Below are 57,671 nucleotides of genomic sequence, written 5' to 3'. Positions count from 1 at the left end.
CGTTCCTGTTCAATTACAGTCTTTTCATTTTCATTCTTGTTATCAATGTGTTTAAAAATGAAATATCCAGCAATAACACAGATCAGTAGTATGCTGGCTCCCCCAATAGAACCGGCTAATAAAAGCTGCTTATGTCTAAATCGAATTCTTGACATACCCTTACTCCCTTCATTTAACTGCAAGTAAAATGATCAATAGAATGATGATAGCGACCATAACGCTGTATATAATCCACTGCCGATTTTTGTTACGTTTCTTCCCGATATACTCTTTTAAAAATCGTTCAAGGGTTGAATCTGTTCCCTTGTTTATCCGGTAAGGATCAGGATGAGAAGGAATGGCGTGAATCTTCCCTTCATGAAGTTCTTTTTGAATGTCGCCTATCACAACTTCCTCCACGTGTGGGATGCAAAAAATCCAGTTGGCCTGATCTCGATGGCCATGCTCTTCAGCAAATTCGAACAACCTGTGTTGTCTCCACTCGCTGCCATGTCCTATGACAAGCTGTACATGGGCTCTGTAAAACTCTTCGAGATAATGGCTCGAATGATGATCACCCAAATCAAGAACAATATAGTCATAGTTTTGTTCCAACAGCTCGGCGATGTTGTATTTATAGCTGGATTTGTAGTAATCAACTCCACTGATACTGAAGATGGACACATCGGTCTCGGATCCAATCATTCCTTCATAAGCTGCTTCAATTTTGGCAAAATCCCTATGATCATTTGCCTCAATGATGGCAACTTTACGCCCTTTTCTAGCGATGAAATTTGTAACAAGAAGGGCTGTGTGGGTTGTACCAACAGCCTCCTCTACACCAATTACTGCAATGACTACTGTTCCAATAATGGTTTCTACTAGCGTTTGTTTCTCCTTGATCGGCGGTGGTTCAATTTCAATGTCATGAATTTCTTTTAGTAATGTTTGATCAAGTTTCGCGGATTGGTTTGTTTCCTGTTTTTCCTTGCCCTTTCCAGTGTCTTGCTTGTTTTGGACGGTACCTACTTCATCTACCCCTAAATCCCATCGTGCTGCATTGGAGTATTCTGGCCGCATAAGCAGTTGCTGTTTTATGTAATGAGATAGGGGCATTCTTTCATTGGGAGGGTCCTTTTGATCCTCATCGCTTTCATCTAGATCGTCGTCTAGGTCATCCGAATCTTCATCCTCATCGCCTTCGAGAGTTTCCAACTTCGGAGCTACAAAGTCAAAAACCTGAAGCTTAAGCAGAGTACTAATCGTCACATCTCCCGGCTCTCGTCCCGGCGCGATTAAAACGATCCTAGTCGCCCCTCGCTTTAACCGAAATTGACGAATCCCTTTAATCAGTGAGGAATCATCTATACAAGTGGCATCTATTATTAGAGCCTGCATATTGACGGCTGCAGCAGCCTGGCAATGTTGTACAAATGTATCTGGATTGAATATACCGATTTTCTCAAACCAGACTTCCGATCCTTTGATCGCCTCCTTTACTTCTTGAACATTTCCAGGACTGACGATTAATCCGTACAAATCGAACCCCTCCATGACAAAAGACTCCATATAACGACAAACTTAAGGCGTCAAAAATCCAATTTTTCACCTGAAGTAAAAGGCTTTTATAGTACTTCTTTGGGTTAGATTGGCACTGAATCTAACATAATTGTACCTATAAATAGGTATAAAGTAAATATTAATACCTAAAAAAAGAACGAATGAAAAAGGTGGCTTTTTATGATAATATTTATAGGCAGCTATTACTTTTTTAGGAGGTGAGTCTATGAATATAGGTAACAGAATTAGGTATTACAGAAACATTCGTGGTCTTTCAACAAATGACCTAGCCACTCTGGCCGAGGTAAGTAAATCGACCGTAAATGATATTGAAACGAATCAAGGTCGATCGCCTTCACTGAAGACCATAGAAAAGATTTGTAATGCACTAAATGTTCCCTTTATTGACTTACTTCCTGCAGAAGCTTTCACTTTAACAACAGATGAAAGAAAAGATTTATACAATGTCCTTGATAAGCTGAATGATGACCAAAGAGTCAAACTGATTGCTTTTCTTAAATCTCTTGTTGATGAACCTAGTAAATAATTATCTATTTGTAATACATCATGGGATCCACAGGCTCTCCATTTATTTCAACACCGAAGTGAAGATGTGGTCCTGTGCTTCCGCCTGTATTACCAGATTTTGCGATCAGCTGACCTGCCTTTACACTTCCAGATCGTATGACAAAACTGTTCAAATGCATGTATTTGGTAACCATCCCATCAGCATGCCGGATAATTACGGTATTTCCCCCACCGCTGCTATCCCAACCAGCTTTTGTGATTTCCCCGTCCAGTGCAGCGTAAACATTGGTATTCATAGGAGTACCTATATCCATCCCCCTGTGCAGTTTCCTAACTCCTGTTTTGGGGTGTATCCGCCAACCAAAAGGTGAAGTAATACGAGTAATGTGGCTTTCTGTAGGCCATCCCATAGCACCAGTAACCGGTTGAAATTCCCCAATTCCATCCCCCGGTTCACCATCTTCATCTGGTCCGCCAACAAATCTCACCTTACCATCCGTAACCTCAATTACATACTGAACTTTATCCATAACATCCTGGATCTGATCAGGTTTGATATGCCTATCATCAACCAGCATCTGAAGTGTCTCATCAAAGGGTCTCAAATGATACACCGTCTCCGTATAAGAACAATCGTACTCCTTCCCCTTGTCATTCGTGCAGGTTTTTTCAACCGTGATGATCTCTTCTCTAATAAAATATGGTTTATAAGAATAGGCACGTTTCTGGCTTGCTTTTCTAAAGTTATGGTCAAGGATTACAGCATCAATAGCCATGATATACTGCCAATTCACTGCAATACCTGTTTCTTCCTGGATCTGCTCTGCGCCCTTAAGATAATATTCATATTCTGCCTGTGACTTTCCCATAGGTACGTGTTTCCAAAACATAGTGGGAGTAACGATGAACAAGTTTATGAATAGCGCTAGTACAGCGATTGTGATCAAGAAAATCTTCAGGAATTTTTCTGGATTATCCAACATGGATAATATCAACTTCAGTTTAAGCATTAACGCCCACCGGCCTTACCGAACATCTCCATTTCAAATGGGGCTACTTCAAACGAAGCATGAATCCGACGATTACCTGCTACAAACAAGGCCTCTCCCCGATTACCGGCAAGCAAAGTTTCTACTTCTTTTTCAGATAAGTGCATTAGCTTCTTCAATGCGTCAATGTCGTTTTCGCCCTGGCCCATAATGATTTTGTAGACCGGATTGTCTAGCAGTGCTTGTCCATATCTACGTACTGCAGGATCCATAAAGTCAACCATGTTATGAGTAATGACCATTAGCCCGCCTTCATATTTCCGAATGCGCTTCGATGTATTACGTAAAAACTGCAACGGTTGAGGGGCATCAGGATCCACTAGAAGATAAGTTTCATCGGTAGCAAGTATGACTTTCTGCGTGCGATCTTCAGCGATTTTATGCCATGCCCACGACAGAATATTATAAAATTGTGATTTCCGGATTTCTTCGTCGGCTTCAAGCAATTGATTAATATCCAAACACACAAAATTTGAGTCAGCTTTTATTGTCGTTGGGCCAGCCCAAAGCGCTTGGTCTGCACCGATAGCTGCTGGTCGAAGAAGAAGAGCAAGTTCTGCCCAAGCCTCTTTATGTTTTTCTGCAGTGTCTGATTTCACTTCACAGTACTTTTGAAGTTCCTTTATAGTTGGCCATTGATCATCCGGAATGGTTTTTGGATCTGTAGTCCAGGTAATATTGGCTTCCTTATATACTTCTTCTAGAGCGATTTCCAATAAACCACGTTGGATTTTTGTCAATTCTTTTAAGTAAAGCCGGAAGAAAGTACGTAGGAATTGGAAGTGGAGTCCCAATGCTCCTTTACTGATATCCTCCTCACTGTATAGACGGTGCTCCTCATCGTCATCATCAAGTGGGACTGACCTTACCTGTAAGGGATTGATTCTTCCTTTTGAGCCCCCACCACAATCGATCCAATCTCCACCAAGGTTATTACATAAATCCTTGTATTCTCGTTCAGGATCGATGATGATAATCTTGGTACCACTTGCAAATTCCTTCATAAGGATCTTCTTAATGATGGTCGATTTACCTACCCCCGGACGGCCTAAGACTGTTACATTCGAATTGGTCCGACTGCCATCTCGAAGCCAGAAATCTACAAGCACAATTCCACCTGATTTATCAGATCCAAGAAGATTTCCATTGCCATCATTGATTCCGGAGTAAACGAAAGGATACATCGCTGCTAGTGTCTCCACTGGCATATTTCTTGCACCTATTTGAGCGATTTCTGGAACAAGAATCCCATATGGGCCTACGGTTCTTAACCCTTCTTCTTGCCGGAACATTGGTGTCCTTCCTCGCATACCAGCTGCTGACAACATTGATTCAACTCTTTTTGTTCGTTGTTGTAGCTCATCCCGATCATTTGCAGTAATCAGTAGTACTACCGTCACAAAAAATACTGCTTGTTGCTCAGTATCAATCTTTTTAATTAGATGTTTAGCGCCTTTAAGTTGGTTTGTAGTTCGTTCCATCAAAAGTGGGTTACCACCTTGAATGAGTTTACCTTCGAGCTCTCCCATTGAGATATTGATTTGTTGAATCAGTGCATAAGCATCTGTAGGCGTTGCATGTATACTTACTACAACTCCTGGCAGTGTAGCCACTCTGGAAATCCATGCCGGCTTCACACGCTCAGGGTAATCAACAATCGTTAGAACCCTCTGGTACATTTCACCATTGGTAATCGTTTTACTTTGGAAATCCAAAGCAGTTGGACTGATAATGTCTAATAATCCCGTAAAATGTGTTGATGGTTCATTCTGTTGCCTACGTTTCTTTTTTTTGGTTACCGTTTCACTCATGCATAGGCCCCCTCTGCTGCAAAGAATACTGGAGGGAGACTCTGTGAATTCAGAGGAGCCCTTTCATATGCTGCTTGGTTAGGGTTACTAAAAATAAATTGCAAATCACGAAGTTCGTTGTCGTTGCACACATGGCTTAATAACTCTGCATGAGTAAGGCCATTTGCTAGTTCAAGGGCTTTCTGTAACAACACTTGTTCTTCATGTTGTGCTTTCTTCGAAAGAGCTTGGTCAATCAAAATATAGAAATGTCGTTCCAAAGCTTCACCACTCGTTGCTTTTGCAGCTGCTTGTTGGATATATCCATTTAACAAACGTGCTATTAAAGCCGTATCAGCTTCTTGTTTCATTTGTTCAAGCCCTAGGATATATGCATCCAAATCAACTGGCTTTGCAATAGACAGTGTTTGGTTTTTATAGTCAATACCATTTAAAACTTCTTCAAGCTGTTTAATCTTCCTTGCTTGCTCATTTTCGCTTAGCAATGCAATGTTTACGGGCTGGACCCTTACCGCTGCTACAATAACATTGTCTTTCCGATAGATAATGTTATTATGTATATCTTTTATTGGTACCCACGATTGTGAAGACGGTTCCTTCGCCGCCGGTGATTTGACCGGGGGAGGGGCCCCAGCAGATTTACTTTGAGCCCCTTTGGCATGTTGTTTTAATCTTTCTTTGATACTCAATACACCTTCACCCCTTTTTCATTGGGAACTACTTTTATTCTCTGCCCTCTCCAAATCGGTAATAATATCGGGAGGGTTTCGATTTAAAGCTCCTAATATCTTTGAGCAGATCCAGGGCGTTTCTTCCAGTACGCGGCTCTGGCTTAGCAAGAAAGAATGATAAGGCAGCAAATAAGACTACAACCAAGAATGACATCGGAGATTTCGAGAAGAAAAAGATTATGAAGGATAGGCTCAATCCAATTACTGCTCCCACCAATACAATCAATAGCTCCTTGATCCCAAAACCCGGTAACAGCTCCACTCTTGTCTTGACGTTTTTAGGAATAAAATATTCCATTCTTATTTCACTCCCCTACTCATCAGTTTTCTCATCATGACCATGGATCCGGCCTGTTGCGCAGCACCACCAGCCGCTTTCCCGAATCCAGTAGAGTACACATACTGCTTCAGTATGGATGGCGACTTATATGTGACCCAAACAAACCCACAAAATAAAAGAACGTTCGCCCACGGCGCTGCTCCAAATGACAGTAAAGCAACGAAACTCGCCTTTATCAAAAACATTTGTATTGCTTGTGCTAATGAAAGATTTAACACTTCTCTCCACCAGCTTTGAAAAGCCTGAGAATTAGGATTTGTTAATCCGGTAGCCATAAACACTCCAACTATAGCGGCCATTGAAATTTCGGCAGCCCTGATGAAGGTTTGGATCAATACAATAATCAATAGCACCAACGCAAAAATAATCGCGATCGCTATGCCTATCGGGAAGCTAGAAGTTGCTATTCCTCCAACCATAGATGTCCTCAGCGTGTCTCCCATGTCACTCTGATTAATCCCGGGCATAGCCGTTACATCTTGGGCAAGTGCTGTCCCCCATACATAAACCTGTCGTACAATCCATGGAGCTGCGAAGATAATTCCGCAAGCTTCTGCTAATCTCCAAAACACACTGCTGACATCTCCGTCCGAATCACCATTTTCTCGGAGAATATTGTTATACCAAAGTTCGAACATAAATTTTGCGACAACAATGACGACAGCAATAGATTGAGCATACGCTGTAGCAGAGGTTACGATTTGAAAATCTAGTACGGTCACAGCAATACCGTTTATTTCATTTAGGAATTCAGTAAAGGCATTTATCGCTTTTTCAGCAATGTTGGTAAACCATTTTTCAATAGCATCCTCAATTAAATCCCCGATTGGATTCCATAAATATCTTGGTGATATCAAATGATCACCCCTACTTTAAGTATCCGAGCAGCAAGTTAACTAGACCTGTTCCACCTAAAGCAATCGCAGAGTAAATAATGACATTTTTCATTTTCTTATTACGTTCTGCAACTTGTCCGCCTTCTCCATCAGCGAGGGACTTCATCCAGGCATGCCATACAAACATGCAGATGGCAGTAACAGGGATTAGTAACATGAGCCATCCAGTCGCAGCTTTTACGAGCTCGATTCCCCCTGATACAATCTTAGGTTGTGAAGCGAAAATAGGAGTTGCTGCAAATAATGAGATGATTGAAAATATCATAAATATTCTTAATGTTTTACTGTTGTTAAGAAAATCCTTAACTTTTCGTTTCATTTCCAATTGATCCTCCCTAAACCATATTTGATAGATTAATAGTTGGTACTAAACCAATTTAGCTGTTATACATCCATGTAAGTACTTGGTGCCTCATCATCGTCATCATCATGTGCAGATGCTGTTTCATTATGTGTTTGTTGACTACCCTCCATATCTGGAATGAAGAATCTGATTTTATCGATTTTACGTTCAGACTCTACACCCATGGAAGCGAGTTCCTTATCGGCCGGCCACAAACTCAAGTCAGGTAATGGAATTTTCGCTGGGAACATCCCACCTCGGAAAACCAATGCGAGATCTTTTGGCCATCTTATGACCTCATCAGGCTCCAGAAGGGCACGTTTGGCAAAACTTGTAGAAGCACCGCGATTGGTTTGGTTTTTCCCAACGTTGTATGAGCTACCCTCAGTTGCAATCGTATAGTTACCTGTCCGCTTACTTAATTCTTCCGCTGTCTTTATTTCTGTGGTTTTCAAATAGATTGTATTTTGGACATTACCTTTAATTGTTTCTGCAATATTTGCCCCGTACTTTTCCACCAACTGTCCGTAGGCTTGAATAACCAAATTCCAACGAACACCACGACCAAGAGATACCGTCAATTTCGTATCGAAGTCAGGAAATGGTGGCATGTTACCAAACTCATCGAGCAGCATATTTACACGAACTGGGAGCCTTCCCCCACATTGATTCGCATATTCCACCAATGCATCGTAAGTTTGATTAACATAGAGAGCTGCATAAGGATGGCGAGTTTTATCCTCGTCCGGGATAATTAAAAATACGGCCGTTTTTTCTTTGCCTACATCTGTCAGATCATGATCTTGCTTAGATGTCAGAAACGCAATTGACGGATCCGCAAACAACCGAAGCAAAGCTGATGCTGACGAGAAAAAGCTGCCTCGTGTTCTCTCGGGAGCAAGAAATGCAGTAGCGTAAGCATCTCTAGCAGGATGATCAAGGGGCAATTTATCAAAGTAATCGTTCAAAGGCACGTAATCTATTAATTTCCCTGCAACCAAAACCTGTCTGACTCTGCCTAGCTCTACCAACATTTTGTAAACCGAATACATGTGTTTTTCTTCTTCAGTAGGAGCTTCCATCGCGACAGCAAGAATCAATGCTGCGATAACTGATTCAGGACCATCTCTCCAAATAGCCTCTCCTTTATCTGATCCCGGCTTCTGATAAACAAACATGTGAGCAATCGACCAGGCATGCTTTGTTGCTAAAGGAACATCACCTTGACGCAGCGCTTCGAGAACTGGCTCCATATAGTTTGTTCGATTACCGTGACCTGGTTTTCGGAAATCCAGAAACGTCACTTTGTACCCTTGTTCTTCTAAAAAAGTAGCTGAACGATCATATAACTCACCTTTAGGGTCAGTGACAATCATCGATTCACCGGCATGGGCCAGCATATAAATGGATGGAAAAATCAATCTTCGAGTTTTACCTGATCGGGTGGCACCAATTATGATCGTGTTACTGTCCGATGTATCGACCAAAGCGTATGGTTTTCTTCCATCCAATACTGCTCCAAGCACAATTCCGCCGGATAAGACAATTTGCTTTAAGATCCAGAGTGTTGCAGATTTGTTTACTTCTTTATCTGTCATCCATCTGCTTGTCCCAAATTGACCAGAACCAGCTGCTTCGGGTCCACCCACGCCATCTAAAACACGGTTCTTTCTCCCCGGCATGTCACGCCAAAAGATTAATACAACCAAGACCAATACTATAAATTGAAGTGTTAACCACCCTTTAAGCATATCCGCATTATGTAAAGTACTTTGAATAGCTTTAAATATGTTAAAGTCTGCAAACCACTCATCAATAGCATTCATCTTGAATTTAATGATGTATAAAGGGAGCTGAATCAAAGATGGTAGCAAGAATAAATCAGCCAATACAATTAGATACAATGACAACCACTTCGGCTTTAAGAACCTCTTCATGCCCTACTCCGTGTAATCGCCCATCGAAGATGATCCAGTGCTTGTTGATCATCATCGGATAGTTTATGCAACTCAATCCCATGTTTTTCAGCAAGTAAACAAACAAGACTCTCAATGTTATTCAGTTTTTTTTCAAATGTTTGAGGACCAATGACGAAATGTTCTACTGCCTGTTCAAGGAATCTTGTTTGTCCTCCATGTACTTTCTTAGCTTGCTGAAACGACTGCTCTGCTTTTGGCGATAACTTCAACCTCCCTGAAACTGGTACGCTAGACACTTCTCAACCTCACTTTCCTGTACTAAAGTCCCTTCCGTAACATCGGTTTTATAATCCATTAGGATCACCCCCTATTTATAAAATAAGGTCTATTTACATATTACGACAATGATACTTTGGGCCTAAATGAAAAAAAAGCCCCCTGCCACAATACCTAATTTATTGTCGTTAAACTTGCATACATCTCTAACGACAGTCAGGATATTGAGGTAAAAGGCTTTATGAAAACATTTACAGACATGTATAAATGCACTGCTTAATCTCGCTCTTGCTCTGCAATGCGCTCCAAGCGACGTTGGTTCTGTTTTTTCATCAATTCACCCTTTGCATGGATGCGAATCCGTTCTTGTTCTAGTCCGTTCCACAGGGATTTCCAAAGCTTGCCGGCTATATTTAAGCTTGGATCTTGCCTCGATCTACCTAACTCTTTGTTACTTGACCACATATATGGTGCATTCGTTTGAAGCGTTTGATTAAGATTCTGGAAGTCTTTCTTGCTAAGTACAGGCGGTCGTCCCCATTCAGCTTGGTCATTATACTGCTTCTCAACCGTGTTTATAATCTTGTCCAAATATTCCGGATCCTTATTCAAACCTGTTCTGTCATTCCAATCCGTGATGATTTGTTTTACCTGGTCATAAGCCATACCAGCTGCAAATAACACCTTTGAAAAATTAGTGACAGTAGCAGCCACTTGATCTCGAACCCCAATCAGTTTAGCCATTGATGAAATGTCCCCGGTTCGCTTTTGCAGGAGATCGATGTCTTTTATCTGATCCGGACTTATATACTGAGATTTAGTTAAAAAATCAGAAACCTCAGAACGTATATTTTTTTCACCATCTATTCGACTTCGCAGGAAATTTGCGAACTGAGTTGCTGCCCATTTAATATCAGATTCGCTGCTTAAATCATGATTTGATTGTTGAAACTTTGTAAGAGCGTCTTTGAATTTTTCATCCTCAACAACCCAGACAGTCCGTTCCACCCAAGGATATTCAATATCTCTTTTTAGGTTGTTATTTATCATTGCCCATGTATCCTTACGCAAGAAATTAGTATCAGCCTCTTCAACCGTCTTTAAAATCTTACCGATCCCATGGATGCCGTTTTTCTCAGCAAACTCGCTCATGATAGACTGACGTTCTTCTAAACCCAAACCAAGTTGTTTCAGTGCGACCGTCATACAAAACGCCGTGTGTCCAGCGCTTGCATCACTGGTTAGGTGACCATTCCGAAATGCTTCTACAATTTGTCCTTTCATTTCGTGAAGGACTTCTTGTTCCTGCTTTTGCTCCCAAGGATACTCAGCTTTGACACCAGCTAACTCGGTCAATTTTCCCCACTGCTCTTCGTCAAGGAATGTGTTATTGGATTCCTTCAACCCTTTTTCTGCATCTCTTACTATCCTAGGTATAGCGTCTTCAGATATTCCTGCGCTTCTTAAGAATTCCGAAAGCTGTGCTTTCTCCATCTCACCAGATTGACGCATCACTCGCGCGGCAATAGTGGCCTGTTTTTCTAGATCTTCTACCTGTTCACTCGGTGGATCTAGATTAACTTCCCTAACGAGTGTAAACACTTCACTCCTCGTGAGTTGGAGATCCGCTTTTTGGCCCCATTTCGCTGCAATTCTGGCTTGATTCTCGAAAGAGATCTTCAGATCCCGCAATGACTTTATGGAATTCACAATTACATCCTTAGCGAAGGTATCCTCCGGTTTTCCCATAGCATGCGAGAATTGATATATGACCTCTCGGGCTTTATCCGGATCAACGCGTAAATAAACGTTCTTCTTAGATTCAGCTGCAGCTCGTAAAACAATTTGTGATATACGCTTCTCCAAATCTTTATACGCATTCTCCTTGGCTTTATTAATGTCGTCCTCATTCGTCGTGTACTGACGTGTCATCCTCTCGACAGCTGAATAATAACGACTTAAGGAATGATTAAACGATGGGCTATTTAATAGCCACCGAGATGTATCCGAAACAGATTGCTTTACATTCTCAGGCATATATTTATATGCAATTCGTCCCTTTTGAGGTAGCAGCTCTGCAATCTGTTGAATACGATCAGCGATTTCCTTACGATCTTCCAGGAACAATTTAGGAGCTAGAGAAGTCTTCGATACCCCCATACTGTTCAACTCGAGGTCAATCTCCTTTTGCATTTCCCGAACGTCTCTCATCACTTGAACAGCATTGCTAAGATCCTCCTTGCTCATCGATCTCATCAGTTCACGCATTGCTGTTTTTTCTTGATTAAGAATCATTCGTTCTTCAGCGAATATTTCCTTAGCAAAGGTCTTCTTCATATCCTCAAGTAATTTGGGATATACTTGACCACGCCGGCGAATAGGATTCTTTTCCCACATCACAATATGTACATGCGGATGGCCTTGCTCCTGGTGGAAGGCTGCCACCCATTTTAAGTTAGTCTCAGTAATCCCCATCTTCGCTGCAGCATCTGAAATCGACGCTCTGACAGTATCTTCCCACTTTCCACGTTCGGTATAACCGAGCCTCTTCGCATCTTCTTCTGCAAGACTCAAAACCATTCGCCAAACCAACCCCTTATGTTCCATAAGTTCTTGTTGAACTTCTTGAAGGTTTGGTTTCTCATCCGAATATGAAAACAGCCCATGCGACCCTGGTCTCTCATCTGCATACTTCACATGACCTGCTGCTGTGCCAGGATCCGGAGCCTCCACATCTAATTCATCATCCCAATCTCGATCGGATCTTAAATCAGTTTCACCCAGATCAGTACCTGGACGTGTTCCAATATATCGAATATGAGCTGCGTTTTTCGATTGTGTCACCTTCGATCCTTTTTCCGGAACATAGAATCTCATTTTAAAAATAACTGGCGAAGAGAAGCGCGCATGTTCTTCCGAGTAATTTGGAAGTCTATTGTTCATCGTCATCCTATTCACTCATCCTTCAAATCGGTAGGTGTTCGTGTATAAGACACTGCACGTTTTCGCGCTTCTTCATGAACGGCTTTTATATCCCTTTTCCCAGATTGCCCTAAGTATTCTAGATTTGTGTACATAGAAGTCGCAGAAGCAATCGTAGCTTTCGCAGTCAATGCAGCAATGCGATTCTCAAAGGGTTTTAACGATTCTGAAACTGCACGTCTAATTTGAGGCAGCACAAAACCAAGAGAATGGTCAGCAAGCTCTAGTTCAATTGCAATGCGAAGCAATCTTCGTATTGTGTCTGGTTTGGACTCTCCAGTGAGCTCCATGATCGCATGAATCTTCGACTCTGAATCTGGCTCCAATCTGATTTTATAAGGTTCACCAAGATCATAATCATTTTTAGCTGGCATATAGATCATCTCCCCTATTGTGGTCTCGAATTGGTATGTAATTCCTATAAATTATATCATTTGTGGTCCTATTATAGAATATTTTATGTTATTGTGTCCCTTCTTGTGTTCCTAATAAATTCATTAAATAACCGGCTTTGCCGGGTACATGTGTCCTAGCGCGGACACGCGCCTTATCCTGCATTACAAACCTCTTTCTTCGACTAACGTCTTCGAATAGGTTTGTCTGCCTCGTATCAACCGCCCCTTTGGTGCGCTTTTTCACTCCGTACTCTCCGTCCAGCTGCGCTTACCGTCTACTCTCAAGCTCTCCATGTTTGCAGTAAAATTCAATTCTTGAAAGAGGCCTTCCGGATCTGTTCTGCCTCCCCCTCAAAAGCCAAGAGGTCTGAGTTACGAGATAAAGCGAAATTTCCGAGAACAAGTTAGCTTGATCTGTTTAAATAGCCCCTGCCAGGCAAGGACCTGCAGATAAGAATATGGTAAGAATCAAAGCTATGCTGTTCAAATCAAAAGCAACGGCGGAATTTCATTAGAATTTGAGGGCTTCTATCTATTTCAAGTATTTTCCCTTAAACGATTCTTATGTTTCGAATTGCAGTACTACTGAAAATGGATCAGAGCTAAACCCACTTTGTTTTATATTAATGACGATACCCTGATATATTGAGGTTGCTAAAGACCTTAATCTGGTCATGACAGTCCCTTCATTCTCGAAAAAAAACGCCTCAAAATAATGCTGAATAATTACAGAGATAAGATGACGCAAAATGACGCAAAATGAATCATATTAACATGAGACAAATAGAGACAAAATGACGCATATATAAAAGAGCCCTTATAAATCAAGGGTTCTTTAATCAGATCGTACATTGTAATATATGAGTGAAAATGAGACAAAGTAAGGCAAAAAGAGACAAAAAGAACGCCTATCAGCTTTATGCCGACAAGCGTTTCTATTCAATTTCTGCTCACTGAAGTAATTTCATCGACCTTAATCCATTGCCAGTCACCTTCTGTTATAGATAATTTGATCTCTCGTCTGAAAGTATGGATTAAAACCACAATACCCGTTAGCTCCGTATTTTCATATTCATCAAATAACCTTACGGTAAGAGTTCGGTGTTCATAGAAAGATTCGGCCAGAGCTTGTTCAATCAACTCTATCTCCTGCGGATCCAACGTTGGCCGATCTTTCCTGCCTTCTTCCAACTGCCGGCGAATGATCGTTTCTCTATGTTCAGGAAGCATCATCCGGCTTGACTCCCATAATCCGTTGCCGTCTAATTTTGTCATTTATAATGTCCTCCTATTTTAGCCGATCGATCAAGTGCTTGACCGGCTGCCGTCATAGATACAGCTCGAATCACGATTGAATTCCCGTATTTCTTTTTCAACGCATCGGTTGTGCGTTCGAGTGCCATCTGTCTCTCCCGACCAGTATCAAACAGCGACATCTGATATTCATTGTCCGGAGCGAGTTGGGTCAAACTAATTCCGACGCGCCGGATCGGTAGTCCATCCCAATGCTCTTCCAGCAGCCTGCAGGCCCAACGATATACCTGCATGGTAATGTTGGATGGGTCCTCCATCTTCATTTGCCTGGAGAATCCGGTGGGGCGATCATAATCGGCCCCCATGCAACCGACCGATACAACATGACCCATGAAACCAAGTGCCCTGCAGCGTTGGCAGACCAACTCCGTAAGTTCTAACAGCACGACCTTAATCTCCTCAATTTTGCTGTAATCCCGCGGCAAGGTCATCATGTGACCAACGGATTTAGGGGCGACCTGGTGGGTCCCCGGCCGTACGGGGCTGTCATCGATGCCGTTTGCGATCCGCCAGTATAACTCGGCCTGGATGTCCGAGTTTTTTCCAAACTTGCGCCTCATCATCTGCTTGAGCTTTCCAAGAGACGTCTGAGCTATACTTCCGATCGTTGGCAACCCCATTACGTTAAAGTGGCGTGTCATCCGGCGTCCCACCATATACATGTCGCTAACCGGAAGCTTCCATAGGGTTTCAGGTAGCATCTCTTTCGTGAGAGTGTATATGCCGGAAGGATTTTTCTTGGCGTAATTGTCACAAGCGGTCTTTGCAAGTATCTTGTTCTCGGCTATCCCGAAGCGAATATACACCCCTGTCGCAGCCATGACATGTGTTTGGATCAGATGGGCCAGCTCCTCAGGAGCGTTAGCATGGAGATGCATAGACCCAGTAACATCCAAAAACTGTTCATCAATACTGAACGTTTCGACAAGGTCTGTATACTGCTTGTAAATGTCTGTGATGAGCATCGCCACATCAATATACCTTTGCATGCGTGGCCGTATCACTACAAGCTCAGGGCACTTTGCATAAGCTTCACCCAGTCTATCCTCCGTCTTAATACCTTTGGATTTGGCTATAGGGCATGCAGCCAGAACAACGCCTGAGCGCCTTTCTGGATCACCAGCAACCACCAAGGGACGGTTTTTATATTCCGGGTGCTCGGCTTTTTCCACACTGGCGTAAAAAGATTGGCAGTCCACCAACATAACAACACGCTGCCGTGACTTCAATCCATACCCCTCCTTCAACACAACAGGAACATTCGTTTGTATTATATGCGAACATTAGTTCTTTTATCAATGTAAATTTCAGCCATCATCTAAACTTATGCGTACAAAAAAAGGTCCTAAAATATCGCATCTGTAATTAAAAAAACCGCCATTTATTATGGCGGCTGGTTTCAGACTATACATCATGCTTTCATCATCGAATGTACATCGATCATTTTCTATACTTGAGCTGTTCTCTCATACATTCCTGTACTATTTTACATCTTTGTTGTTCATTAATTAATATGTATTTAGCTGAGACGATACCATCATCAGAAACACGCACAACCTTAGCGTAAAAGGTAATCGGCTGCCTGTTTATATAGAGGATACCTTTTACACGATCCTTGATAACAAACTGCTCATCATGGGCAAGAAAAGCAATTCCTCCCCCACTCAAATCAATTATTGAATGATTAATATACGTCTCGTCATCCTTAGATATGGACACCACTGATCTATATGGAACTCTGAAAAATTCCCGTTGATACTGTAGGTTTGTTCTATTTCTATTTAATTGAGTCATTGTTACTCTCCTCTCCCTCGGTATACCCTAAGATATCGTCAAACCTATCCGTATTTTTAATACGGAGTATTTCACACCACAATGTAAGAAAAAGCAGATCATTAAATCTGCTTTTTCTACAAGGTACGTATTATTTTTTAAATGGATTCTTAAATGGGTTGTTTGCCGGCCTAGCTGAGCTTTCTTCAGAGGATGCAGCAACTTGTTTGGAGAATGGATTTGAACCTACTGGTCCGCGCTTTCCTCCAATACGGTTCTGTGATTCAAGCTTGTCTCCCATATTAAATCCGGAAGCTTGTCGTTCTCTCGCTTCTCGTTCACGCTGAAGCTGCTCTGCTTCTTGGCGTAGATTTTTTGCTCTTTCTGGTAGTCCAGCCATATTAGCCATTGTATATACGATGGCATGTCGCTTACTGCCAGAGGTAGCCGATCCAGGATAAAAATTAATATGAGGCAGTTCTTTCTTAATTTCAGTACGAATGATCTCCAACGTATCCTGGTTCAGCTCTGATTCACGTTCGCGTGGCATTACAACAACGAGCGCCATGCTCCGCATATCATTCTCATAGTCAAACCCATTAGCCAATACGTTTTTACCACGATATGTACTGATGATCTCAGCGATCAGATCGTCTTTATTTTTAAATTGATCCAGATCAATCTTCTTCTTAGCAAAAGTGATAACTCCACCGGCCAATAAGATGTGATTGTATAAATCTGCTGCATCGACAGTATAGTCACTTTCCAGGCTAGTCAATACACTCCATTCATGAAGGATGCTGGCTACTTTATAGTTACTGTAGTAGTCCCAGGTTATCCCTTGGACTTCAGGATCCTGGATGTGATCATTCACTATTTTTTCATTGTCGAGGATTATTAGTGATTCAAGCAATCTATAACTCCGACCATTATCATCTGTTTCAATCTCTCCTAATTTAGGAACAAGCTCTGCCATTGCGTTATATGCATTCAGACTTTCAACTTCGTTTGGACGAGGCAGCGTCGTTATTGCAATAACTGGCTTACCAAGGTATCTACTAATGGCATCCGTAAGCTCGTTGATCGAACCTGTACCGGTCCCTCCCCCCATTGAAGCAACGACAAATATAACATCTACTTGATTCATTACTTCAGCAATAGCATCAAAAATACGTTCACCATTCTCTAAGAAGGCTTGGCGGCCAGTTTGTGGATCCTTCCCCACACCCTTCTCATAGCCAACCAGAGGATATTTAAACCGAGAAGCAATATTCTTCAGGTTTTTCATGTCACCCAGATTAGAATTGATTGCTATGCATGGATATACTTGCTGATCATTCTTTGGATTTTTAATACTAGCTAATGCATCAACGATCTTACCGCCACCCTGTCCTAATCCTATGAACCCAGCGTTAATGCCTGCTTGAGCATTATTTTGGGTTACAAATCCTTCTAATGGCCATAAATTATCAACTTTAGCTATCATATCTTATACCTCCGCATCTTCTTTACTAACAGCATTTACAATGATACTTCCGAACATGATAGACGGATCGCTATCAATTAGCTCACCAAGATAGTCAGCAGCCTCTTCCCCATATTTCGTAAGAAAAAATTGATCAATTCTCCCACCATCTCTAGACTCAATAAACCGAGCACCGGTTAAAGTAGCAATTCCAATATCCACCTTATGGCGATATTTGGATACGGCCACCTTTGGAGCAGAATCATATTGTTGAAAATGTCTTATAATTTCTGATTTGAAAATGCCTTGATTTTGGCGAATGAGATAAAAGATATCAAGATTAATACCTTTCATGATGTTTTTACAAATTTCTTGAACACTTATGTAACCATTTCCAGACACATTCAAGCCTCCTTATAAAGCTTTAGCGATAAACATTCAAAAGAAAAAGATTGTGTAGCAAATTGAGACAAAATGTCTCTAAAGAAAATATACCATTTTCCACCTATTCAATGCAATACAATACGAATAAATAATCTATTAATTTATCAATAGTAGAGTATGAATACACTACTGACTATTAATAGACTATGAATGCGCATAAAATAAAGGTTTTCAAATAGTGTGACGCCCATCATTATAGAGTATGGATAGACTACCATGATTTTTACTAGTAGATTAATAGTTTACAATGAGTAGGCTACTCACTATGAATAGACTATTAGCCCTTGAATATATATAGACTATTTGTTATTAATAGACTAGTAGATATAGGATATATATAGACTTTGTACTATTTATAGACTAGTTGTGAATGGAGATGAGTCAATGAGTGACAAGGAATTCTGGCAACTTGCAGAGTTTGCTAACGAAATAGATATGCATTATACAACGACCAATGATTGGTTTAAAACTTTGGAATCTAAAGGCATTCATTATGTAGCCCGAGCAGCAGATGGTAAAAGGGTTTACGATGCATTAGATCTGAAGGTTGGTAAATTCATTAAATCAATGAGAGAAGACGGCTGGAACAAAGAGGGCATATTCAATTTGTTGGCTGATAAACCACCATTTGAGTTACGGCCTTTACCTGATAATATGCAAGCAACCAGCACGGACCTTGAGCCAACAGATCAAATGAGAAGGTTCCTCCAAAGCAGTGAATTTACTCATCTACTTGAAGAGCAAATTGGAGCAACGATAATTAAAATAATGGAAGAACAAAGAGTTCTATCAACCGAAGATCAAACAAAATTATTAAGTAATGCTTTTGAAGAACAAGCAACAACGATCACAGATAAAATTACAGAATTACAGCAACTGAATGAAGCAGCACGTTTAGAACAGCGGCAGCAAAGAATTACTGAGCGGATTACTGATCATAGAATAAATAGCGAACTTGAATTAGAAGCTTTAAATAAATGGGCTGAAATGCCGGCCTCCGAACGCATGAAGAAGGTAAGTTTATTTCGGAAAGAAGAAGATGATCTAAAAAGGCAATTATTTGTGAAACAATATATACGGGATCATTATGAGAGCCGGCTACGTTCAGAAATGGAGGAACAAGGAAAAAATCCAGAAGGCGAGACATCATGACGCACATAGAGACAAATAGAGGCAAAGACGAGAACCCTTGATACAACAAGGGTCTTTCTGTTTTCTAGAGACAAATAGTCTCAAAAAGAGGCAACATGACGCAAATTGAGACATAAAGAATTCTCTCGTTGAAATGAAGAGCAATATAGACGATGTCGGTGACTTAGGCGCACTAGCTAACAGTTCATTTAATATTCTTACACCAATAATTGACGCTAACATTGTCAGGTCCTGATTATAGACTAGGAATTGAGTATAGAACTATGACTAGTCTATGGGAGCTTTGAATATTTACGTATGCGTCCATTCAGCAATTGTCTTAGTGATTTTCTTCTGATCAATTAAGCTGCTATTTAGTATATGGGCCATAACAACTGGAAGCGTAATATATACATCGGGGCTGCGCTGATCTAAGTATCTACAAATTTCTCTGAGTTGTTCAATCCGAGATTGATTGAGCTCACGAATGATACCCTTACCTAATACAGTCAAAAGAATGTTTTTACGAGTAAGTGATGTTTCGATTACATATCCTATTGCCATTTGAACAGAACAATCTAAGGCATAAGCAAGTGCTGCAAAACGCTCATGTTCAAATTTATAAAATCTCATCGCTAGTCTCTTCTTATCACCGGTAAAATTCATTCGAAATGGTCTGTTTTCTTGATGACCGATACAAATTTGATAATCGTCAACAATGAAGTCCCTGCGAAAGTGTAGTTTAATTACATCGATAAGGTCCTTAGATTTCAATCCTTCTCGAGCTAATAATTCCCCAACAGCCTTTAGAGGTAAATCACAAACATAACCAATTCGTGCGACTTGTTCATATGACGAATCACTAATGTATGGTGCAACCGGACACTTCTTATCACTTCTCTCTTGCCTTTCTCTAATCATGAGTTACCCCTCCAGATAGAAATTCCTCTGCAACAGTGTTAGTGTGTTGCGGACTTAATTAATATCTATGATCGAGTAGGGGAGAGGTATGCATCTTTTTCTCCATGTCCATAATGATGATATGGGAGGGATGTTGTAATGAAGATCAACGAAAAAAAGGCTGAAGAACTCGTCAAAGCAATACGAAAAACTGCTGAAGATAACGGTTTAAAAATTAGAAAGAAATCATTGAGTAAAAAAAGAACACCAGCCATGAAGCTTTATAGCTAAGAGAACGCCGTTAAGTTGCAGGGAGGAACACGGCAATTGTTATAGCTCATTTAATGCCTTATTCCATGATTAAAGTCCGCATATAAGGAGGAGGCTCTGCTCTGAAAAGAGAAAAAATGAAGATTGTGAATCTGAAATCCGAATCAGATTATTTCAATAATTTAAGTGTCGATGAATTTCATGTCTATTTGAAGGAACATGGAATTCGCACATTAATAACTGCTCCTGCAAATCACAAAACCTTATTGCAATTCCAATCGAAGTAATTCAAGTAAGCGAGGAGAGGCCCACCGGCTTTGGGATCCGCACTGGCTTCCAAATGCTTCTTCCAGGAGCTGCTGCCGGCATTCCTTATCGATCGCTGCTTCAATGGAAAGTGTAGCGAAGAGGAGGCCTACCAGCTTTGATATTCGCACCGACTTCCAGGTGCTTCTTCCAGGAGTTGCTACCGACATTTCTTATCGATCACTGCTTCAATGGATAGTGTAGGAAAGAGGAGGCCCACCAGCTTTGAGATCCGCACCGACTTCCAGGTGCTTCTTTCAGGAGCTGCTGCCGGCATTCCTTATCGATCGCTGCTTCAATGGATAGTGTAGCGAAGAGGAGGCCCACCAGCTTTGAGATACGTACCGACTTCCAGGAGAGGAGCTGCTGCCAGCATTCCTACTGCTTCAATGGATAGTGTAGCGAGAGGAGACCCACCTGCTTTCGGATCCACACTGGCATTCAAGTGCTTCTTCCAAAAGAACTCCCAAAAATAAATGATCAAATTTTCTCTTCACTCCAAACTTTCAATGTGAATTGCTACTCCTACCAGGGGACTCCCTCAACCCAAACTCCATTTCCTAATCTATCTAATTTTGATATGTAAATATCCACTATGACGAAAATACAAATATCATATATGTGGATAAAAGAGTGAGATTTTCTCTCTATCCACAACCTCGCAATAAAAGGTAGAAACGCTATGCGTTTCACTTTATAAAAACATAACTCCCCACGCCCACCCCTACGTTAAGGCGAATTGGAGTTCGATCAATTTGAACATTCTTTTTCAAGAATGGTTTTGGGGTTAAGTGGACACAATTCACCTTATCCCGAGAAAGGTGATAAATAAAAAAGCAGCATCGATGGCCGCCTCTCGGGATAAGGTGATGGTAGAAAAAGGGACCAGTACTAAAGAAACGGCGACTGGTTGCCGGAATTGTTTCTACCCACGCGCTAAAATAGCGCCAACTGCTTTATGGAGTCTCAGCTCCGGATCGCTTACGGTTCCTATGTGACGATCCGCTACCACAGCTTTTACAGTTACTTCTCAAACCGTAGTCTTACCTCCCTTGAACGGTTTCCAGCAAGGTTCAATCGATAATTTACTACGTACTATTCGGAACGGTCGCATTCCACCATGGAGTCACACGGTATTGGAATGCTCTTCGTATTGCCTATGCTTGTCCCCGGCCTTGCTAACTGTCATCGCGACATGAAGGTAGACGGGGACTAATGGAGCTTCACGAACGCTGGTTTAGCGTCAATGGCCACAAGTGGCAACCCCCGACAATAGTGATACGCTTGGCATAGATCTTCCTCCCGTACCACGGACAGTTTTTTACGTGTTCTCCTGTCACATCTTAAGCAAAACCACGCAGATGGCGAATCTGAGGTCCTTAGTTACCTTAAAAAAGACAATAGGAAACTAAGCCTTTGATAGTCATTTTTTTGAAAAATGAATCAAACGCCAGTATATGAAGTTAGTTACTCAATTTCATCTATGATTCAATAGAGAGCTGCCGAAACAAAACTCTAAGAATACCAGTATCGTGGTGAATCTTGTATAACCCTCAAATATAGGTGCTGCGTATGTAGAATATTGTCGAAACAAGGGCTATAGTATTAAATTTCTTATTGAAAACCTTCCAAATGCTTGATATAATCTCAAGCAGAAGAGATAATAGACAATAAGAAAGCAGGCCCATGAAAGTTCATTTTTTCGAAAAAATGCTTCATGTGCTTTTGATAGTATTATTTAATTGTTTTGTTGCTTGGATGCTTTGTTGCTTTGTTGCTCTAAGCTGGTAACTTAGAACAACAGTGTTGAACGGATTTGGTAGATCCGAATCAACGTTGGTGGTAAACGTAAAATAGCTGATAATTCCGACCTAGCCTGGTAAGCTAGGTTTTTTACTGTCTTCAGACAGGAAAACTTGTAAGGAAATATAAAAGCCCTGCATCCATCCGATAACGGAGAGAGACAGGGCTTGGTAGACTCCAGTATGTAGCAAGAATCCCTCAATGATCCTTTCGCTTATACCTTGATTCACTAAGACAAATTTGGTATAATTAACGTATATACGTTAAGAAAGTCATTGAGTTGGCCTGTTCCCGATCTCCCAATCGGATGAGCTGCTTAAGAAGCTGGTAACTTCTTAAAACCGCCTGAACTTGATGGCTTTTTTTATATTCAATTTTAGTATGTTGTTCAGTGGTTTAAATATTTCCTTGATGAATATAATACCATACCAGTCTAGCAATTGAAAGTCGGAAAATGGGATAAAGTGACTAGGGACAAATACCCATATTATAATTTTGAATATTAATACTCAAAATTATATACTAAATTATAACTAAATTTTCACGTTAAGAGGTTGTTAAAAGATGAATGATACAAATATAAAGAAAGTCACCGAGGAGTTACATAATGCCTTTCACGCTTTAAATTCTTCAATTTTTAATAACCAGCTGCCTGAGCCGGCAATTACAATTCAATCCGGAGGAAAAAGATCTACAAAAGGATGGTTCACGAATGTTCCGATATGGCGTAATAAAGAAGGGGATATAAAGAAGTACGAAATCAACATCGCTGCAGAATACTTGAATATAGGATATCTGGAAACGATTCATATTATTTTACATCAAATGATTCACTTATATTGTATGGTTAATCAAATTAAGGATACATCCAGGAATGGGGAGTACCATAATAACAGGTTTAAAGAGATTTGTTTAAAATACGGTCTTTACTTCAAAACAAATAGCCCGGATAAACGAAAAGGGTGGTATGCCACAAATTTATCTGATGAAGTAAAGTCCCTTACAGAATCGTTTAGTATCGATCGGACTGTTTTCACGTTAGCTCGAGATACGTATGGGAATTACAAACATGAAAATGATAGTGAATTAGATGAAGAAGATACTCTTCCTAAAAAGAAAAAGAGTAACAGCATAAAATGGATATGCCCCGTATGTGGAGTATCTGTCCGATCGACTAAAGAAGTAAATATAATGTGTGGAGATTGCCGGGAAACGATGGAGGCCGAAATCGAATAAAACAGACTTATTTGAATATACTATTAATGTGAAACCGTTTGGTATAAAACTGCTGGACAAGGAGATTGCAATATTTTATTGCAGTCTCTTTGTCGTGCCCTGATGCTATAATTGAGAACAATAACAAATATTTTTTTGAGGTGTGTCTCTATTGAATAAAGTTGAACTAGAAAACAAAAAAATCGTGTTACTGCTTCAAATCTAAGTGAATTCAGACATGAGGATTTATATTATATGGTAGAAGAAACAGAAAAGAAATTGAGGATGGAGATCCAACCAATAATAGGAAAACAATAAGGAGAAGATTATGAGAATTGTAAGAAACAATAACGCCGTCTGGACAAAAAAACATATTGATTTTGTTGTTAATAATGTAAAGAGTTTTGGCGTAATTTTCAGTTCCCAAGAGGAGATTGAACAAGAGCTGCAAAGAATAGAGAATGGCAATCCGTCGCAGCGGTGTAAGTCTCCAAACCATTGTTATGAATTATTTATTGAAGATGGTTCTTATATCGGTGATATCACGTTAACACATAAAGGAAATGAAACCTATGAACTTGGTATTTTGGTGTTTGATAAATATGCCGGCAATGGAAAAGCAAAGAAAGCCATACAACATTTTATCGACCTATACTTTAATGAGGGGATTGGTAGAAGAATAGAGGCGACAGTCTTAGTTACCAATCCCTACAGAAATAAAATTAGAAGAATCCTACTGGAAAACGGCTTTAATTATGATCATGTCAATGGATCATATTATATTGAAAAATCGGATCACCGCTACTTGAACAAAAATAATATGAATGGGTAATCATAAGATACAGGTGCGTGGAGACAAAGTGAACCACAATTTCGAGGTATACCTTGCTAAATAGCTAAAACATTGATATTGGGGATATTTGGGGAGCTGAAGGGCTCTTTTTTTTATACACTTCAACCGATAAATACACTGAATACATCAAGGAGGAATATAACATGGTAAAAAGTAAGGTCAGGGTGATTGCAATAGTGGCCGCACTCGGTTTATTACTTGCCGGATGTGGTGGAGGTGACGATATCAAATTTGAATTTAAAGTACAGGAAAAATACTCAGGACAGTTTACCTCAGAGGAGGCCGCGAAGCTACTCGACTATTTGACCCTGGCTACTGAGGCCGTAAATGAAGGGTATGACACGCTTGAGATTACGGAGGCAGAACAGGCCCTAATAGACAGCGAGACAATTGACTATTTTACAAATGAATCTTATGGAACTGCAAGTTTAGAAGTCGCAAAAGCCATGTTAAAGCTTCAGACTTATGTAACAACCACAAAACTCGCTAAAGCTAAACATGCCTCAGCCATGCTTGATAAGGAAATGGGGATCGATACGGAATACGAGGAGTACCTTGACGAAGATCTTGTCCTTAAAAACAAGGAAGAAGCACGAGAGGCCCTTTCAGCCTTTAAAGAATATATAAAATAAACCAAAGAGACTGCAATAATAAACTGCAGTCTCTTATTATAGATCAACCTCCTATTCTGAAGGAGAACCAGCTGATAAACATTTTGACCGCCTATAGATTAGAGCGGTTGTAATAGATAGAAAGGGTGGAGGTATGGATAAACGCGATTATTTAGTAAAAACTTTATCACGTACTAAAAGAAAGGATTATGAAAACTATATTATCAATGCGATCTGGCACAAAATTGATAATATGGAACTGAAACCTGTTAGTCAGCAATATGTAAAACGCAAGAATGGTAAACACGCTCTAATGGATCTATACTTTCCGCAGCTTCAGATAGCAATTGAAGTAGATGAAGCATACCATCTAAAAAATCAAGAAGCAGATAACCTCCGATTGGATGAAATAATTGCTGCTGTTAATGAAGATTCTACCTCTGATTTCATGTGTCTAAGAATAGATGCTTCTCAACCGATAGAATTGATAAATTCTCGAATTAGTGAGGTCATATCAATCATCCAAGAGAAGGCTTCTAGTAAGCAATTAAAGTGGTTGACATATGAAGAGGAACTAGATCAAATTAAGCAGCAAGATTACCTTACTATTTATGATGATGTATCGTTTAAATATATCGCTGACATAGCTAATACAATATTTGGGAGAAGCTATAAAGGATTTCAAAGAGGCGGTTTTAGAGTGACGGATACACTTTGGATTTGGTGCCCACAGCTAGCTGTTAAGATTGATGGGGAAATTAAGTCTTCGGCAAGAGGATGGTTGAATATTTTGGCTGATGACTGGTCCTATATCGATGAGTCCCAGGAAAATCAAACTGAGGAAGAAAGAATTGCACTTATTGATGATGATTTAAGCTTAAATAAGGAAAGAGCGGTCTTTGCGAAATATAAAGACAATTTAGGAAAAAATCGCTATAGATTCGTAGGAATATTTAAGAGTTCAGGATTATCTCCTGATGATCCCAAGTATATAAGATATAACCGTATCCAAGACAAAACAAAGATCATTAATGAACATTTAATTACCAAAAAAGGTGAACAGTCGGAGTTTTTTTTGTTTTAATGAGAAGGAGAATGGAATATTGATAAGGCGGATTCAAATGGAGGATTTATAATAACCTTTATTTTGTAAGGAATTACGATTGATTCAAGAAGGTAAAAGGAGAATGTTACTTATGAAAATGAAAATAGCTATTGCTACAGCTGCTATCTTGCTTGCAATATCTTCTAGCGTTGTTAGCGCTGATGCTCGTAAGAATGTAACCGTTAACGGGCAAGCCGTTCTATTTGACCAGAACCCAGTCGTGAAGGATGGGGTTACTTTAGTTCAATTCAAACCAATATTTAAAGAGCTTGGGATCTCTGTGCAATGGAACCAACAGAAAAAACAGATCACCGGCACTAAAAACGGAAAGCGCATTGTTCTCACTGTAGGCAGTAAAACTGCGTATGTAAATGGGAATCCTATAAAGCTTGATGTTCCTGCGCAAGTAGTTGATGGTAGCGTGTTTGTTCCGCTTAGATTTATCAGCGAATCCACTGGTTCTTATCTCGGAGTTAAAGGTAATCTCATCGAGATTAGAAACTTCTCTGTCCAAGGAGCAACCACAAAGCCGCAACCAGTTAAACCACAAGTTCCCCAAGTCAATAACGCTACTGATGATGAGATTACGAATTATCTTAACTCTTATTTTTCAACTGTTTCCTACAGCAAACAAATTTATGACCTCAGATATTTAACAGTATCTAACACCAACAGTTTCTTTAACGTAGGTGTTTACGTTGAAGACCTAAGTCAGATGAAGGCTTTAATCTCTACTGGCCCAGAGTATCCACACAAAGTTATGGGCGAAGTAGCTAACGTTCTGCATACAAAGTACAATAAGGACAACATCGGCATTTTAATGCACTTAGACTTCGATGCTCCCTTCTATCCTGATTCATTCCATGCGAGTGCGATTACCGACAATGGTGATGGTACATATCACGTCAATGTGCCTGCTATCTCATTGATGTATGATTTCAATAAAAAAACAGTACGTGTTTATGCAATCAATCCTGACAACAAGTACAATGTAAGTTTGCTTTCAGAGTTCAAACTATAACATTTCAACATACTACAATTTTTCATGCATTCGAATAAGTAGTTCGATTGCTTCGGAACTTTGTGTAATAATTAGAACTTTAACGGATAAAATTAAAGATTAACCATAATGGAAAAGCTGCTATCAGCGGCTTTTTATATTTATATTTGATCTCATCGACGGCGGCAGACGCCCTTTTATTAAACTAACGGGCAGGTTAATTCAATATTTTTATGGAATATAACAATAAATGGGATGAGGGGGGCGCACATGCTTTTTCACTTCAGTGAAGACGATAGTATCAATATATTTGTACCAAAAGAGAAGCAAAATCGTCCGGATTTTCCTGCCGTAGTTTGGGCACTTGATGAAGAGCACGAGTATACGTACTATTTCCCTAGGGATTGTCCCCGAATTGTGTGTAGGAAAGATGAGGCGACAACGGACGAACATTTACAACTCTTCTTTAATAATTCAATTGCCAATATCATAGTTACAGTAGAAAGTGACTGGTATACGAGGATATCTAAGCAAATCATATTTCGATATCGTTTTGACGAAGAGGGTTTTGAGCTTTTTGATAAAACAGCTGGCTACTACATTTCTCGCCAAGTAGTGAAACCCAAATCAGTTGAAAAATATGAGAATTTGTTGGAGAGATTACTCCAAAAAGGAATTGAATTAAGAATCACATCAAATTTATATCCGCTTAAGGAAGCAATATTAGCTTCCGACTTCACAGGATATGGGATACATAGATTCAATAACGCCAAAAGACTCTAATCAATTAGCTTATTGCGAAATGTTAGTTTAACCAAGACACGAAGGCAGTCGGTCAGATTGATCCGCTGCCTTGATTAATCTAACGGGCAGTTTTTTGGAAATTTTGTGACTCTAAAGTATTGCTTTAAATTCCAATGTATTGAAGAGGTGAAATTTTGAAATGAAAATTATCAGAGAAGAAAAAAACGTTAGAGGGCTCCCGTTGCCTAACGAAACACAATTAGTATTGTCTGAAGTTATTCCTCGTCAAGAATTAATAACGTGCTCGTTTGTACTTGCATTTCAAGAAGACGCATTGTTATTAACTAATTTGAATGAAAGAGGATGGGATATACCTGGAGGGCATATTGAACCTGGGGAAACGCCTATGGAGGCAATGAAAAGGGAACTTTATGAAGAAACAGGTGCTTTGATTGAATCTCCTCACGTTCTCGGATATGAATTGATAAGACTATATAACAAGCCAGAGAATTATAAGTATCCATATCCAGAGAGCTATATGGTCTTTTATTCTGCAAGAATCATAAGGCTTGATGATTTTCAAAATAACTATGAAACAAACGGAAGAGGGCTGTTCAAACCAGAAGAGGCATTAAAAATTGCTTGGGTCGAAGCAAATAAAGCGTTCTATGAAGAAGGGCTACGAATAGCAGCTAACAATAGGTGATTAAACTAACGGGAAACAATAAATCAACTTTCCAACCACTGGGGAGCTAGCTTGGAAACAACGCATTAATACTTTGTAACGGAAGAATAAATGATATTTAAAAATGGAGGAATAGTTATGGAGACGAAGGAAGAAAATTTTCCAAATGATAGCACCATGGAATCAATCAAAAGTTTAACAGAGAAAGACGCAAAGACTTTCTTGAACCTTATATATGCACTTATAAAAGACAACGAAAATCCGAGCGAACAATTGATTTCAAATGTATTAACCATTTTTGAGAAACAATTACCAAGAGTGGCTAAAGCAAGACAGAATAAAAACTAATCATCATGCTGCTTCAAAACGCTGTGAAGATAAAATAATTGAATCTGAACAACGGATAAATGTGTGAGGAAAGTGGTGGAGGTAATCGGAAGCCCGTTAAGCTAACGGGAAACGATAGTTGAACCAATACAGGGAGCAGAACGCCGCGCCGCTGCTCCCTGTTCTATTGTAATTGGCAGGATAATTCAATAGGATATTAGTCTTTTATGGTAAGATTATAGAACAAGATAAGTTATAGTCGTCGTTTTTAGAATGAACAGTATGAAATTATAGGGGAGTCCTAAATTGAAAAAGAAAATGAACTATTTAATCTTAATTTTAACGATCATCTTTATGGTTGGTTGTACCAATGTAGAAGATCCGCCTATTACAAATGGAGAAAACGCCATACAAGAAGTAAACAAAGTTGATAAAGAAGCAGAGGGAACTATTACCGAGGCCATTAAGGAACCAAAAGGAGAAGAAAAGGTTGTTGATGAACCGGCAGTCGAGGAAACACCAACCCAACCAAATAACGATCTATTCTCAGGATACGAACGTATTGAAGTGGATGCTTGTGATTTGTCTGGCCATCGTGAACCTAACGTCGTTGTGGATGTAGGTTACGGGAAGCGTGAATACTGGGCATTTACAAACGAACACGGGCAACTAGTGCGTGTCATTGCTGATAAAATCATTCTACAAGATGACAATAAAGAGCCTGTGTCATCGTCTGGTAGGTATTGTGCTGATGAAGCAAAGGTCCCTGGGGTTGAGAGTGCTGTTTTAGACGAAGGACATGCCATAGCTGATTCTCTTGGCGGTGTATCCAATGCTTATAATATCACCCCACAAGATAGTACGCTCAACCGACATGGTGATCAAGCATATATGGAAGACGCTATACGCAAATCAGGTGGAGCTACTAATTTTGAAGCAATTATCACCTACCCGAACACGAAAACGCAGATTCCCTCCAGTTATCAATACACCTATACGTTAAAGGGTAACGTGATTGTCGATAAATTTGATAATGTGAATCCTGACGAAGTAAACAAAACCCTTGGTTTAACAGACAGTAAGCCTTCTGATTCAAAAAGTTCTAACACAAAAGCGACTAATCCAAATACAAAAGATGATCTTTCTAGTGTTGATACCAATGGTAACGGGAAGATAACGATAAAAGAAGCGAAAGCAGCCGGTTATAGTATGCCAATAACGAGTGATCATTGGTTATACAAATACATGGATGATCGTGATGGTGACGGTATGGTAGGTGAGTAAGACTAAAATTAAATGAACGGAAGAACAGAACATACTCCTGTTTGCCACAATTCCCTATGGATGGTGTTATAACTAGAGATGAACATCCTGAATGGTTTCAGAGTATTGAATAATAACTCTTGATAACTCATGGTGGTTGAACTAACGGGAAACGATAGCTTAATAAAAACAGCAGCGATCGGTTTAGATCAGCTGCTGTTTTTTATTAATATAACCGGCTGAGTATGGGATCGTGGCAATGTTATCAAGTTCTTGTCATCCAACACAAATAAGGCTGATAGGCGTTTTTCTTTTGTCCCGGTTTACAGACATATGTACAAAACACGACTTTTGCGAACATGTATTAATGAGGATGAATGAAATAAAGAATCCCATCCCTCAACTACTCTGGATGAAAGTTCTTGTCCCCCGACAAAAATAGGTGCAGGAACCCATATGTCTGACCAGCATATAATATTTAAGATCACATTTGAAGGGAGTTAAGAAATTGTGTATTCGCTTTTAAATAATTCTAACCGAAGTATCATAGCGCCAATCACACCACCACCTGAGCGCCTAGTTAGATATTTCGAGATGCTTAGAAATAATTATGATTGGGTAGAAACTATCGGAAATAATTGTCCAGGACCAAGTATGCCTACACTCCCTCCAGAATATTGTACACAGACTATATTTGATAAGGTTTGTTCTTGTTGTACAAAAAATTGGTCTATTGTAATTGGCACCAATTTTGCATCGCAATATGTTCCTATGTTAGTAGGCATAACCGACATCAAAAGAAGTGGTAACGTTATTAGAGTATATGGTTATATTTATCCCGATTTATCGACGGTAAAGGAAGTACCCCTTGCTATTATTCATGTTGGTTGTTATTTCCAGTTATAAATATAAACAAGTGAATTTGAAAGCGGTAATTGTCTAGAAATCCATTCAATTAGACAAATACCATTTATAAGAAAAAGCATTGGTCAAAAAACCAACATTTACATTACAAGTTGCCCACTGACAACCTAACAAACTAGCAATAAGGTACCCAATAATCCAATTCAAAGCGTTGATCATTACCTCTTAAGCAGATCGGTATCGATAAGGTCAAACGCAACAAGCAAATCGTGAATAGATCGCTGGAGTACAGTTTTATATAAAGAAAAAGAGCCTTCATTAGGCTCTTTTTTCAGTTTCCGCGACTTCTTTTCTCCTGCCGGCACGTCCGGACGTTTCCGGATCGATGCCCCCGGCGCATCATGCATTGGCCACTATCTGCAGCTGCTACATATCTCGTATAATGCTTCTTTACTTCCAATATGCCTCAATATCACCAAGCTTCTGAATTGGGACGATATTAATATTACTCTTCATCAGCCTTTTCATTAATTTGGCTTCTGAATAATTTATTCCGAGCGCTTGTGGCTTCGCTGGTTGTAGTCAGCAAAGTCACTTTTATTATGCTCTCCCCTGCCCTATCAGCTAGGTTAAACGTTCTATAATTTCCTCGGTCGATGCATGCTGGTCACTCTGTCTCTCTCTCCAGAGCCGGCACCAAAAATCCACTTGCTCCGGAGAAAACCGATAATTGTTCCCCTCTCTCACATGAGGAAGTTGATATTTCCTGATATTCGGTGTAATGAATCTATGGCTGCATCCTAACATTGCGCAAAGTTCGGCAGTTGTGATGCTTCCTTTTTGTTGATCCACCGAATAAGCAGCCTTAAACTTCCGCGCACCATACAGGGTTGATTTTTGATATACCCAGTCACGAATTTGAAGAGCTGCAGCTTTGTTATAGACTAATGTGCAGTACGTCTTCATCAGATAGGTTGGATTATAATCCGATGGATAATCCAGAGACGAAGGTGTTACACCAACATGCTGTTTAATCTTTAGGTATATCCCATATAACAATCGATCGTTGCCGCAGAATTTTAACTCCAAAGCGTCTCCGCGCTGGCGTCTTATCCAAGATCCGTCCCCATCAATTACGCCGCGAATGAAGTGTCGATCCAAGTTATCAGCAAGTTCAGGATAATTGGCGACTTCAGTTTTATTCGTAGTACATCCGAGCATGGATAAGTCGTGAAATAGGTGCGCGTTGGTAACCGCTGCTTTGGAATACTTTCCGTTGTCGGTTTGACCGATGGCTGTTTTAAACCGAAGTTCATCGTGAACCGATCGGATAATATCTTCATCCTCCATCCTGATTTGAATGACATACTTCGGAAATTTCCGGTTTTTCGTGGAGGCTGTGATATTGCCGTCGGTTAAGAATAGTCCAAAAATATAAGCTCTCGCTTCGCTTTGAATACCTTTCGAAAAAAAGGTCGAGTCGCAGTTGTCATGCGCTACTAAGTTTTGGATCTGTCGATCGCTCAATGTGCTGTCGATCGCAGAATAATCCCCTAATGAATCACTTGGTTTCATAAAGGCATACGAAGAGAGATCGAAGCGAAATTGGCAATCTTCAAAATCCTTTTCACGGCTTCGGTCGGAACATTTTCTGCTACAGAACGTTCGATCCCCTTTAAGCTGTGACTCGTAACGCAAAAATTCTTTCCCACAATAAAGGCAGGTAAACCTCATTTTCGACTGAGTTTGTGTTTTGTAATGTTCAATACCCAAAATATGAACTGCGCGAAGTAAGGAGCGAATGTTTAGATGGTGCATCCTGGCAAATTCGGTTAATTTCACTCTATGCTGCAGCGTAAATTCAGAAATATATTGTGGGGTAAACCCGAATTTAGTGACAAAGTCATGTTCATTCATGCATTGAGTTGTCCCTTCAAACGAAATGATTTCCATCTGACTCGATTTTCTGGCATCAGCAAATCCATAGTATTATGTAAATATCTAATACACAAGGCGGTAATCATACAAAAAAAGACCTGTTCACACGCCTTCTGGTGGGAGTGGGTCTTATTTTGAGTTTAACGGAATCTCATCTATTAATTCAGAACCCGTATTCTTGACACTCCCTACTGCAGCAGAAACTGGATAGGACAGCATTTTGGCTGCAGGGAAAGGAGATAATAATTCCTGAAGCCTTTCTTTATCTTGTACATCCGGATCCAGCCAGATGTCTGCATTTTTTTCATCCAATATAACCGGCATCCTATCATGGGCATCAGCTACTAAATCGTTTGGTTTTGTTGTTATGATGGTGCAGCTGCGCAGTACCTCTTCATCCGGATTCTTCCACTCATCGTACAGACCTGCAAATCCTTACACACTCTTTGACTTGATCTGAAATCGATAGGTCTGTTTTTTGTCCTTCCCTTCTCGTTTCCATTCATAAAAACCGTCACTCGGAATAATAACACGTTGTTGTCTACTCATTCCACTACCGTTGCCAAAAGATTTTATGAGCGTATCTTTTGTTTGCTTCTTGCTTCTTCGTGCCTGCTTTTGCCGAAGCTACTCGCATTTGGTGTGACACTCCACAAGCGTAAATTCGGATACAACGATTCCTACATACTAGCAATGACTTGATGAGTGTCATTTTGCTAGTTTAGCTAAGTTGATAGCGGCGTTTAAGTCTCGGTCTACCACTAGCCCACACAAACACCTGAACACTCTATCTGAAAGTTTTAGGTCTTTATTGATGTGTCCGCAGACAGAACAAGTTTTTGATGAAGGGTACCATCTATTAGCTTCCAAAAAGCGAATTCGGTATTTAGCGCATTTGTACTGCAGTTTGAGCTTGAAATCATAAAGTTTCTGCTGAGCAACGGATTTCGATAGGTGTTTGTTCTTCATCATGCCTTTGATGTTCAAGTCTTCCATCACGACTGTGCAAGGCTTGGTTTTCACGATTGCACTTGTAACTTGATGGATGTGATTGATTCGGATATTCGTCAGTCGCCGATGAAGCAAACGAATTTTTTTCTCCACTTTAACAATGTTGCATGTTTTGACAAAACGGTTCCCCTCCTTGTTCATTTCATATTTTCGGGAAACTTTGCGCTGCAACCTGCGGAATCGTTTCTCAGCTCGTTTGACTATTTTGGTTTTATTTATATTTTTGAAACGTACTCCATCAGAACAGACCGCTAGTTCTTTTATGCCTACGTCAATGCCTACAACATTGTCAGTAAGCTGTTGATCAGGGAAACTCTGCTCCATACCGACTGACAAGTACCAATACTTTCCGTCGAACGACACTCTTGGGTTTGAAAATTTCGCACTAGGAAGCTTTTCAGTTGATTTAATCCAACCTACCTTCTCGATAAGAACATGATTCTGCCTGACTTTAAGCTTTACATTGTCGTTATAGAACGAAGGCTTTGAGCGCTTACGGCTCTTGAATTTTGGTTTCTCAGCCACCCTCTTGAAAAACTTCTTATAGGCGTCGCATGCATCTTTAACTGCTTGTTTGGTTACGTTGTTGGACACATTGTACAACCATGAGTATTCTTCGTTTTGCTTGAGTTGTGTTAGTTCCTTCCTCAACAAACCATCAGAAAGAAACTTGCCGCCACTTTGGTAATTTTCTTCTTGTTTTGCTAACGCCCAGTTATAGGCCCAGCGAGCAACCCCCACAGATTTCCAGAGCTGCTTCTCCTGTTCTTCAGTTGGTTTTAATCTAATTTTCTTTCCCAAAATCATAACAACATCTCACACCTTCTAATATATCAAATCTAGTTTTTCTAGCTCTGAGGAGTATCCTGATCCCCTTCCGTAGATTTATTTCTACCAAAATACGACTTTTGCTGACATGCGTTCTGATGAAGTGCAGATGGGGACGTTACGCAGTTGGTATCATGGTGAATAAAAAGAACCGGGACATGCCGGTATCTCGTCCCCTTTCGTAAAGGGACCTACTCTTGAAACGGTAGAATCTAGCTCATTTATTCCATTTTATCGCAATTTGTCGTCTTCTGTGTAGAGAAGATGAGAAGTAGTGAATTCACCCTACCAGCAAAAAAATTTGCAGTTTGCACTTCTGATATTTTTGATTATGCGGTCTAGAGATATTCGGGTGCCCGCAGGATCCGTAAACAATGATTACCTCAATGCCTGAAATTTAATAACCCATTCTTCTGATCGATACGTTAACGCGTATCTGTCCCACTAAGAACAGGATTCAATATCACGATCATGCCGTTTCAAAGCCATGGGCCACGTAGAAGAACGATTTGAGAACGAATAAGGCGTGTCAAGGTATGGATATTTACCTTTTAGTAAATAGAAAAGCAAATTGCTAAGCCCATGATGACGATAAATATAAAGGGGCGTTCTCCCAAATTAAGAGCGCTTAATCAAAAGGAGAGAGTGCCATGAAAAAACTATTCATCAAAATTGCAGGAATCGCATTGGCTTCAGCACTTATGGTAGGTTTGATATGCATCAAGACACCTAACGCTCAAGCCGCGACAACTCAATTTTCCGATGTGAAATCGACCCACTGGGGCGCTAGCGCCATTACCAAAGCCGTTTCCAAAGGCTATGTCGATGGATACACTAACGGTACATTTAAGCCAGACGCCAGTGTCACACGCGCCGAATTCTTGAAGATGGTCGTCTCGGCCCTGGAACTTGAGACCACGCCAGCAAGCGGTAAATGGTACACGGAGTACGTTGAAGCAGCAAGCAAAGTAGGACTTTACGCATCTGCCGATTTCAACGATAACGAAGCCGCTTGGACGAAAGTCATGACACGTGAAGAAATGGCCCGCGTTGCAGCTCGTGCAATCGGAGAAACGACAAAAGAAGATGACAAATGGATGTATCTCGCTACGAAAGCCGGTCTTATTAATGGCGTCGGTATAGGGCAGATCGCTCCGAAAGGGCTGACCACGCGTGCGCAGGCCATCGTTGTAATCGAACGAATTCTTTCCAAGAACAATGGCACTGACCTCCAAGTCGATAAGTATGCGGTCGGCAGTGCTGAAATCGCATGGCATGGAACAAACATCTTCACCGTGATGCCGGAAATGTGGGTAACCACGGAAGCCGATCTGAGACAAGCTAGAAAGGCCTCGGTCGAAGAAATGTGGAAAGAAGAACGTATGACCATCACGTCAAAAGACGGACTGTATCAAGGCAAGCTAGACGCACTTATCGCCATCGACCTTTCCGATCCCAATGACCCCAACCTTGGGTTGATAAAACCGATCAATACGCTCAAATGGTTCAATAACCGACCTTCGATCAAGAACCTGATGGTTAAAGATCAGAAAAACAGTTACGTCTTGTATTTCAAAGGTGGAACGGTATTCAATAAAGATACAAAAAGATATAACCCTAACACAATTCTACAATTCCAGGTCGATGGATTTGATAGTCCTGATCGCGATGCCTTTTTTAATAAAGGTGTGCTGAATACAGCTGCCCGCCTTTATCGCAATAGCTTAACCGACATTCCTGCCGTTATTATCCCCAAAAAAGGAACTGTTCAAAATTACAGCAATTTGGAAATTAGGCTACAAACACCAGCAGCTGCTGGATTCTGGTTCAGTGAAATCGTCCCCCTCAGTCTGCGAGGAACTCGCGACGACGCCTAATGCTACGCGAGTATTTTATTAGGTGGTTTGATCGGCATGTATTCGGTATTCATACTGAAAAATAAGACCCACTCCCACGCCTTTGCGTGGAGTGGGTCTTATTTTGAGTTAACGTAATCTCATCTATTAATTCAGTACCCGTATTCTTATCGTTCCCAACTGCAACGGAAACTGGATAGGACAACATGTTAGCTGCAGGGAAGGGAGATAATAATTCCTGAAGCTTTCCTTTATCTCGTACTTCCGGATCCAGCCAGATGTCTACATTTTTATCACCCAGTATTACTGGCATCCTATCATGGACACCGGCTACTAAATCGTTTGGTTTTGTTGTTATGATTTTGCAACTGCGCTGTACCTCTCCATCCATATCATCCCTTGGCTAAAGTTATTTATTTCTAGGCCGCCCTGCCTTATTCGGCTCACGTAGAGTCAACAGAACGATTTCAGACGTGTTTTTCACAGCTTTCCAAACAGTATCTTCATTTACAACAGTATCATTCTGAATACTATAATAATCAGCGATCTCTTTTAATGTCCAATTTTGAATTTGATAACGTACAAGCCACTCAAAATGTTCTAAGTTCCTTTTATCCTTTGCTTTAGTGTATCCCTTTTCAACTAAAAACCTTTCAGCTCGTTGCTTGTACATTTTCTTGTAAGCCAAAAACCAATCATCGATCTTCTTTTCAAAGTCCCTCCAAGACTCATTTCTCGGATCCCATCCTTGGCCAAAAAACCAATCCATTGGTTCATAGTCTCCAAGGTCATCACCAGACATGACCTTTTTAATTACTCTGGTCTTTTTACGGTCGTATTCTAATATATTCTCGAAATCATATAACCGAGTTGAGAAATCATCAAATACTGTATTTAAGCGATTAGGTGCAAATACAAAAGGGGTATTTGCATCGAAAAACCCATGAACAATTGGATGCCTAGTTTCTTCTAATTCGTGTGTATCTAATTCTTCTTCGAAACAAATAGATTCACTTAGTGATAATCTTTCGTGATAAGGCTTTGTCGTATTCATCACATTCCAATATTCTTCTTCAGACCGCCCAATCTTCTGGCAAAATTCTTTAGCTTCTTTCAACCTTTTTTTTCGTTCAATATCTAAACAACTTTCATAATAATCTGCAATAGCCCACAATGCCAATTCATAATAAAAATCATTAAATCCAGTCAAGTGGAACGTTTGCGCCCAAGAAAGAAGACCTTCCCGCAACGATCTGTACCCTTTATATTTTTCATTTTGGTTGGAATTTTTCACAATAGCCCAATATGAAGGTTCCTTACTTACTTTGAATCCATTCTCTACATACCATTTATAAGCTTCTTCATACGCTGTTGAAAGTCTTTCGAGTTCCTCTGTACATTCTGGAGCAATTTTCTCAAGAGTACGGACAAAGTAAGTAATTGAATGATGATGTGTTGAATTCATGATAAGTGGACTTCGATCAGATTTTATTCTTTCAGGATGATAATATAATCCGTTTTTCATATTATTGATCCCCCCAGTACTTTGATACCATCATGATAAGTGATACACAACAAGGTTACTACGAAATATAAAATAATTATGCAAATCAACAATTACTTCACTACCACAAACTAATTCTCCCTATGTTACAGTACATCCATCAAAAAAAGCAGCTCATGTATGAGCTGCTTAGAGTCTATTTGGAATTCAACGGAATTTCATCGATCAATTCAGAACCAGTATTCTTTACATTGCCTACCAAAGCAGATACAGGGTATGAACGCATGGAATCACCAGGATAAGTTCTTAGAAGACCCAGTATTAGGTCTTTATCTTGTATATCCGGATCCAGCCAAGTATCTGCAGCACTGTGATCTAAAATTACCGGCATCCGATCATGGACATCGGCTACTAAATCGTTTGGTTTTGTTGTTATGATGGTGCAGCTGCGCAGTATTACTCCATCCGGATCCTTCCACTCATCATACAGACCTGCAAAACCATATACACCCTTTGACTTGATCTGAAAACGATACGGCTGCTTTTTATCCTTCCCTTCTCGTTTCCATTCATAAAAGCCGTCACTCGGAATAATAATACGTTTCGTGGTAATAAGATGACGAAAGGCTGGCTTGGATTGTAATGTTTCAGCCCTGGCATTAATCATCTTGTAACCAATTTTAATATCTTTGGCCCAAAATGGAATAAGCCCCCATCTATATCCTTCCAATACCCGTTTTCCGCTGCTCCCATTTATGACAGCGATCGTTTGAGAAGGGGCTATGTTATAACGAGGTTTGTACTCATACTCAACACTGCTCACATCAAAAGTATCTACTATCTCAGATAAATCACTTATAAGCGTAAATCTTCCACACATTTAAATCCCTCCAGTCCTCTCCTTATACAATATCCAGAACCACAGTGACATAAACGCATTCGTTATAAACCTTGAATTTTAACAAGCCATGTACGAATCTTTTCGTCCCCGATTCTTCCAAGGGAGGTCTGAACGATATTATACAAATCCTTAAGCGTTAGACCATAGTCAATCAATTCGCTCTGATTTAATCTCAAATAATAATAAAATTGCTTGGCCTCTGCTTCAGTTATTGAATATTTTTTAAGCTTTAAAATGTTTTCAGTAATATCAACTTCACTGATCATTGGCTCTATATCCGGTTCAACTGGAGACAGCACTTCCCTTTCCGGAGTATGACCAACAGCAGCTAATTCTTGATTCTCTACGGTGTCTTCAGAAAGATGATTAACCAAACGATGATTATACTCATCCACTTTATGAATGAGCTCATTAGCAAACTCAAGCCGGTCCCTATCCTCTTGGTTGGGGTCACAAAGAAGAACAGCGTCTTTGACTATTAGAGCATAAGAAATGCTCTGCTTGTAGCCTTTAGTCAAAGCAAATGCTCGGTATGGATTCTTCTTAGAATCCAAGATCAAACGATGAACAGAAATGGTTATGCTTTCCCCTTCAGAGTGCACATAATATAGGCTGCGAACATCTAAAGATAATGGTGCGTGAGCACGGTACCCAAAAAGACCTGGTATATTGAAACCCGGAAATTCTTCAGACAGATCCTTAAGCAACTCGTCCCACTTATAATCCTCCTCAGTTTTTATAGCAAGCCCATATTCTGCTTCCCATAAATGAATCACCCTTCGTACATGATCATGTGCCAGTTCACGATCTTCAACAAACCATATTGTTTCAAGCCCCTTCTCTTTAAAATATTTAGTTCGTTTATTAATGAGCTGAACTACCTTATTGTCCCCAATCTCATGTACATTCGTGATAATTGAAATTGCAAACTCCCTTCCATTTTTGTTAAGGTAAATATCCGGATAATGCTTCCAAAGTTCGTGACCTTTTTCTTTATACCCATATTCAACTTTTAAATCGGGCTTAAATCTTTCTTGCCCCTTAAGATCCGTGTAAATGATCTCTTTAATGACTGAATGCTTTTCATTTTCCCTGGATACCTGAGTTTGATAACTATCATACGATCTTGCCATTTGACATGTTTGGCCTCGGCCATGAGCAAAATGAACATCACGTATTTCGCCGGCACGTAAGAGTAACTTTTCAAAACAAAAAGGACAAGTGATGGCTTCCTTCTCCGATCTCTTCCTATACGTTTCAATAACCTGATCCTTATCCGTTGGACTTAATGAAGCCAGTATATGTTTTATGTTTATGATATCGCCTTCGTATATCCCAATATCCATCTTAAATCCCCCTAATTCCAACTTGTGTATAATTTATATGAAAGATCAGATATAACACAAACCGTCATATTACTCATCAAAATATCTATGTATAGTGTGTTACCGATACAGTTAACACTACATATTGTATTTTATACTAGCATCAACCTTAGTCATTTGCTATAATACCATTTGGGAACGGAAGTTCCTACATTTTATTTAGGAGTGATGCTATGAGGCAAAACTACAAGAAAAGAATCAAAATTCGTTTTGACGCTAAAGTTGAGAATTCTGTTCCCAGTGAAACGATTCAGTATAATATTCTGAGCAGAAGTTATGCTGAAAACCTAGATGATGCTAAAGAGGAATGGAAAATCGATTCTATCATAGATGAAACTTGTGAAGGCTTCTCCGATCATTGCCAATTATGTAATACCCCTCATTTAAAACACAACTTTGTACTACATAACACCAAGACAGGCCACACCTTAGCAGTCGGTTCAACCTGTATCATCCGTTTTAAAGTCATTAAAGGCGTAGTGGATGTTGAATCTGGTGTCACCCTCCTACAAAATTACGCCGATGAATACTACCTAAAAAATCAGATTCAGACATTGGCCAATGAAATGTTTGTTTTACGACCGGATGCACGTGTTAAGTTCCAGTTCGTTAAACAACTACGAAACTACATGTCTGCCAAAGCAGTAAACAACCCGTCTGATGAACAGTTGGGAGAACTCTTTTTCGGGCCCACCTGGAGTCAAAGGGTAAAGGATCCGTATGTACTTAATCGCATGAGAGATTTATGGTATAAACCAGGTTATATCGAAACGTCTAAACCGCAAAGAATCAAACCGCAAAGTAACCCTAAAGAAGGATCAACATTTGGTCATAAACGACGGACCAGAGTTGAGACCACACTTTCAAGATCAAAGGCATATAAAAACCATTAAAAGAAAAAAGCGCTGCGGATAGCAGCGCTTTTTTTCTCCATCTAATTAGGTATTAATGATATTATGAGCCAAATTACGGACCGGTTCATCCCATCGATGTAATGGATTCTCATCAAGTTTCTCAGATACAACACTTTGAATATCAATTTTAGCTTGTTCGATATCACCCCTAGCCTTGATTAGCTCGAGATCCACCAGCTGCTCATAAGAGTTTCGTTCGAGGATCTCTCTTCTTACACGTTCTCGGACGGCCTCAGCAGCACTTTCTTCAAATACAGCAGTGAGCACTTCATATGAAGGAATGACCTTCCCAACGCCGTGTTCGTGCATTTTATTTTCCAGCCATTCGATAAATTCAGGTGTACTCATAGCGTTTAATTCCACGCGGTTTTGCTGGAGCCAATCAGCCCATTCCCATGATACATAATCAGCAACCGGGCGCCGGCGAGACGTCTCATCAAATGACTCAACCTGAAGCCCCATCTCAATCGCTTCTTCCGGATCCAATCCGAGATTGATCACCTTCACTTTACGACCTGGCCTTGCACTCGTAGCCTCCTGCAGCGTTTCAAAAATCTTAGTCCCAGCTGCATCCGCATCATGCACACAGAAAAATTGGATCTCTTCATCCGTCTCACCCAAAAGGTCAAACAAATCCTTTACAGCCCTCGATGCATAACCCTTCGATGACAAAAGAGCACAATCATATTTTTCTGGAAATCCAACATCACGTAAGCTTGCAAAGTACCCTTCTTTTTCAATGAATATGATTTTATTAAATGTCCATCGCGGCCGATTATATTGCTGTACAGCTATGGTACCTAAAGGAATCTCTTCCCCTGTATGTGGATGATAAAGTGTACCGCGTGGATCTCGATACATCCCAGATATATCTCCATACTCAGCTTCATAGTCCGTGATAACCGCGCAGAAGTAATTATAATTAGGCTGTTTCCCCTCAAAAGCATCCATAATATAAGGCCGGATTGCATAATACAACTGTCGCTGACTGAATATATACTGGCCTCCCCCACTGGTCTTCTCAATGGCAGCATCCAAATTATCTACGATGATCTGTTTCTCGCTCCGACCTCCTGATAAATCGGTTAGATGTACCTTTCTAGCTTTTGACGCTGCCCGTTTCACTGCATCTTCGATCAATGTAGACATCATCCGAAAGTCCGGAGCTTTGCCGTCGCTTGTAATTGGCATATAAGGGGTTATGATATTGATAAAAAAACTTGCCGGGCGACTCCGCACATCAATGTATAACCCTCCACCCCAAAGTGTACTCGTAGCCTGTTTTGTACTGATATTAACATCCGCTGTTACAGGTGTTTTATTGACGCATATCGTCAATCCAGATTCATTGGAATCACTATCCCCTTTATGAATGCCAACCCAAGCTTCGACTACTACAGGGATTCGTGCATTGAACTTCCCTCGCCCGGAGCTCATCCAGAATTCCCCTGCTTTTTTAGAGTGCTCCATATGCATAAAACAGTCTCCAACTTCCCCTAACTTTTGTGGGACAGGAGTACGTATTTGATCACGCATCATCTCCAGTAAAAGCTCTGTATCTGCAAACGTGAACTGATCCGTTGAAGAGAGTAAAGTCCCGGCTTCGTGTTCCAATCGTTTAAGAATGTCATTAGCCTTGCGGCGGCTGCAGAATAATGAAACAAATGTATCGGTTGGCATATTCGCAGCATTCACCAGCTCATAGAAGGCTTCAGATGTGTACCAGTACGGTGAAGACAATCCGGAGAACATACTCCCATGTCTAGTGAAGGCAATTGCCGTCCTCCCCCAGGCAAGAGTATCCTGGTTCACTGGCATGCCCAGCTTTACAAGGATGGAAGTGCCCATATGGCTGTCAGAGCCGACCCACTCCTTTGTGCTGCTCCCATCTTCTTGTGGATGGATCTTATAAACTTGCCCTCGTGTAGCAACTACAAGGCTTCCACCCGTGGCTATTACGGAACCAGTTACCACGCGCAGTCCATTCCCAAGAGCACCACGACTCGGCAACCGAAGCAATTTAGATGAGATCATCGGTCGGTTGATCGAAAAATACTGTTCTATCCATTCCGGATCAATGCCGGCTCCTTGGTCTGTCACTCGAAAACTATGATCATCAACAAGCTCCAATTGACAGTCACCAGTAGCATCCAGAGCATTGTCCACCAATTCCTTTACGACAAGCAAGGGTATAAACTGCCGGTGCACACCGGCCTTCTGACAAAGAGTCTCTATGCTGCGAAATAACTTCCAATCTTCACGAACTAATTGCATATGTCATCCCCCTAGATAATAAATGTTCTCCAAGCTGCGCTGTTCAGGCGCTAAATTTTCGTTGAATTCGCTCAATTTTCGGATACTTATAAATCGATTCAATAAAATCGGCATCGTCATAACATAGCAAGATATCTGCACAAGGGAACCCCTTGTGCAGCTCGTCCAGCAGGAACTGCAACTCCAGGTGATCTTCTTCTTCGTAAAAGTACCGATACAGGTTCTTTCCCTGATGATAATAAGGAGGGTCCAAAAAAATAGTTGTTCGATTCCCCCAGTACTCCTCCTCGATGACCTCTAATGCATCTTGATTCAACACGGTATACCGATGACTCATCTCATGAATCAACCGAATACGCCGGCATAAATCACTGGGATTCCATCGGGATAAAAGCTTGGTTCGATCGCCTCGAATCCCCCCCAAAGGATTGGCTTTATAAATCCCTGAAAAAGCAAGTCGGTTAACTACAAGCAAACTCCAAGCAGCATCAAACAAATCACAACCGGCATACCCTGACTTGATAATCTGTCTAGCGCTTATAAAGTCATCATGAGTAGGCTCATGATTCTGAATCTCCAGGATTAGAGCATCTGGGAAATCCTGAATCAAACGAAACAAAGAATAGACTCCAAAATCATAATCATTTAATACCAGGTTCTTTACTACTCCGCTATAAAGCAAAGCTAGTTCAACGCTGCCACCGCCTGCATAAGGGCTGACAAGCCTTTCGGATTTAACAGGGTTAATCTTCTGATAAATGTAATCCGCAATCTTGCTTTTTCCACCTGGATAGCGTATCAAGGAAAGTCGTTTATTAAGGGAACACTTTGGCATTTTCACATTTTCTGAAGAGCCTTGTTCCATGATCAGAGTGAATCGGTGCCAATTGGCATCCGGACTAAAAAAATTGTATCCATCACAGTAACCGCACCAATACCTCCACCATTCGGATCAAGCTCATCACCATCAAAAGGCTCATCACAATATCTGCAGCGTACCTCCAAACCAGTGAAGTCTATCATGAATGATCCTCCTTTTCAGTTCATCATATCTAATCAATTTCAAACCCAAAGAAATTATTTAAGCTTCTGCCGGATCCGTTCGGTCCGGCTTAAAAGCACGAATAGTTAGAGCGATGATAAGAGCCAAAAAAGTTATGCCGGCTATCATCATAAAGAGCACGATCATGTCCATGATCTTCATTTGAAACGCCACCAGCTCATCCACCGGCAGTTTATTCTTCTTCGAAAGGGCAATCATTTGCTGAAACAAAGTTACCGTTGAAAATTCCATTAGCATAAAGAACACACCGACCAAAATAGCAACTTTTCTCAGTTTCATCCTTGAATCCTCCCTATTTGTACTTGACCATCAGAGCCTGGATAAATAAACGAACAACCCTTGGATTGAACCGGCCTGTGATATTCAAAAGCCATTTCCGTTACGACATCCGCATCATCTGCCTCTATGTCCAGGCGCCCTGCATTATAAATAGCCGTAGCGATTACACCAAAAAATAAAATAAAACCAATTAAGTTCCACAAAGCCTCATTAGTGAACATTGAATACACTCTCCCCTGTTTGATAAGATTAGGGGGCGTACAGCCTGCGAAGTTATACGCATCCCCCATTAGAGCCGATTACTTTTTAGTAGTCGGCTCTTTGGCTTTTGCCTGAAGCAGCTGCCTCTTTAGCTTCATAAAACGAAGAATCAATTGATCCAAAGTCTGAGAAAGTGAGACTACATCCTGATGTATGGGTTCGAGTCTGCATGCCAGCTGTTCGAGTTCGCTGCGCCGCGTTTCAAGCAATTCGGAAACTTGCTTCAGTTCATTCTCGATGGATAACATCTTTTCGGATGATTTACTCATCTTTCATCACCAAACCCTTTCCTATTTGGACTGGAATCAGTTACTGCAGATTTCCTCAGCAACCATTTCAAAAAGCTGATCAATATCCGCGCCCTCAAATGACAACTCAGTCAGATCCTCTTTCTCGATGAAGAGCTGCAGCGTCTTCAGCTTTAATCGCTGAACGGGGGTTAACCGATCTACAGGCTTTTGAATGGGAAACTGCAAAACCTTAGCAAGCTTTTTACCAGCAAGCTCATCCAAGGGCCGAAGCATCTCAATAGTAGGTTTGATTTCAGGGGTCGAGATATTGGGCTTCTTTCGGTTATCTATCACTGGCTTCGAATCCAACAGAAGATCAGGACAATCCCGGGGGGACACACCGTATAAGAGACCTCTTCGAATCAAATCTCGTTCCACTTCATAGCGTTCGGATACATTAAGATCTCCCCATTGAGAACCTTGGGTTTCTAATTCTCGAAAGAGAATGGACTTCCGCTCATCTGACAATGACCGGCTCGTGGAAAGAAACTCGGGCCCGAGAAAATGCTGCCCCTTCCACTCATAACCCGTAGCCTTTTTATAATCCGTCACACACAACACGCGGGTATAACTTTCAAACCGATTCAGAACGCGTTCCACCTCGATCGTTAACGGTCCATCCGTCCAGGTGACGTAAACACTGTCATATGAACTCCGCATCGAAAACTTAACGCCAGGAAAAACGATTTTGAGTGCTTCAGCAATATGCTTCTTTGCTTCCTTACCTGAGATATTTAACATTTCAACCGTTTGTGACATATCATCAATCCCCTTTACCTTTTCATTGGATGGAATCAGAAAATCTGATTGGTTAAGCAAACTCTTGAATGTAGGCTTTCGCCAAAAACTTCAAATAATCATGAAACGTCTTGTGACTCCTATGATGGAAATCCATCTTCACCAAAACCTGTTGAATTTTACGTTGAGAGTCTGAATCCGTGTGGTGAATGATGTATTCGATGACAACCGATGTTTCCATAATGTGAATTTGTCCTTCGTGCTCGATCGTGTAGATCTCATCCTCTAGCTTCTTTTCATCGAAAAACGTTTCAAACCAAGTAGAAAGCGAGGTCTCTTTCATGTATGTTTTCCTCCTTATGGATATTGGGATTGGGGCCTAACCCCTTATCCGGCTTCGAGGGCCGGTCTAGCCTTAGCGGCGATGAGCGCGGTGTTTAAAGGTTTGTGAACAGAGATCTGACTTGCGTAGTTGCTGCTGAGTATGGAGTTTTCAAAGAGCAATTTATCCGTGTGTCGTAGCCGTCATAGCCACGGTAAATCATGCAGGTTCCAGGAAGGCAAAGGTCTGCCCGGAGGGCTGAAAAAAGTTTTTGGCGAAATCCCAAAAAGTTTTTTCACCTTTGCCTGGAGGGGTTCTGGATGATTGGCTATCATGACGGATACGACACGCCCACGGATGATTGCGGAAAAAACGAGAGAAACAGTCGCCATCGCATAACTAGGATCTGTTCGCTAACCTTCAATTTCTGCATCTTCGAAACATCAAAAAAAGAGCCTCCGCATGTGGAGGCTCCGGTCGTACAGGTATGGCTTTTAAAAGGCTTCGGAACGCAAAGGAGGATGAGAAGGGAAATGGAATCTACAGGCTCTTGGCAGCTTGCTGCGTAGAGCCTGTGAGTCGCTTTCCCTGCCCGACTGAACGAACGGGGGGATTAGTGGTAGTACAAGCGAAAGTGGCACTCTCACACTTAGATGGAAATATATATGTATGCTCTCCAAGTCTCATATTGCAATAATTTCTATGCTTGTTATGTCTACCGGGCTTGGCGTCTTCATATCAAAAGTATCTATAATGTATATCGCTTATTAGAGTAAATAACCCACACATTTTTGATCTTGCCATCCTCTCCTTATAAAATATCCAAAGCCATATAACCGCATTCTTTATAACTTATCTTAATCCCTGTTCGTCGCTATTCCTCCAACCATCTGTATACACCAAAAAAAACAATAAAATTGTGAATATTATATTGCGTAACGATACGCTATATAATATAATGAAAACAAGTTAGAGGAACTAAATAATCAAATAAGTTGAGGGATACAACTTATTCTCTGATTATTATCCCTTTAGTATCGGTCTAACTAAAAAACAATTCTTATCTTGGAGGTTGATTATAATGGCAGATGTTCGAGAATATTGGGATAATACAATTTTTACGCTCAATGAAGCTTATGTTACGCGAAAAGTACAACATGAAATATTCAAGGCTGCACGTGACCGTCTAAGTCAGGACCAGTTCAAGGCTAATCTTGATCGAATTGCCGGTATTGGTGCTGTATATGGCCTTTTTGGTGCAGCTTCTGTTCCGCTCCTTGCAGCAGGGGTTATAGGAATTATTGCAGGGGGTTGGACTAATGATTACGTTAAGCAAACTGCTGAAGAAGGGTACGTTGGTTTAGGCGATATCGAATACTGGTTGCGAGATTATCCAGCATACGATGCTGTTGAATACGAGGTTGCATGGCTTGAGTACACTGTTACCACTTCCTATGGACGCCAAGTTATTCGCTACCCTCAACGTGTTGGAAGATGCCTTCGTGCTCGCAGAAATGGTGTTTGGATTAGTCAGACCTAAAAAATGTCAATATAACAATAGTAAACCTGGCCCCTGTACATTGGGGCCAGGTATTTATTTTTAATAACATTCAAGTAATTCCCATTCCCTATATATCACCTTACCCGTTTAAATTACAAATCATCGATCTACCCAGGAACTGGCTAATTGATCAGGAATAAATAATTATATAATGTTTGTCATAATTTAATAAAAATGAATAATTTGGTTTTTACTTTCTTATATATATGTTAAAATCAATTTAATTTACAGTAATAGGTATTTAAAATGGAGGTAAAAAATGACGACTACACAAATTGTAAAGAACGATAAAAACTATGAAAGCTTCTTATCATTATGAAGAAAAAAAAGTATTGGTACATAGCTCTAATCTTAATTCTGTTGATTGTTGTTGCTGGAATCACTATGTCCATAATCCAGTCCAAATCTTCATTTAAAGAACTTGTTCTCGATCATATAAAGGACACTCAAGAGATCAATTATATTAATATAGTTAAAAACTATAGTGAGCCTGATGAAAAAGAAATACGAATAACTGATGAATCAACGATACATGATATTATAAATAGTTTTTCTGATCTGAAATTAAAAAGTACAAGAAATACCCAAAATCCAGATACAACATACGAAATCAGAATTAATGCTGACCTCAGCAACAACTTCACTATACTTTTAACAAATAAGAATAATATACGTATCCATAGTACAATTCACAAAAACAAGAAATATCAGAGTTGGTATAAGCTTGATAAAGAATATAATTTTAGTTTGATTGAGGATTTATTAAATAAGTAGCAATTGTTATCGTAATGGAACAAGTTAATTGAAAATTTCGCTTTTTTGAATCATTTCTAACAAAAATGATTTAGCTTTCTAGAACTATTGTCATAAAGGATGGAATGAGAAATTAAGCTGCCAGCTCATCAACTACCGGCAGCTTATTTTTTGTGTAAAAAATCTTATTACTACAAAGCGTCTTTGAAAACTAGTTTCTCCCCAGGCTATTTCTATCATATATCAAAGAGGCAATATTCTCCTCCATTTTCCGGTAAATTCATATAACAACGAAAAAAATATTGCGTAACGACACGCTATATAATATAATCGATTTAGGTTAGAGATTTTCTTGTATAATTCAGTGAGGGATACGCTTGAGTTATATTTATCCCAGAAAAACTCCGACTCATTATAATGCGTAACGATACGGTATATAACAAATTATAATACACTATTATTGGAGGGTTAATTATGCCAAAAATACCAACATGTACGACAAATGTAAAATCTGCCGTGACCATCCCGAATGTAGCACCTTCGTTAAGTCTCTACGGCCAAAGAAACAACACACGTCGGTTCTTAATGTCTGACAACCCGGAATCAGTATATACAAACAACTTTACGAACGGAACCGCTACTCTTTGGCATGATTCCGTTTCTGGTCAAACAACAGTTTACTACCGCGTATACGTATGGCATGTGAATAAAACCGGAGCACCCATGAAATTCGGTGTAACGATTGGAAACGCTGGCGCGAGTCCAATTACCGTTTCTAATCTTCAACACTGTGTTGCATTAACAACCAACTATATTGGACAAGGGCAGTGTACAGCAGCTTCACTTGTCGGTTCTTCTTTGACGAGTGACACCATCATTGACACATCGGTTGCCGCTGGTAAAGTCGGATTGATCCAAGAATGGACCGTTCCAAAAGATCAAATTGTTGGCGGCGCACTTGAATTTCAAATCTCCTCTTCCGCAGCAATGTCTTACAAAGTGCGTACCGTTGCTTCGACCAATACAACCACAAATTTGAGAACCATTCAAAATGGACCGGCAAATCCAAATAGTGATCACCCACGTGGATCCTGGCCGTTCTCCAATATTACTGGTTTTGCTAATTCAACATTCTCTCAAAATATCACATACGACTTAGGAAGTGGGAATAAAGCGTATGCGATCAACAACAATGTAAATGATAATATTATGGTTAAAAAGGACAGCTATGACCTAGACAATGCAGTAGAATCGAACAAGGGACACTACGGAGTTGTATATAAAACCCCTATTACACTTAGAAACCCAACCACCACTGATCGAACCGTTAATATTTATCTTACAGGGCGAGGCGGAAGTTACGGTGGAGCCGTAAGGTGGAATAACGGTACAACCTACAAAGTACCGAAACTCGAGTCAAGCACACAAGGGGTTCTGATTGCAACAGTAACAGTGCCAAAGGGAACAAGTGTGAACCATGAAATTTATACATCCACTGCCGGATCCCTAAGCACTCCTGCTGCCATTGTATGTATCTCGTAATAAAGAAGGTTTCCAAGAAGTATATATGCTTCTTGGAAACCTTTTTCACTTTCTAGCCTTCATCTTTGAATGTCAGACCAGGGAAAACCGTGTACGATGAAAGGCCCTTCGCTGATCTATCAATTTTCTTAATTAGATATTCATCCACTTTCGATGGTTTCGGGGTTACATCAATATCCCATGTATTTTCAACTGGTGAAGAGAGACCAACATAAGTTACGAATTTAACACGTACTTTATACTCGCCTCTACCCTCCACTGTACCCGTCTTTTTCGCATCAATGATATCATGATCTAATAAGGAAGGATAATTTCCGCCTACAGGAACATAAACTCCTGGGGCAATGAATGTCTTATCAAAACCTTCAACAACAAGGCTCTTAACCAATTCTTCATCCTGGCCATCGTACCCTAGAATAAACTGGTCAATCACTCTCTTGACCGCAGCCCACTCCTCACCATACGTATCATTGAGGGATTGATTCCAAACATCATTTACTGCTGGAGCATTAGAAGTCCCTTGTTTGATGGAGACTGTCTGTGTTTTGGAATCCCATGAGACATTGGCCCCAAGCGCCTTAGAAATGGTGCTGATTGGTACCATTACTCGGCCATTTACATTCTTAGGAGCAACATCGGTCGCGATATTCTCCCCATTTACAACGATTTTAATTTTACCAGATCCAAAAGCGTATGCTCCACCCAGTACCAACGAAATACTAAGCGCTACGACCGAGATCGAGAAAATTTTTTTGTTTTTCACTAACAATACCTCCTACAAATGATCTGTATTAATATAAACGCACGACATGTTCAATTTGTTGCCAAAAAAGTAAAAAACTATTTATATTCAATTACCCATTTCCCTACATCCCTATGCACCAACAAGAAAATATCTCATCCTCTTTTCCCTCCAGCCATTCACACTTACTTAGAGTGAACGAAAAAAGTGCTTAATATAGCGTCCTAATTAACATAGATAGCTAAATATTTGGGCAATGGAAATTATATCCTCTAAATGTATTCCGTTACGTAACGCAATATGATATAATCGTTTCACATACAAAAAAGTAATATAATTGCAAAAATGTAACCGAATAATCTGAAACAATTTATCAAGATGAGTCGTAAAAAATATACAATAGAGGAAACTATATCCTTAACATGAGAACATATGTTTGGTATAATTAACAAGCCTAGTCTAGATTAAACAAAAGGGGGCGTGTACATATGGTAATTAACCAAGGCAAATTCTCTACTAATCAATCCGATTTCTTGACACCACCTCGTCTATCAACTGAGCTCCACCTACATATCATGGATATAATGGAATCAAGTCCTACCTCTAATTTCTTCTGCAGGATCAGTGAGAACTATCCAAATAGGCTCATTTATTTAGTAGAAGAAAATCAATTGGAATCGTATACAATGTGCCACATTTTTTCATTTGATGATATTGGAAATGAATATTCTTATCAGACCGTAACAAAAGAACAGATAGCTTTCATAGAAAGCTATCTGAAAGAGCTTAATTTTGCTTAGAGGATCCTTTTTGTTCTTGCATGACACGTTCATATTCTTCTTCAATCGTTTTCGAGAGCAGGTCTGTAGCTGTCATGTTAAGCTTCTTGGCAGCTTCAGCCAATTGCTTTTTTATATAAGCCGGAACATCATAGTGAAACTTCACCTTATTACCGTAAGCCAATGCCTTCTCCTCCTATTGACCCATAACTTCTTGGTATTTTTTCTCGATGATACGTATTAGCAGTTGCGTTGCGGACATGTCCTGTAAAGCAGCTGCTTCAATCAGCTTTTCTTTGATCTCCGGTTGGAATTCATACGGCAATTTAAGTTTAGGCTCAACCATACGACCATCTAATGTTCGTTCAGCTTCTATAGCAAGTTCTACCAACAAATCCAACGGTGAATCATGTGAAGCTTCTCTCCCATACTTAGGAAGTACGCGAATTAAGTATTGTTTAAGGGCATGTTGATTTTCTTCAGGAATTTCAATACTTAAGCCATCATTATTGACCTTGATTTCGCAATCCACATTATAGCCAAAAAGGTTAATCATGTACTTCATACGAACCCTCCTTATCGCTGTTGTTATTATATAGTGAAACGTTACGTACTACAATATATCTTCTGCTTTCTTTTGCTCGATTCTCAATAATTCTGTAAATATCCCATTGCCCTTAGCCTTATAGTTTGCTAACAGCCCCAGCGTAGCCATAACAACCAATTGAGACTGGGATAAACCAGTCTGATTGGACATATGTTCCAATTCACTTTTCGCAAGATCAGGAAGATAAACCGTCAACCTAGGGGGCTTTTCTTTACTAATCATTCATGCTTCCTCCTAAATATAAAACATATCTTTTATGTCATTATAACACATATTTTATGCTATGTCTTTAATTATATAGCGCAACGTAACGTAATATATTAGAATATATTTATCGAATACAGAAAGGAGGTGCTTTTATGGAATTCGAGGCCTTTGTACAACTCATTGGAAATGTTGGATTTCCAATCGCATTATCCCTTATCCTACTGCAAACGATACTGGTCAAATTCAATAAACAAATGGATACGTTGGAAAAACGGCTAGGGCAACTGGATAAAACGATGAATTTGTTAGTCCGAACAGTTTATCAGAGCAGTACACCAAAAACCCCTTCAGGCCAGGAACAAAATCAAGATCAATAAAGTTAGACGTTAATTTTAAAATAACAAATAAGGAGATGGTAATCTTAACTAGGAAGAGAATTGGTGATCATTAATAGGCTGGCCTAATGTAAAGGCCAGCCTCGACTTTATACTCAAAAATCTTCCAAAACCCTAAGTTAACGGGGAACTCCACACAAAAATCATCAAAAAATCACCGTGATCCCAAAGCTTCATACTTGGAAAGGTACCTGCAGGCAAGGAAAAAGTCCGAGTCTCAAGTGGTTGAATCTTCTCAGCATTTACCTCACACCCACTATCAAAGGTGGCTGGGTGAATCCGAACCTCTCTACCGGTATCATTAAAAAAATCAAATCTCATACGACACCCCTTCTCGAAGTAGAATCCTGAATAACCTCTAACGTTCCATACTAGGTGATTGATACACGTCCTTCTGTTGAACTTGGGACATGGTTTGGTGCAGCTCACGTTTGGATAATTCATTACCAACAGCCATCACCTGTTTGGTACATTCTTTCAGTGCTTTATCCAGTAGCTCCGCAAGAGAAACGGTAGATGCAATTGAAGCCTTAATTACATTCATCTCGGCCGGACCAGGAATACGATTCTGGATGATTTTAATATCGCGGTTAACCGAGTTTTGACGCTGTACGACTTTCTCAAGCTCATGTTTGTTTGGCTGCCGGATCTTATCGATCATCGTTTTTGGTTTTAAGGCCTCATAGCGCTTGTCCAGATCTGCTTTACGAGCCTCTAATTTCGATAATTCATGTTGGGCCCTGATCGGACTTTCAAGTTCGTATAGTTCTTTCCGCACTTCCTTCAGCTGCTGCGAAAGATTTTGCTGTTCGTTTTGCAACTCTTTATGTACTTCCTTTAACCCCTTATTCCATTCATTCATCGCCGACTTCGCCCATGCGGTCATTTCATTTGCAGGCGCTTGATACTTCGTCAGTCCACGGTAAACCTCGGCTTGAATTTGGTACACCTTCGAATTATCAAACAAATAAGAATGGTCTGCCAAACGCATAGCCTTCGGAAGATTCTCAAGTGAAGTCACATATCGCCGCCGAATATCTTCTTCAGGAATGTGGTGGCCTCCCTTAGCTACACGTTGAGCTACACGCTCGATATGAAGATTCACATTATCAAGGCCTACATAATACAAATTGATCTTAAATCCGGCTTGTTTTGCAAGCTCCATTTGCCTTATTGCATTCTGCCCACCCAAGGTCGTTTCGATCGAGAAAGACTTTCCGGATTGGATACAGTCCCGAACACGCTTCACAGCTTCACGTCCGGCAGCAAAATCGGCTTTGTTTTGGGGTAAATGACGATAACCTCTTGCAATTTCATCCGCATCGATGACAACCACATCTGGATTCCGATGTTTTAGAATGTTCGTCAACTCGGACTTACCTGCACCATTTGTGCCAGCAAAAACCGTCATCGATGGCCGGTCTTCAGGAGATAGGAGTTTCTTTGACATGGCCTCGTTCGTCATATGCCACCTCCGTTTTACGACCATCCGGATATTCACGAATGATCTTCCCATTCTCTGAATAGCTGAAGAACGTACCAGCTTCATGTGCCGATTTTCTGGCATTATCAGCTGCCAGGCGACCAATCTCTTCTAGTTCCTTTAATGATAATGGTTTCATCAAGACAAACCTCCATTCATAGCTTACCGTAGTTAGCAACTGAATAACTAACTTCATGATGTGAAAATGCAGGAACATATGTACCTCTATTATACCATGTAACATAGCTATCATTCCTCAAATAGAAGGGTCAAAATCAAATTTTGACCTACCTTCCGGCCGTAAGGCCGGCCCCGGCTGGCCGGGGAGGCTGCATGCGGCCGGACCGGACAGCCCGCGCGCTGAATACCGCCCTTGACCCTACTGGGGCCCTCCCTCGCATCCCCGATCTGCGCCGATCGGCATGACCCACTCTTTCATGATTAAATCATCCACACCGAATGATCGACTCAGCGTAAGATTAATCCAACCTGGTAACCGCGGATCCTCCAATGGCAAGACTTTCTCGAGCGCTCCTTTGGCTGCTTTTTCAATCAGGTTCATATCCACGTTGACGGTATGACCAATTTCGATTTCGGTATCCACGAATTGTTGAAAACGTTCAGCGGCGATATGCTGAATGGCCTTCCATTGATGTTTTGTAGAAAAAACACACCCCATACAAGACACTCGACCAAATCCAAGATAGTAGGCTGGATGCGGCATGATACTAAACGCTCGATGCAGCTCAAACATGTTATGTTTAGAACCATCTATGACTGGTCTCCAGTGGTGCACGATACGGGATTTTGTGCTGGATATATGTTTCTCCGCTTTATGATAATTCGCTCGGTTACCTCCCTCAGATCGGCGCTCACCGGTAATAAAGAGTATCTTTTTAGGATTCATCGGTGTCCCCTTCAAACGTGGAGTGTTACACAGCACGCGCCTAGCCGGATCCGATTTAGCGGCAGCACTACACCAACGGATCTGAAGGTCTGCACTCTGTGCTGGAAATTTACGCCTTGTACTCTTCTTGCCTTTGGTTGTTGGAAGGCGAACAATCTGACCATCTTCCTCATAGAATACATCCCCGGTCAAACGATTTTCGCGCATTAACTCCCCATATAGCCCCTGATCCCTCCATTGGTAATAAACCGGTACGCCAAAATACTTCCCTACACTCTCAATATACGATTCCGTACAAGGCCAGTCCCAAAATTCCCTGTACTGATCCCCATGCCCATCTACGCATTGGTGCCATAGCTCCAATTTAGATAAATCCAATCCCTGTTTAATAAGTTCGAAGAGACAGCCCATGGAGTCGGCACCGGCTGAAATATTTAAGATGACATGATCATACTCGTTTAATGGGAAAATCTCGATAGGATCCCCTGGCTTGATCTCCAGGGGCATGTCCATCGGGATACCGTCCAAGTCAAATACTAACTGCTCATCGACTGTACTCATGATGCGATCTCTCCTTTATTCGATGTGATGATATCTTGCCGTGCCGAGTACTTCTCTGTACCTTCCAATACAGAAACTTTATACTTTCCAAGTCTTCGTTCTTGAACCAGTTTCATATAGATCGAACGAAATCCGACTTTCTTCCACGGGTAGCCAATGATCTTTTCAGTTACGCACCACTCCTCTAACATTTGCGGATGCCGTTCACCCAAGATCTCAATCTCCTTGTTCGAAGCAAATGGGCAACCGGCGCATGCACAGCGCTTAACGTAATGGTAGACCTGGTTAAAGGGTGCTCGGACCCAGAATATCATTTCCCATATCTCTTCAATCGTAAATTCCAAGACCGGACGCTGTGTGTATCGAAGGATAAGATCATCCCTGGATTCATAGGGGAGTTGGGAGCGATTTTCAGATTCAGCCCATCTCTCGCCACATAACATGAGTGGCGCCGGCTGTTGGACTTCGATCGGCGTCTTATCCCGAAAACGTGCAATAGGTGGTATTTTGGCTCTCCCCTGTTTCCGTACTTGATCAAAGCCCTGCTCATCGAGATAATCCCGTTGCGGCAGCATCTTTAAATTTTTGGTGCAGTGCCGCCTCCCCATCATTGGCCAAAAGGGCATTCGCTCACGTAAAAGCCGATGGATCCCTTCGGTCTTCAGAGTCGTAATGGGAATACCAATCCATGATTCATAAATTGGATGAAAATCATAGGTTTCGGGCCACTCATCCTCCGTATCCGCAAATAGCATCATCAGTTGTTCCTTGTCATACTTCATCGCTGCCAAAATAGAAACAGCTTCACTGTCTTTGCCCAAACTAAAGGAAACACACACTTTTTGATTCGGGGATAAGTCCGGCAGTCGCTGCAAGCTCAAAATCATCTTATCCGCAAGATCTCCTGAGAGTTCACCGGCAGCTTTCGCATCCTGGATACGATACATCCATTCATCACAAGTATGATTTGGCATATGGTCAGAAGGGGTATACCCCTCCGGTACCGAGAATACAAAATGACTCTCTCCCACAGGCCCTTTACAGCTCATAACGAGTTCGTTGTTATCGTTAATTTCGAACAGTGCGGCGACTGGTTTTTTCATCCGTTCATCCCCCTAAAGTGTGAAATAAAAACATGTCCCGATGCGATCCTAGTTGTTATTCTTCGATAAAAGGGCCGGACACAAAGTCATCCGGGTCCCACGGCCAATCAATAAAGCTTTCTTCAACTTCGCTTGAAAGTTCGCTTTCAAAACCATGATCTTGTCTTGGATACAAAGCATCAAAGTCGTTATAGCTCATCGCTTCCCCTCCATCGCACCGTGGACGTATTGCAGTAGCTCACAATACTCTCCACTGAATTTTTTATACAATCGGCTTTAATAAACGGCTTCCCAGCAACCTGTATTCATGGCTGAGATAATCCGATTGATGTCCGCCTTAGTGCTGTGACTATTGGAACGTTTAGCTTGAATTTTTTTCAGAATACACTCGATCAAGACATTCACTCCCTATTTGGATTTAAACCCCTTAACATCCGGCTTCGTTTGCCGGTCTAGCCAAGCGGCGATGAGCGTTCTTTTGATTTTGGTTTGATGAGCAGTTTTCCATCTGCCGGTTAAGCGTTGGCGTATGTAGTTTTCAAAGAGCAAACATCCGTGTGTCGTAGCCGTCATAGCGCGTTTACC

59 protein-coding genes and 1 pseudogene (1 of these 60 running past the window's edge) are annotated in these 57,671 nt (G+C 40.7%); 18 read left to right on the top strand and 42 right to left on the bottom strand.

What is annotated here, in order from left to right; all coding sequences use genetic code 11:
• Both RB298_RS04890 and RB298_RS04885 read right to left on the bottom strand, forming a co-directional pair.
• On the bottom strand, positions 1 to 155 hold the beginning of the coding sequence (locus RB298_RS04890) for an SAF domain-containing protein (protein ID WP_486046126.1). It extends 832 nt beyond the left edge of the window; 155 of the gene's 987 nt are visible here — the first part of the coding sequence; the start codon lies at positions 153 to 155; the stop codon falls past the left edge of the window.
• A gap of 13 nt (positions 156 to 168) precedes the next feature.
• Complete coding sequence (locus tag RB298_RS04885; protein ID WP_486046124.1) at positions 169 to 1,518, bottom strand: hypothetical protein; 1,350 nt, start codon at positions 1,516 to 1,518, stop codon at positions 169 to 171.
• A 247-nt stretch (positions 1,519 to 1,765) separates the two neighbouring features.
• Between RB298_RS04885 and RB298_RS04880 the strand changes: the two genes are divergently transcribed.
• Positions 1,766 to 2,086 (top strand): helix-turn-helix transcriptional regulator, encoded by a 321-nt coding sequence (locus RB298_RS04880; RefSeq protein WP_486046122.1) that lies wholly within the window; start codon positions 1,766 to 1,768, stop codon positions 2,084 to 2,086.
• 4 nt (positions 2,087 to 2,090) lie between these two features.
• Here the strand turns inward: RB298_RS04880 and RB298_RS04875 are convergent, their stop codons facing one another.
• The 15 genes from RB298_RS04875 to RB298_RS04805 all read right to left on the bottom strand — a co-directional run bounded on the left by RB298_RS04875 (position 2,091) and on the right by RB298_RS04805 (position 17,763).
• Complete coding sequence (locus RB298_RS04875; protein ID WP_486046120.1) at positions 2,091 to 3,077, bottom strand: M23 family metallopeptidase; 987 nt, start codon at positions 3,075 to 3,077, stop codon at positions 2,091 to 2,093.
• Positions 3,077 to 4,927 (bottom strand): VirB4 family type IV secretion system protein, encoded by a 1,851-nt coding sequence (locus RB298_RS04870; RefSeq protein WP_486046118.1) that lies wholly within the window; start codon positions 4,925 to 4,927, stop codon positions 3,077 to 3,079. Before RB298_RS04870 ends, RB298_RS04875 begins: the two co-directional genes overlap by 1 nt.
• Positions 4,924 to 5,616, bottom strand: coding sequence for a TraC-like domain-containing protein (locus RB298_RS04865; protein WP_486046116.1), 693 nt, complete (start codon positions 5,614 to 5,616; stop codon positions 4,924 to 4,926). The genes RB298_RS04870 and RB298_RS04865 overlap by 4 nt, the downstream gene beginning before the upstream one ends.
• Positions 5,617 to 5,650: 34 nt before the next feature.
• On the bottom strand, positions 5,651 to 5,956 hold the full coding sequence (locus RB298_RS04860; RefSeq protein WP_486046114.1) for a PrgI family protein: 306 nt from the start codon (positions 5,954 to 5,956) through the stop codon (positions 5,651 to 5,653).
• Positions 5,957 to 5,958: 2 nt separating this feature from the next.
• Positions 5,959 to 6,855, bottom strand: a complete 897-nt coding sequence (locus RB298_RS04855; protein ID WP_427496167.1) for a conjugal transfer protein TrbL family protein — start codon at positions 6,853 to 6,855, stop codon at positions 5,959 to 5,961.
• A 10-nt stretch (positions 6,856 to 6,865) separates the two neighbouring features.
• A complete protein-coding gene (locus RB298_RS04850) occupies positions 6,866 to 7,213 on the bottom strand; it encodes a hypothetical protein (protein WP_486046112.1) in 348 nt (115 codons plus the stop codon).
• A gap of 65 nt (positions 7,214 to 7,278) precedes the next feature.
• A complete protein-coding gene (locus tag RB298_RS04845) occupies positions 7,279 to 9,174 on the bottom strand; it encodes a VirD4-like conjugal transfer protein, CD1115 family (RefSeq protein WP_486046110.1) in 1,896 nt (631 codons plus the stop codon).
• Positions 9,171 to 9,452: a hypothetical protein gene (locus tag RB298_RS04840; protein WP_486046108.1), complete on the bottom strand. Its 282-nt coding sequence runs from the start codon at positions 9,450 to 9,452 to the stop codon at positions 9,171 to 9,173. Before RB298_RS04840 ends, RB298_RS04845 begins: the two co-directional genes overlap by 4 nt.
• 256 nt (positions 9,453 to 9,708) lie before the next feature.
• Positions 9,709 to 12,381, bottom strand: coding sequence for a MobP3 family relaxase (gene mobP3 / locus RB298_RS04835; RefSeq protein ID WP_486046106.1), 2,673 nt, complete (start codon positions 12,379 to 12,381; stop codon positions 9,709 to 9,711).
• Positions 12,382 to 12,386: 5 nt separating this feature from the next.
• Positions 12,387 to 12,788, bottom strand: a complete 402-nt coding sequence (locus tag RB298_RS04830; RefSeq protein WP_427496172.1) for a hypothetical protein — start codon at positions 12,786 to 12,788, stop codon at positions 12,387 to 12,389.
• A gap of 960 nt (positions 12,789 to 13,748) precedes the next feature.
• Positions 13,749 to 14,084, bottom strand: a complete 336-nt coding sequence (locus RB298_RS04825; RefSeq protein WP_486046104.1) for a YolD-like family protein — start codon at positions 14,082 to 14,084, stop codon at positions 13,749 to 13,751.
• Positions 14,081 to 15,352, bottom strand: a complete 1,272-nt coding sequence (locus RB298_RS04820) for a DNA polymerase IV (RefSeq protein WP_486046102.1) — start codon at positions 15,350 to 15,352, stop codon at positions 14,081 to 14,083. Before RB298_RS04820 ends, RB298_RS04825 begins: the two co-directional genes overlap by 4 nt.
• A 211-nt stretch (positions 15,353 to 15,563) precedes the next feature.
• The gene (locus RB298_RS04815) at positions 15,564 to 15,917 is read right to left on the bottom strand and encodes a PilZ domain-containing protein (RefSeq protein ID WP_486046100.1); all 354 of its coding nucleotides are present in this window, start codon (positions 15,915 to 15,917) and stop codon (positions 15,564 to 15,566) included.
• Positions 15,918 to 16,047: 130 nt separating this feature from the next.
• Positions 16,048 to 17,382: a tubulin-like doman-containing protein gene (locus RB298_RS04810; protein ID WP_486046098.1), complete on the bottom strand. Its 1,335-nt coding sequence runs from the start codon at positions 17,380 to 17,382 to the stop codon at positions 16,048 to 16,050.
• Positions 17,383 to 17,385: 3 nt separating this feature from the next.
• On the bottom strand, positions 17,386 to 17,763 hold the full coding sequence (locus RB298_RS04805; protein WP_486046096.1) for a hypothetical protein: 378 nt from the start codon (positions 17,761 to 17,763) through the stop codon (positions 17,386 to 17,388).
• A gap of 426 nt (positions 17,764 to 18,189) precedes the next feature.
• On the opposite strand from RB298_RS04805, the gene RB298_RS04800 reads away from it, so the two are divergent.
• Positions 18,190 to 18,957, top strand: a complete 768-nt coding sequence (locus RB298_RS04800) for a hypothetical protein (protein ID WP_486046094.1) — start codon at positions 18,190 to 18,192, stop codon at positions 18,955 to 18,957.
• A gap of 291 nt (positions 18,958 to 19,248) precedes the next feature.
• On the opposite strand, the gene RB298_RS04795 is transcribed toward RB298_RS04800, so the two are convergent.
• Positions 19,249 to 19,857, bottom strand: a complete 609-nt coding sequence (locus RB298_RS04795; RefSeq protein WP_486046092.1) for a hypothetical protein — start codon at positions 19,855 to 19,857, stop codon at positions 19,249 to 19,251.
• Positions 19,858 to 19,995: 138 nt separating this feature from the next.
• Here RB298_RS04795 and RB298_RS04790 point away from each other — a divergent pair, with 138 nt between their 5' ends.
• From RB298_RS04790 to RB298_RS04745, 10 genes are all read left to right on the top strand, one after another.
• Positions 19,996 to 20,127 carry a hypothetical protein gene (locus RB298_RS04790; protein WP_486046090.1) on the top strand — a complete coding sequence of 44 codons (132 nt, stop codon included), beginning with the start codon at positions 19,996 to 19,998 and terminating at the stop codon, positions 20,125 to 20,127.
• 2,652 nt (positions 20,128 to 22,779) lie between these two features.
• Entirely contained in the window at positions 22,780 to 23,451 is a 672-nt protein-coding gene (locus tag RB298_RS04785; RefSeq protein WP_486046088.1) for a SprT-like domain-containing protein, read from the top strand.
• A 307-nt stretch (positions 23,452 to 23,758) separates the two neighbouring features.
• Positions 23,759 to 24,262: a GNAT family N-acetyltransferase gene (locus tag RB298_RS04780; protein ID WP_486046086.1), complete on the top strand. Its 504-nt coding sequence runs from the start codon at positions 23,759 to 23,761 to the stop codon at positions 24,260 to 24,262.
• Between the two features lie 164 nt (positions 24,263 to 24,426).
• The gene (locus tag RB298_RS04775; RefSeq protein ID WP_486046084.1) at positions 24,427 to 24,915 is read left to right on the top strand and encodes a hypothetical protein; all 489 of its coding nucleotides are present in this window, start codon (positions 24,427 to 24,429) and stop codon (positions 24,913 to 24,915) included.
• Positions 24,916 to 25,048: 133 nt separating this feature from the next.
• Positions 25,049 to 25,978: an AbaSI family restriction endonuclease gene (locus RB298_RS04770; protein WP_486046082.1), complete on the top strand. Its 930-nt coding sequence runs from the start codon at positions 25,049 to 25,051 to the stop codon at positions 25,976 to 25,978.
• A 112-nt stretch (positions 25,979 to 26,090) separates the two neighbouring features.
• On the top strand, positions 26,091 to 27,020 hold the full coding sequence (locus RB298_RS04765) for a copper amine oxidase N-terminal domain-containing protein (RefSeq protein ID WP_486046080.1): 930 nt from the start codon (positions 26,091 to 26,093) through the stop codon (positions 27,018 to 27,020).
• Positions 27,021 to 27,269: 249 nt separating this feature from the next.
• Positions 27,270 to 27,782, top strand: a complete 513-nt coding sequence (locus RB298_RS04760) for a DUF6886 family protein (protein ID WP_486046078.1) — start codon at positions 27,270 to 27,272, stop codon at positions 27,780 to 27,782.
• A gap of 160 nt (positions 27,783 to 27,942) precedes the next feature.
• On the top strand, positions 27,943 to 28,449 hold the full coding sequence (locus RB298_RS04755; RefSeq protein ID WP_486046076.1) for an NUDIX domain-containing protein: 507 nt from the start codon (positions 27,943 to 27,945) through the stop codon (positions 28,447 to 28,449).
• A gap of 117 nt (positions 28,450 to 28,566) precedes the next feature.
• A complete protein-coding gene (locus RB298_RS04750; RefSeq protein WP_119848359.1) occupies positions 28,567 to 28,776 on the top strand; it encodes a hypothetical protein in 210 nt (69 codons plus the stop codon).
• Between the two features lie 285 nt (positions 28,777 to 29,061).
• Positions 29,062 to 30,039, top strand: coding sequence for a DNA/RNA non-specific endonuclease (locus tag RB298_RS04745; RefSeq protein WP_486046074.1), 978 nt, complete (start codon positions 29,062 to 29,064; stop codon positions 30,037 to 30,039).
• A 1,467-nt stretch (positions 30,040 to 31,506) separates the two neighbouring features.
• Here RB298_RS04745 and RB298_RS04740 read toward each other — a convergent pair.
• The 3 genes and pseudogenes from RB298_RS04740 to RB298_RS04730 form a co-directional block, all read right to left on the bottom strand.
• Positions 31,507 to 32,799, bottom strand: a complete 1,293-nt coding sequence (locus tag RB298_RS04740; protein ID WP_486046072.1) for a helix-turn-helix domain-containing protein — start codon at positions 32,797 to 32,799, stop codon at positions 31,507 to 31,509.
• Positions 32,800 to 32,949: 150 nt separating this feature from the next.
• A pseudogene (locus tag RB298_RS04735) lies at positions 32,950 to 33,369 on the bottom strand (SOS response-associated peptidase).
• A gap of 159 nt (positions 33,370 to 33,528) precedes the next feature.
• Positions 33,529 to 34,638: an RNA-guided endonuclease InsQ/TnpB family protein gene (locus RB298_RS04730; protein WP_486046070.1), complete on the bottom strand. Its 1,110-nt coding sequence runs from the start codon at positions 34,636 to 34,638 to the stop codon at positions 33,529 to 33,531.
• Positions 34,639 to 35,309: 671 nt separating this feature from the next.
• Here RB298_RS04730 and RB298_RS04725 point away from each other — a divergent pair.
• Positions 35,310 to 36,536: an S-layer homology domain-containing protein gene (locus RB298_RS04725; protein WP_486046069.1), complete on the top strand. Its 1,227-nt coding sequence runs from the start codon at positions 35,310 to 35,312 to the stop codon at positions 36,534 to 36,536.
• A gap of 49 nt (positions 36,537 to 36,585) precedes the next feature.
• Here the strand turns inward: RB298_RS04725 and RB298_RS04720 are convergent, their stop codons facing one another.
• The 4 genes from RB298_RS04720 to RB298_RS04705 form a co-directional block, all read right to left on the bottom strand.
• On the bottom strand, positions 36,586 to 36,906 hold the full coding sequence (locus tag RB298_RS04720; protein ID WP_486046067.1) for an SOS response-associated peptidase family protein: 321 nt from the start codon (positions 36,904 to 36,906) through the stop codon (positions 36,586 to 36,588).
• An 18-nt stretch (positions 36,907 to 36,924) separates the two neighbouring features.
• On the bottom strand, positions 36,925 to 38,040 hold the full coding sequence (locus RB298_RS04715) for a hypothetical protein (protein ID WP_486046065.1): 1,116 nt from the start codon (positions 38,038 to 38,040) through the stop codon (positions 36,925 to 36,927).
• Between the two features lie 175 nt (positions 38,041 to 38,215).
• Positions 38,216 to 38,899 carry an SOS response-associated peptidase gene (locus tag RB298_RS04710; protein ID WP_486046063.1) on the bottom strand — a complete coding sequence of 228 codons (684 nt, stop codon included), beginning with the start codon at positions 38,897 to 38,899 and terminating at the stop codon, positions 38,216 to 38,218.
• A gap of 62 nt (positions 38,900 to 38,961) precedes the next feature.
• The gene (locus tag RB298_RS04705; protein ID WP_486046061.1) at positions 38,962 to 40,266 is read right to left on the bottom strand and encodes a competence protein CoiA family protein; all 1,305 of its coding nucleotides are present in this window, start codon (positions 40,264 to 40,266) and stop codon (positions 38,962 to 38,964) included.
• A gap of 212 nt (positions 40,267 to 40,478) precedes the next feature.
• On the opposite strand from RB298_RS04705, the gene RB298_RS04700 reads away from it, so the two are divergent.
• On the top strand, positions 40,479 to 41,198 hold the full coding sequence (locus RB298_RS04700) for a hypothetical protein (RefSeq protein ID WP_486046059.1): 720 nt from the start codon (positions 40,479 to 40,481) through the stop codon (positions 41,196 to 41,198).
• 45 nt (positions 41,199 to 41,243) lie between these two features.
• On the opposite strand, the gene RB298_RS04695 is transcribed toward RB298_RS04700, so the two are convergent.
• The 8 genes from RB298_RS04695 to RB298_RS04660 all read right to left on the bottom strand — a co-directional run bounded on the left by RB298_RS04695 (position 41,244) and on the right by RB298_RS04660 (position 46,467).
• Positions 41,244 to 43,493, bottom strand: a complete 2,250-nt coding sequence (locus tag RB298_RS04695) for an ATP-binding protein (protein WP_486046057.1) — start codon at positions 43,491 to 43,493, stop codon at positions 41,244 to 41,246.
• 43 nt (positions 43,494 to 43,536) lie between these two features.
• Entirely contained in the window at positions 43,537 to 44,358 is an 822-nt protein-coding gene (locus tag RB298_RS04690) for a DNA adenine methylase (RefSeq protein ID WP_486046055.1), read from the bottom strand.
• Between the two features lie 2 nt (positions 44,359 to 44,360).
• On the bottom strand, positions 44,361 to 44,516 hold the full coding sequence (locus RB298_RS04685) for a hypothetical protein (protein ID WP_486046053.1): 156 nt from the start codon (positions 44,514 to 44,516) through the stop codon (positions 44,361 to 44,363).
• 58 nt (positions 44,517 to 44,574) lie between these two features.
• Complete coding sequence (locus RB298_RS04680) at positions 44,575 to 44,835, bottom strand: hypothetical protein (protein ID WP_486046051.1); 261 nt, start codon at positions 44,833 to 44,835, stop codon at positions 44,575 to 44,577.
• The gene (locus tag RB298_RS04675) at positions 44,832 to 45,056 is read right to left on the bottom strand and encodes a hypothetical protein (RefSeq protein WP_486046049.1); all 225 of its coding nucleotides are present in this window, start codon (positions 45,054 to 45,056) and stop codon (positions 44,832 to 44,834) included. Before RB298_RS04675 ends, RB298_RS04680 begins: the two co-directional genes overlap by 4 nt.
• Positions 45,057 to 45,134: 78 nt before the next feature.
• On the bottom strand, positions 45,135 to 45,365 hold the full coding sequence (locus RB298_RS04670) for a Spo0E family sporulation regulatory protein-aspartic acid phosphatase (RefSeq protein WP_486046047.1): 231 nt from the start codon (positions 45,363 to 45,365) through the stop codon (positions 45,135 to 45,137).
• A 36-nt stretch (positions 45,366 to 45,401) separates the two neighbouring features.
• On the bottom strand, positions 45,402 to 46,145 hold the full coding sequence (locus tag RB298_RS04665; RefSeq protein WP_486046046.1) for an LPD29 domain-containing protein: 744 nt from the start codon (positions 46,143 to 46,145) through the stop codon (positions 45,402 to 45,404).
• Between the two features lie 52 nt (positions 46,146 to 46,197).
• Positions 46,198 to 46,467, bottom strand: a complete 270-nt coding sequence (locus RB298_RS04660) for a hypothetical protein (protein ID WP_486046044.1) — start codon at positions 46,465 to 46,467, stop codon at positions 46,198 to 46,200.
• A gap of 1,060 nt (positions 46,468 to 47,527) precedes the next feature.
• Here RB298_RS04660 and RB298_RS04655 point away from each other — a divergent pair.
• The 3 genes from RB298_RS04655 (at position 47,528) to RB298_RS04645 (ending at position 50,302) form a co-directional block, all read left to right on the top strand.
• Positions 47,528 to 47,986: a hypothetical protein gene (locus tag RB298_RS04655; RefSeq protein WP_486046042.1), complete on the top strand. Its 459-nt coding sequence runs from the start codon at positions 47,528 to 47,530 to the stop codon at positions 47,984 to 47,986.
• 336 nt (positions 47,987 to 48,322) lie between these two features.
• The gene (locus RB298_RS04650) at positions 48,323 to 48,781 is read left to right on the top strand and encodes a hypothetical protein (RefSeq protein WP_486046040.1); all 459 of its coding nucleotides are present in this window, start codon (positions 48,323 to 48,325) and stop codon (positions 48,779 to 48,781) included.
• Between the two features lie 453 nt (positions 48,782 to 49,234).
• Positions 49,235 to 50,302, top strand: a complete 1,068-nt coding sequence (locus RB298_RS04645; protein ID WP_486046038.1) for a hypothetical protein — start codon at positions 49,235 to 49,237, stop codon at positions 50,300 to 50,302.
• A 52-nt stretch (positions 50,303 to 50,354) separates the two neighbouring features.
• Here RB298_RS04645 and RB298_RS04640 read toward each other — a convergent pair whose 3' ends face one another.
• The 4 genes from RB298_RS04640 to RB298_RS04625 all read right to left on the bottom strand — a co-directional run bounded on the left by RB298_RS04640 (position 50,355) and on the right by RB298_RS04625 (position 52,652).
• Positions 50,355 to 51,065, bottom strand: a complete 711-nt coding sequence (locus RB298_RS04640) for a copper amine oxidase N-terminal domain-containing protein (protein ID WP_486046036.1) — start codon at positions 51,063 to 51,065, stop codon at positions 50,355 to 50,357.
• A gap of 765 nt (positions 51,066 to 51,830) precedes the next feature.
• On the bottom strand, positions 51,831 to 52,007 hold the full coding sequence (locus RB298_RS04635) for a hypothetical protein (protein WP_486046034.1): 177 nt from the start codon (positions 52,005 to 52,007) through the stop codon (positions 51,831 to 51,833).
• Positions 52,008 to 52,019: 12 nt separating this feature from the next.
• Positions 52,020 to 52,388 carry a hypothetical protein gene (locus tag RB298_RS04630; protein WP_486046032.1) on the bottom strand — a complete coding sequence of 123 codons (369 nt, stop codon included), beginning with the start codon at positions 52,386 to 52,388 and terminating at the stop codon, positions 52,020 to 52,022.
• 48 nt (positions 52,389 to 52,436) lie between these two features.
• Entirely contained in the window at positions 52,437 to 52,652 is a 216-nt protein-coding gene (locus tag RB298_RS04625) for a hypothetical protein (RefSeq protein ID WP_486046030.1), read from the bottom strand.
• Between the two features lie 137 nt (positions 52,653 to 52,789).
• On the opposite strand from RB298_RS04625, the gene RB298_RS04620 reads away from it, so the two are divergent.
• Positions 52,790 to 53,014: a YvrJ family protein gene (locus tag RB298_RS04620; RefSeq protein WP_486046028.1), complete on the top strand. Its 225-nt coding sequence runs from the start codon at positions 52,790 to 52,792 to the stop codon at positions 53,012 to 53,014.
• Positions 53,015 to 53,390: 376 nt separating this feature from the next.
• Here the strand turns inward: RB298_RS04620 and RB298_RS04615 are convergent, their stop codons facing one another.
• The 5 genes from RB298_RS04615 to RB298_RS04595 all read right to left on the bottom strand — a co-directional run bounded on the left by RB298_RS04615 (position 53,391) and on the right by RB298_RS04595 (position 57,285).
• A complete protein-coding gene (locus RB298_RS04615; protein WP_486046026.1) occupies positions 53,391 to 54,497 on the bottom strand; it encodes an ATPase in 1,107 nt (368 codons plus the stop codon).
• Positions 54,457 to 54,654, bottom strand: coding sequence for a hypothetical protein (locus tag RB298_RS04610; protein ID WP_486046024.1), 198 nt, complete (start codon positions 54,652 to 54,654; stop codon positions 54,457 to 54,459). The genes RB298_RS04615 and RB298_RS04610 overlap by 41 nt, the downstream gene beginning before the upstream one ends.
• Positions 54,655 to 54,894: 240 nt before the next feature.
• On the bottom strand, positions 54,895 to 55,983 hold the full coding sequence (locus tag RB298_RS04605; RefSeq protein WP_486046022.1) for an adenine nucleotide alpha hydrolase family protein: 1,089 nt from the start codon (positions 55,981 to 55,983) through the stop codon (positions 54,895 to 54,897).
• Positions 55,980 to 57,086 carry a phosphoadenosine phosphosulfate reductase domain-containing protein gene (locus RB298_RS04600; RefSeq protein ID WP_486046020.1) on the bottom strand — a complete coding sequence of 369 codons (1,107 nt, stop codon included), beginning with the start codon at positions 57,084 to 57,086 and terminating at the stop codon, positions 55,980 to 55,982. Before RB298_RS04600 ends, RB298_RS04605 begins: the two co-directional genes overlap by 4 nt.
• A gap of 55 nt (positions 57,087 to 57,141) precedes the next feature.
• Positions 57,142 to 57,285, bottom strand: a complete 144-nt coding sequence (locus RB298_RS04595; RefSeq protein WP_486046018.1) for a hypothetical protein — start codon at positions 57,283 to 57,285, stop codon at positions 57,142 to 57,144.
• Positions 57,286 to 57,671: the final 386 nt, after the last annotated feature.

This window comes from Priestia sp. BR_2 (assembly GCF_041954005.1).
Lineage (GTDB): Bacteria > Bacillota > Bacilli > Paenibacillales > Paenibacillaceae > Paenibacillus_AQ > Paenibacillus_AQ lautus_A.
Note: the sequence above shows the minus strand (reverse complement) of the source record. Positions and strands in the feature narration are given on the sequence as shown.

What these genes read in the sequence shown, in the direction of transcription:
- RB298_RS04670 (WP_486046047.1), bottom strand. Translation starts at nt 45,365, where the DNA reads ATGAGTAAATCATCCGAAAAGATGTTATCCATCGAGAATGAACTGAAG.
- RB298_RS04690 (WP_486046055.1), bottom strand. Translation starts at nt 44,358, where the DNA reads ATGGAACAAGGCTCTTCAGAAAATGTGAAAATGCCAAAGTGTTCCCTT.
- RB298_RS04755 (WP_486046076.1), top strand. Translation starts at nt 27,943, where the DNA reads ATGAAAATTATCAGAGAAGAAAAAAACGTTAGAGGGCTCCCGTTGCCT.
- RB298_RS04715 (WP_486046065.1), bottom strand. Translation starts at nt 38,040, where the DNA reads ATGAAAAACGGATTATATTATCATCCTGAAAGAATAAAATCTGATCGA.
- RB298_RS04630 (WP_486046032.1), bottom strand. Translation starts at nt 52,388, where the DNA reads ATGAAGTACATGATTAACCTTTTTGGCTATAATGTGGATTGCGAAATC.
- RB298_RS04655 (WP_486046042.1), top strand. Translation starts at nt 47,528, where the DNA reads ATGGCAGATGTTCGAGAATATTGGGATAATACAATTTTTACGCTCAAT.
- RB298_RS04880 (WP_486046122.1), top strand. Translation starts at nt 1,766, where the DNA reads ATGAATATAGGTAACAGAATTAGGTATTACAGAAACATTCGTGGTCTT.
- RB298_RS04815 (WP_486046100.1), bottom strand. Translation starts at nt 15,917, where the DNA reads ATGACTCAATTAAATAGAAATAGAACAAACCTACAGTATCAACGGGAA.
- RB298_RS04760 (WP_486046078.1), top strand. Translation starts at nt 27,270, where the DNA reads ATGCTTTTTCACTTCAGTGAAGACGATAGTATCAATATATTTGTACCA.
- RB298_RS04785 (WP_486046088.1), top strand. Translation starts at nt 22,780, where the DNA reads ATGAATGATACAAATATAAAGAAAGTCACCGAGGAGTTACATAATGCC.
- RB298_RS04705 (WP_486046061.1), bottom strand. Translation starts at nt 40,266, where the DNA reads ATGGATATTGGGATATACGAAGGCGATATCATAAACATAAAACATATA.
- RB298_RS04775 (WP_486046084.1), top strand. Translation starts at nt 24,427, where the DNA reads ATGGTAAAAAGTAAGGTCAGGGTGATTGCAATAGTGGCCGCACTCGGT.
- RB298_RS04850 (WP_486046112.1), bottom strand. Translation starts at nt 7,213, where the DNA reads ATGAAACGAAAAGTTAAGGATTTTCTTAACAACAGTAAAACATTAAGA.
- RB298_RS04720 (WP_486046067.1), bottom strand. Translation starts at nt 36,906, where the DNA reads ATGGATGGAGAGGTACAGCGCAGTTGCAAAATCATAACAACAAAACCA.
- RB298_RS04870 (WP_486046118.1), bottom strand. Translation starts at nt 4,927, where the DNA reads ATGAGTGAAACGGTAACCAAAAAAAAGAAACGTAGGCAACAGAATGAA.
- RB298_RS04710 (WP_486046063.1), bottom strand. Translation starts at nt 38,899, where the DNA reads ATGTGTGGAAGATTTACGCTTATAAGTGATTTATCTGAGATAGTAGAT.
- RB298_RS04790 (WP_486046090.1), top strand. Translation starts at nt 19,996, where the DNA reads ATGAAGATCAACGAAAAAAAGGCTGAAGAACTCGTCAAAGCAATACGA.
- RB298_RS04765 (WP_486046080.1), top strand. Translation starts at nt 26,091, where the DNA reads ATGAAAATGAAAATAGCTATTGCTACAGCTGCTATCTTGCTTGCAATA.
- RB298_RS04680 (WP_486046051.1), bottom strand. Translation starts at nt 44,835, where the DNA reads ATGAAACTGAGAAAAGTTGCTATTTTGGTCGGTGTGTTCTTTATGCTA.
- RB298_RS04780 (WP_486046086.1), top strand. Translation starts at nt 23,759, where the DNA reads ATGAGAATTGTAAGAAACAATAACGCCGTCTGGACAAAAAAACATATT.
- RB298_RS04650 (WP_486046040.1), top strand. Translation starts at nt 48,323, where the DNA reads ATGAAGAAAAAAAAGTATTGGTACATAGCTCTAATCTTAATTCTGTTG.
- RB298_RS04800 (WP_486046094.1), top strand. Translation starts at nt 18,190, where the DNA reads ATGAGTGACAAGGAATTCTGGCAACTTGCAGAGTTTGCTAACGAAATA.
- RB298_RS04845 (WP_486046110.1), bottom strand. Translation starts at nt 9,174, where the DNA reads ATGAAGAGGTTCTTAAAGCCGAAGTGGTTGTCATTGTATCTAATTGTA.
- RB298_RS04615 (WP_486046026.1), bottom strand. Translation starts at nt 54,497, where the DNA reads ATGACGAACGAGGCCATGTCAAAGAAACTCCTATCTCCTGAAGACCGG.
- RB298_RS04625 (WP_486046030.1), bottom strand. Translation starts at nt 52,652, where the DNA reads ATGATTAGTAAAGAAAAGCCCCCTAGGTTGACGGTTTATCTTCCTGAT.
- RB298_RS04830 (WP_427496172.1), bottom strand. Translation starts at nt 12,788, where the DNA reads ATGCCAGCTAAAAATGATTATGATCTTGGTGAACCTTATAAAATCAGA.
- RB298_RS04605 (WP_486046022.1), bottom strand. Translation starts at nt 55,983, where the DNA reads ATGAGTACAGTCGATGAGCAGTTAGTATTTGACTTGGACGGTATCCCG.
- RB298_RS04730 (WP_486046070.1), bottom strand. Translation starts at nt 34,638, where the DNA reads ATGATTTTGGGAAAGAAAATTAGATTAAAACCAACTGAAGAACAGGAG.
- RB298_RS04675 (WP_486046049.1), bottom strand. Translation starts at nt 45,056, where the DNA reads ATGTTCACTAATGAGGCTTTGTGGAACTTAATTGGTTTTATTTTATTT.
- RB298_RS04665 (WP_486046046.1), bottom strand. Translation starts at nt 46,145, where the DNA reads ATGTCACAAACGGTTGAAATGTTAAATATCTCAGGTAAGGAAGCAAAG.
- RB298_RS04770 (WP_486046082.1), top strand. Translation starts at nt 25,049, where the DNA reads ATGGATAAACGCGATTATTTAGTAAAAACTTTATCACGTACTAAAAGA.
- mobP3 (WP_486046106.1), bottom strand. Translation starts at nt 12,381, where the DNA reads ATGACGATGAACAATAGACTTCCAAATTACTCGGAAGAACATGCGCGC.
- RB298_RS04825 (WP_486046104.1), bottom strand. Translation starts at nt 14,084, where the DNA reads ATGACAAAATTAGACGGCAACGGATTATGGGAGTCAAGCCGGATGATG.
- RB298_RS04810 (WP_486046098.1), bottom strand. Translation starts at nt 17,382, where the DNA reads ATGATAGCTAAAGTTGATAATTTATGGCCATTAGAAGGATTTGTAACC.
- RB298_RS04610 (WP_486046024.1), bottom strand. Translation starts at nt 54,654, where the DNA reads ATGAAACCATTATCATTAAAGGAACTAGAAGAGATTGGTCGCCTGGCA.
- RB298_RS04645 (WP_486046038.1), top strand. Translation starts at nt 49,235, where the DNA reads ATGCCAAAAATACCAACATGTACGACAAATGTAAAATCTGCCGTGACC.
- RB298_RS04620 (WP_486046028.1), top strand. Translation starts at nt 52,790, where the DNA reads ATGGAATTCGAGGCCTTTGTACAACTCATTGGAAATGTTGGATTTCCA.
- RB298_RS04700 (WP_486046059.1), top strand. Translation starts at nt 40,479, where the DNA reads ATGAGGCAAAACTACAAGAAAAGAATCAAAATTCGTTTTGACGCTAAA.
- RB298_RS04695 (WP_486046057.1), bottom strand. Translation starts at nt 43,493, where the DNA reads ATGCAATTAGTTCGTGAAGATTGGAAGTTATTTCGCAGCATAGAGACT.
- RB298_RS04600 (WP_486046020.1), bottom strand. Translation starts at nt 57,086, where the DNA reads ATGAAAAAACCAGTCGCCGCACTGTTCGAAATTAACGATAACAACGAA.
- RB298_RS04795 (WP_486046092.1), bottom strand. Translation starts at nt 19,857, where the DNA reads ATGATTAGAGAAAGGCAAGAGAGAAGTGATAAGAAGTGTCCGGTTGCA.
- RB298_RS04740 (WP_486046072.1), bottom strand. Translation starts at nt 32,799, where the DNA reads ATGAATGAACATGACTTTGTCACTAAATTCGGGTTTACCCCACAATAT.
- RB298_RS04725 (WP_486046069.1), top strand. Translation starts at nt 35,310, where the DNA reads ATGAAAAAACTATTCATCAAAATTGCAGGAATCGCATTGGCTTCAGCA.
- RB298_RS04860 (WP_486046114.1), bottom strand. Translation starts at nt 5,956, where the DNA reads ATGGAATATTTTATTCCTAAAAACGTCAAGACAAGAGTGGAGCTGTTA.
- RB298_RS04750 (WP_119848359.1), top strand. Translation starts at nt 28,567, where the DNA reads ATGGAGACGAAGGAAGAAAATTTTCCAAATGATAGCACCATGGAATCA.
- RB298_RS04595 (WP_486046018.1), bottom strand. Translation starts at nt 57,285, where the DNA reads ATGAGCTATAACGACTTTGATGCTTTGTATCCAAGACAAGATCATGGT.
- RB298_RS04685 (WP_486046053.1), bottom strand. Translation starts at nt 44,516, where the DNA reads ATGATAGACTTCACTGGTTTGGAGGTACGCTGCAGATATTGTGATGAG.
- RB298_RS04660 (WP_486046044.1), bottom strand. Translation starts at nt 46,467, where the DNA reads ATGAAAGAGACCTCGCTTTCTACTTGGTTTGAAACGTTTTTCGATGAA.
- RB298_RS04875 (WP_486046120.1), bottom strand. Translation starts at nt 3,077, where the DNA reads ATGCTTAAACTGAAGTTGATATTATCCATGTTGGATAATCCAGAAAAA.